This is a genomic window from Acinetobacter sp. YH12151 (genome assembly GCF_013418355.1).
Lineage (GTDB): Bacteria > Pseudomonadota > Gammaproteobacteria > Pseudomonadales > Moraxellaceae > Acinetobacter > Acinetobacter pseudolwoffii.
This window is the reverse complement of the sequence record NZ_VPCG01000001.1, coordinates 1-57,671: the sequence shown is the minus strand read 5'-3', so window position 1 is coordinate 57,671 and position 57,671 is coordinate 1. Positions and strand designations below refer to the sequence as shown.

The window sequence follows — 57,671 nt, the reverse complement described above, 5'->3', positions numbered from 1 at the left end:
GATGTCATCGGTACACAGTGCATCACCATGTTCCAGGCGAAAACGTGTTCTTGCAATGTTCAGTTGGTCTATCTCAGGAAGCAGCTTTCCGCCAAATTGAGCTAAAAACTTGCTGCCGAGAACAAAATCCCGGTTGCCTGCCTGAAAATATACCTGATTGCCAGCCTGAATAAACTGTTTTAAGGCAGTGATAATTTCGTCCAGCCATGGGGCTGTATAGTCATCACCGATCCAGGCATTGAACCAGTCACCCAAAATATACAATCGGGTATTTTGATCTTGATATTCGGTCAATAAATCTAAAAACCCCCGAACAAGTCGAGGGTGATCAGGTGACAAATGTAAATCTGAGATAAACAGATAGGTCACGAATCTTTTCCTTTTATTCCTCTCTAGATCCCTCATTTATATGAGGGATTTTCCATTACACCGTTTTAAAGCATCGCTTTAAAACTCATAAAGAACGGAGAGGACGTTTTTTATTCAGAAATGATTTTTGCAGACTCAATAACTACATTTTCTAGTGGAACATCAGCGTGGTAGCCACGGTTGCCAGTACGAACGCCTTTAATTTCGTTGACAATGTCCATGCCGTCAGTCACTTTACCAAATACTGCATAACCCCAACCTTGTGCTGTTTTACCAGAATGGTTAAGGAATGCGTTGTTGCCAACGTTAATGAAGAATTGAGCAGATGCAGAATGTGGAGCTTGCGTACGCGCCATGGCAATTGTGCCCAAATCGTTAGTTAAGCCATTGTCTGCTTCATTTTCGATTGCATCACGGGTCGCTTTTTCTTTGAAGTTTTCATCCATACCACCACCCTGGATCATGAAACCATCAATCACACGGTGGAAAATTACGCCGTCATAAAAACCGTCACGCACATATTCTAAAAAGTTAGCCACTGTTTTAGGTGCTTTTTCAGCATTGAGTTCAAGAACAATACGACCTTTATTGGTGTTTAATTCGACTTGAGGAAAACTCATTGTGTAATCTCCTAATCATGGACGAGTGCCATGGTTTTTTCTGAATGAGTGAAGCATAAGCAAACTACAATCGACTAGGCAAGTAAAAACATTATTTTCTTTGTTAAAAGCATAAAAATAGTACCTTATTTATACGTTGATTTATCAAGGCATTTCAGATATTGCCCTATCAGGCACCCTATTTTGAATTGGCGTAAATTAATGATTTTACTGCTTGTACAAGCACTGATATTTTAGTTTCAGGCAACTCGCCGTATTTTCATTTTTTAAAATGGGTGAATTGAAATCAAATACCATAGTTAGCGGTTGAGAGATTATTCACCTCTAGTTAAACTAAGGAACTTTGATAATGAATATGCGTACAACCTGTGCGATTAAATATTCGTTAATCCCTTTTTAACTTTAGAAGTGAATGATTGATCATGAAGCCAAATGATGTTGTGACATCTCTGCCCGAGAACCCGACCCAAAAGAACAATGCAGTCGATTCAGTGCAGCAGCAAGAACAACAACCGGGCTTGGACTTTGTACGTCAGGTCATTACGGATGATTTAGCCGCTGGTCGTACCCAACAGATCGTCACGCGTTTTCCGCCTGAGCCAAATGGCTACTTACATATTGGCCATGTGAAAGCAATTTGCTTGAACTTTGGGATTGCTGAAGAATTCCAGGGTGTGTGTAATCTTCGTTTTGATGATACCAATCCGGATGCTGAAGAACAGGAATATGTTGATGGTATTGCCAATGATGTGAAATGGTTGGGCTTCCAGTGGGAGGGCGAGCCGCGCTATGCATCGAGCTATTTTGATCAACTTTATACATGGGCGGTTCAGCTGATTGAACAGGGTGATGCCTATGTGGATTTACAAAGCCCCGAAGACATCCGTTTAAACCGCGGTAACTTTGTCGAGCCGGGTAAGAACTCGCCACAACGTGATGCAACTGTTGCAGAGAATCTGGAACGTTTTGAGAAGATGCGTAGCGGTGAATATGCTGAAGGTCAGGCTGTTTTACGCGCTAAAATCGATATGACCTCACCGAACGTACATATGCGTGATCCGATCTTGTATCGTATCTTGCATTCAGCGCACCATCAGACAGGCGATACATGGAAAATTTATCCAATGTACGACTATGCGCATCCATTGTCTGATGCGATTGAAGGCATTACTCACTCGCTTTGTACATTAGAGTTCCAGGATCACCGTCCGTTCTATGACTGGGTGGTGGCAAAGGTTAAATCACCATCTGTGCCACGTCAGTACGAATCTAGCCGTTTGAATGTGGATTACACTATCACCTCGAAACGTAAATTACGTAAACTGGTTGAAGGTGCTCATGTGAATGGTTGGGACGATCCACGTATGCCAACTGTAGTCGGTATGCGTCGCCGTGGTTTTACACCTGAAGGTCTGCGTGATTTCTGCCAGCGTGTCGGTGTATCGAAAGTGGATGGTAGTATTGTCGATGTCGCGATGCTGGAATATTGCATCCGCCAGTCTCTGGAAAATACCGCAGCGCGTGGTATGGCCGTGTTAAATCCACTGAAAGTGACCTTAAGCAACTTGCCAGCCGATATGGATCTGACCCATTCACGTCATCCGAACGTGGACATGGGCGAACGCGTGATTCCTTTAACCACTGAGCTGTTTATTGACCGTAAAGACTTTGAGGAAGAACCACCAAAAGGCTTTAAACGTCTGATTCCAGGTGGTGAAGTACGTTTACGTCATGCCTATGTGATCAAATGTGATGAAGTCATTAAAGATGAAAATGGTGAAGTGGTTGAGCTGAAATGTTCGATTGATCCTGAAACTTTGGGTAAGAACCCTGAAGGCCGCAAGGTGAAAGGCGTGGTTCACTGGGTATCTGCGACTAAAGGTGTGCCTGCCGAAGTCCGTATTTATGAACGTCTGTTCACTGAGTCGGATCCTGAAGTGGGTGATGACTTCCTGGCCAACCTGAACCCTGAATCATTAAAGGTGGTTCAAGCCGTGATTGAGCCGGCATTGGCGCAAGCTCAACCGGAAGATCGCTTCCAGTTTGAGCGTGAAGGTTACTTCGTTGCCGATCAATACGATCATAATAGCAAAAAACCAGTATTTAACCGTATTCTTGACTTGAAAGACAGTTTCAAGCCAGGCAAATAATCAGGTTTAAATCAGATATTAAAGGCCCAACTTCGGTTGGGCTTTTTCAATACAGCAGGGAAAATGCCATGATTGTGCGTGATAAAAACAATAGTATCGGTTTACTGTTTGCCTGGCAGGGCACAATTTTGCCTAAGGTATTGCCGGCTTTAGTCTTGGTGGTCTTTATTTCCGGCCTACTGGTCTATTTGAGTCAGGCACATTTTGTGAATCTTCCTGCCGTACCCGCAATCGGCTTTACCATTTTTGGTGTGATTCTTTCGATCTTTCTCAGCTTTAGAAATACGGCATGTTATGAGCGCTGGTGGGAAGGGCGCAAGCTCTGGGGAGCGCTAATCGCCACCACACGTCATTTATGCCGGGACAGCCATGTGCTGGATGATCAGACCCGCGAGGTCTTGTTATATCGCATGATGCTGTTTAGCCATCTGTTGCGTGACCGGCTCAGACAGCAAGTACAAAGTATTCAGCATTACCAAACAACCACGCATTTTGAAAATATGGCATTCGATCAGTTGCTCGTGCAAATCAATCCTTCACAATGGGTGCTGGAACAGATGCAAAAGGAGTTGGTTCAGCAATATAAGCAGGGCAACATCAGCGATATTATTTATAATAATTTGAATCAGCATACTGTGGCCTTGGGCAATATTCAGGCCGGTTGTGACCGGATACTGTCGACGCCATTGCCATTTTCTTATTCGGTACTGTTACATCGTGCAGTGTATTCGTTCTGTTTTATTTTACCTTTTAGTTTGCAGGCCAATCTGGGCCTGTGGACGCCGATTCTGGTCGGGTTGATTGCTTATATGCTCTTAGGCCTAGATGAGCTCAGTGCTGAGCTAGAAGAGCCTTTTGGGCTACAGGATAATGATCTGCCACTCGATTCAATGGTACGACTGGTAGAACGGGAAACCTTAAGCTCTTTGGGTAAAGGTTTACCTGAAGCGATTCAGGCCAAAAAAGGTTATTTAACCTGATCTGTTCCTTTCAATATCAAAGTTTAAACCCGAACTCAAAATTTCTTACTAACAAAAAATCATCGGCAGGCTGAGCTTTAAATTAACGATGTTTAAGATTAGTCAGGTCTGACACTTTCGTTTTAGCCTGATCTTGCAATTCACGGTATTGTTGCAAACGCAGATTGGCTTTATCTCTAAGCTTCTTCTTGATGTACAAGGCCAAGGCAAAACTCGTCGTGGTCAGGGTCAGGAACATGCTGTTCATGAAACTCATCATCGAGCTGATATAACCAATCGTGGTCAGGCGATTCATCATATAGATCACTTGCGGGCTGCTTTCTACGCCGGTAATCGCCCAAGTACACAGATGTTCGCAATTATTGATAATTAAATGATAATTATTTTCATGCATTCTGGAACGCATGCGACGCACAACTTTACGGCCTTTATATTTCGCTGAGTCATAATGTTGCACATGAATCGCTTTGCCATGACTGAATTTTTCAATAGAGGTTATTTCAATGGGGCGTTTCTTGAATAAATGTGCAAAGCCCGAATAATGAATAACACGACCACGTCCAGCGTATATCCCATGATGGGTATAACCGAAATGTTTAACCATAAGGTGCGCTCCTATGGGAAACCGTTTAGTCTGTTGCATATCAGAATTAAGCCATTTAAAAAAGCATTGTAGTTTAATAACAAGTGTACTGCCTTTTGCTAAATTAATCGACGCTTTGCTTGAGTTTAGGCAGACAAGCAATAGGCGTATGCAGCAAGTGACTTGATCACCTGTATGGCAGAATTCAGATGAACATCTGTTCAGTAACACCTATAAATAGCCTAAGCTAACTTTTACATTTCAATAAAATCAGAAAAAGTGAGAGGAAGAAGTGTTCAGATTTATTACCAATTACTCAACAGAAGGCAGAAGGTTGTGTAGTCGGATTTATACAATTGAACTCTCTAAGTTTGGTTCTTCTTCAATGTAATTAAAGCGACAGATATAAAAAAAGCACCTGGTTACACAAGTGCTTTTTTTGATCAGGCTAGAGCCTTTGCCGATTACTGCAAGGGCAAGTGTTGAAGTTCATTCAGTTCCTTACGGCTATAGCCGCGTGATACAAGAACCTTTTTGATTCCGATGATGATCTCTTCATCAGTTGCTTTAGACAAAGCTTCAAGAAGCTGTTCATTTGTCTTGAAAGAGCAATCATTTTCTACACAAGCAATCTGATTCTTGTGTTCATTGTGTTGTTCCACAGAAAACAACTTTTGCCAAAAACTCATAGAGCCTTCATACAACAACCTAACATAGAGTGAAATATAGCCAATTAAATAAATAAAGCAATAGGACCTATGTGATAAAAGCAGCAGTTGGTCTTTAAAATTTCCGATTGAAGCTCAAAGAGCTAACGATATTTTTAGCTGTACAAATGATAATTTGTTATTAAGTTAATGATTTAAGATATAAAAAAAGGAATTTCGAAAAACTCCTTTTTTGTAACAAGAAAATAAATTGAAACAAATTCTTTATCTTCTTTCTAACAATACGCCCGTTTCTACATGGTGTGTATATGGAAATTGATCAAACATAGCGAATTTGCTGATTTTATGGGTTTGAGACAACTGTTTCAGATTGTCATGCAATGTGTCTGGATTGCAAGAAATGTAAATAATGCGTTGGAAGCGCTGTAATAGTTTAAGCGTTTCATCATCAATACCGGCACGCGGTGGATCGACAAATACCGTATCAAAGTCATAAGTCGCAAGATCAATATTGGCTTCTTGCAGGCGGCGGAACACACGCTCGCCGTTGTAAGCTTGGGTGAACTCTTCTGCAGAAAGACGCGCGACCTGAATGTTCTCAATCTGGTTTTGCTCAATATTCCACTCAGCCGCATAGACTGAAGATTTGGCTAACTCGGTTGCCAGAACACGGCGGAACTTGGTCGAGAGTGGCAGGGTAAAGTTACCATTACCACAATATAATTCCAGCAAATCTTGATCAGATTGCTCTGCCGCATCACATGCCCATTCCAGCATGTTTTGGCAGACTTGGGCATTCGGCTGGGTAAAGCTGCTTTCGATCTGTTTGTATTGATAGGTACGATCAAAAACAGAAAGTTCTTCCACCACATATTCATCAGACAGGACAAACTTCTGTCCACGGCTGCGGCCAATTAACTTGATATTTAACTGTTCTGCCAGTGCTTTGGCTGCCGGTTCCCAGCTTTCATCCAATTTACGATGATAAATCAGAGAAACCAGAACCTGACCACTTAAGGTCGCCAGAAAATGTACTTCAAACAGACGTGTCGATAATACTGGATCTGCTTTGAGCGCTTGCAGTAATTTAGGCATCAACTGATTGATACTGAGGTCTGCAACCGGAAATTCATCAATGCGGATGACTTTTTTCTGTTGATCTTCATTGCGCTCGAACATGGCATAGAACATGTCATCCTCAGTATGCCAGATCCGAAATTCAGCACGCATGCGGAAATATTTTTCAGGAGACTGGAATACTTCGAGGGCAGGTGGTTGATATTCGGCAAACTGAGCGCTGATGCGTTCAATTTTGGCATCGAGTTGTTGCTGATAAGATGAAGTCATATGCAGTAAGAAGTCGCAAATATTTTAAAGCGCAAATGGTAGCAAATAATTGCTGATCTGCCTAAGCCTATTGTGGCTGAGCGGCTTTAAAAACTGCATAAAAAAGACCAAACCCTCTGAGGAGAAAAATTTGGCCGTAAAGAGGAAATCATGAACAGAAAAATGACAAGATGATTCGATTAATTTAGAGATGACTCATCGTCATCAAACTGGCATTGCCACCGGCTGCTGCCGTATTGATGCTAATGGCCCGTTCAAGCACCAATCGCTCCACCGGAATGTCATGATTGCCTGAGTTTAAATGCGTGATTCCTACAATGGGGCCTTTTCGAGCCGCAATACGCTTCTGTAAATCAATCAATTCCGCAGCATCACCATGATGTAATACAGCATCAAATTCCCCACTTTCAATGTCTTGAATCACTTTGAATCGGGCAGCAACTGCTTTTGGCATTGTTTGTAGATATTTCAGCACAAAAGTATTTTCAGCCAATACTGCAGGGCGACTGCCGACCGATAAAATGGCCAAAATTTGCTGAATCTGGTCTTGCTCGGTGTGCGCCAAAGATAGAACACTTTCACGTGGCAAGATCATGTACTGGTTTTCTTCGCCGGTTGGACCTTGCAAACTAAAGCTTTGTCTGGTCGCAATCTGGCTGGGTGCTTTTAAGGAGATTGTGGGGAAAGTTTTAGAGGCCCAAGCCTTAAATTCCTGGACTGGTTTGTGTTCAATAGGGGCTTGATCAGATCGCATGGCATAAGGCTGCGCCAGTTTCTTCTCGGAAAGCTGCTGCATTAAACGGTAGATGTAAAGCGGCCCACCAGCTTTAGGGCCAGTACCGGACAAGCCTTCACCACCGAAAGGCTGAACACCCACAACTGCACCGACGATATTACGGTTGATATACAAGTTACCGACTTCTGCTCGCGCAATCACGGTTTGTATGGTTTCATCAATACGTGTGTGTAAGCCCATGGTCAGACCATAGCCTTTGCTGTTGATCTGTTCCAATAACTGTTCCAGTTCACCATATTTATAGCTGATTAGATGCAGCACCGGACCAAAGACTTCACGCTCCAGATCGTTCAGGTTTGGAAGTTCAATCAATGTTGGCGGAATAAAGGTGCCTTGGGTTAATTCAGCCTCATCTTGGTCAAACATCAGTTGATGGACTTTGTGACCTTTGCTGCGCATCTGCTGAATATGCGTCTGAATATTTTGCTGGGCCTCAAGATCAATCACCGGACCAATATCGGTTTTTAATAAAATCGGATTGCCGACTCTTAACTGCTGCATGGCACCTTTGAGCATCGTGCGCACAGCATCCAGGTTATCTTCTTGCACACAGAGCACACGCAAAGCAGAACAACGCTGGCCGGCACTGTCATAGGCAGAATTAACCACATCAAGCACCACTTGCTCAGTTAATGCAGATGAATCGACAATTATGGCATTTTGACCGCCGGTTTCAGCAATCAGGGTCACACTTTCGCCAAACTGGTTCAGACGTTCTGCTACAGTTTTTTGCAGAATATGGGCGACCTCGGTTGAGCCGGTAAACATGATACCCTGAATGCGTGAATCTGCACTGAGCTGCGCACCAATGCTTTCACCTTGACCCGGCAAGAGCTGTAAGACGTCTTGCGGAATGCCAGCTTCCCATAAAATCTGCACCGCTTGTGCAGCAATCAGCGGGGTCTGTTCTGCCGGTTTGGCAATAACGGTATTGCCCGCGACCAGCGCTGCTGAAATCTGGCCGGTAAAAATTGCCAACGGGAAGTTCCATGGACTGATACACAGCACGGTACCCAAAGGTTGAATCTGTGTATTTTCAGCTAAATCCAACATCTGACCGGCATAGTAGCGCAAGAAATCTACCGCCTCCCGGACCTCGGCAATGGCATTGGAATAGGTTTTCCCAGCCTCACGGGACAGAATCACCATCAGTGTCAGCAAACGCTGTTCCATCAGATCCGCGGCTTTATTTAAGCAGGCTGCTCGCTCATTTTTTGGCAAATTGGCCCAGAAACCTTGTGCATTGACAGCTTGCGTTAAGGCAATTTCAGCCTGTTCCTGAGTCGCTTCATAGACTGTACCGACTACATCCTGATGTTGTGCCGGATTGATGATTTGCACTGCGTTACTTGTGTCGGTCACTGTAAACGCCGTTCCCATGGCTGCTGCCTGAAATTGTGTGTTTTTCAGGCTGGCAGCGACTTCATTTAAGGCGCTCAGCTCTGCATCATTGGCGAGATCCAGACCCGATGAGTTAATACGTGTGCCATACAGATCTTGCGGATAAGGAATATGCGGATGCTTGGCACCGATCATGACTTCCTGCTGTGCAGCTTTTAAAATCGTTTGTTGTGGATTCTCAATCAAATCTTCGATATTTAGGGTTTTGTCGGCAATCCGGTTGACAAAAGACGTATTTGCGCCATTTTCCAGCAAACGACGCACCAGATAAGCCAATAAGGTTTCATGATTGCCGACTGGCGCATAAATGCGACAAGGGACACCGAGTTTATTCGCCGATTTGTCGCCCACCACATTTTCATACAAGGGTTCGCCCATGCCATGCAGACACTGGAATTCATATTGACCCGCATAATACTGCTCAGGTTGCGCCAGTTGGTAAATCGTGGCCACCGTTTGTGCATTATGGGTGGCAAATTGCGGATAGATATAATCCGGTTCAGCCAATAATTTACGCGCACAGGCGATATAAGACAGATCGGTATGCACCTTACGAGTGAATACCGGATAGTCCGACATGCCTTCAATCTGTGCTTTCTTGATCTCGCTGTCCCAATAGGCACCTTTGACCAGACGAATCATCAGGCGTTTCTGACTACGTTTGGCCAGATCAACAATATAATCTACCACATAGAAACAGCGTTTTTGATAGGCTTGAATCACAAAGCCAATGCCTTTCCAGTCTTGTAATTGCGGCTCAAAACACAGGCGTTCAAGCAGTTGCAAGGAAATTTCCAGACGGTCAGTTTCTTCGGCATCAATGTTTAAACCGATATTGTACTGTTTCGCCAAGACCGCGAGTTTAAGCATTTTTCCATACAGTTCATCATGTACACGATCCATCTGTGCGCGCTGATAACGCGGATGCAGGGCAGAGAGTTTGATGGAAATGCCCGGGCCATCATAAACGTCTTTATCCTGCGAGGCTTGCCCGATGGCATGAATCGCTTGCTGATAATCCTGATAATAGCGTTCCGCATCCGGATCGGTCAGTGCTGCTTCACCAAGCATGTCATAGGAATAACGAAAGCCTTTTTCTTCCAGACGTTCTGCATTTTTCAGTGCCTCATCAATGGTTTCACCCGTCACAAACTGTTCGCCCATCATGCGCATGGCAACATCGACAGCCTTACGGATAATGCCGCGACCACTGCGCGCCAACAGGCCGGTTAATAAACTGGACAGGCTTTTTTGCTGTGGGGTTTCCATTAATTTACCCGTCAGCATCAAGCCCCAGGCTGCGGCATTGACAAACATCAGCTGGCTTTGACCGAGATGTTCTTTCCAGTTGCCCTGATTGATCTTGTCGCGGATCAGCAGGTCACGCGTGGCTTTGTCTGGAATCCGCAGCAAGGCTTCGGCCAGACACATCAGGGCAATGCCTTCCTGAGAAGATAGGGAAAATTCCTGTAACAATCCTTGTACGATGCCTGCTTTACCGCCTGAACTTTTACGTTCACGCAAGGAATGCGCCAGATCAAAGGCAAGCGCTTGAATCTTGTCGCTGAGTTCGGAGGAAATTTCACTATGCAGCAAGAGTTCTTCGACGCATTCAGTTTCCGCACGGCGCCATGCAGTGTTGATACGTTGTTCGTATTCATTTTTATCTTTGAATTCGGCGATATAATTTGGCTGCTTCATGGCATCTGAACCATAGGTGGGGCTTAGTGTGGTCGGCTTAGTGACTTCCTGTACTGCGTCAATCAGTTCTTTGAGGTGAATGAGTTTTAATCTATAATCACAGAATATTTGACGAATATCTCACTATAGTTTTCGCTTTTTTTAGAGAATAATTCTAATGACAAGTCCTTATTTGAACCTTGACCGTATAGATATTCGTATACTGGGTTTATTGCAATCCGATGCTAAGCTGTCCAATATCAAACTGGCTGAACTGGTCAATCTGTCGCCTACAGCAGCCTTGGCGCGTGTACAAAAGCTGACCCGTGAAGGTTTTATTGTGGGCTATGAAGCGCGCCTCAATCCAGTCATGTTGAATAATGGTTTTGTGGTCTTTGTTGAAATTTTACTGGATAAAACCACACCGAATGTTTTAGATGAATTTTCCCATGCAGTCCGGCAGATTCCTGAAATTATCGAATGTCACATGATCAGTGGCGGCTTCGATTTCGTGGTAAAAATCCGCTGTGCCAATATGGATGAATTCCGCAAAATCTCAGGTCAGATCTTGTGGCAATTGCCCGGAATTAAAGAAACGCGCAGTTATCCGGTGATGGAAGTGATTAAAGAAAGTCAGCGGATCCATCTGAAAATGCCGGGAAAAGCCCAGTAATTCGCAGTAAATTAAAATCAAAAAGGGACTCGAGAGTCCCTTTTTTTGTATTGAATATCAATATTATTTTTCCATTTCCGCCATTTCTTTTTGATATTCAGCTTTGGCCATTTCAAAACGATGTACCACATCATCACTCGGTGCCTTATCCACTAAGCTGACAATCACGATACTCAGGGTAGCCAGAATAAAACCGGGAATAATCTCGTACAGGCCGGTATCACCCATATAGTTTTTCCAGACGATTACCGTCACCGCACCGACCAGCATGCCGACAATCGCGCCGTTGAGGGTCATACGCTTCCAGAACAAAGACAAGATAATCAAGGGGCCAAATGCTGCACCAAAGCCTGCCCAGGCATAAGCCACCAGACCTAAAACCTTGCTGTTCGGATTAATCGCCAAGGCAATCGCAATTAACGCAATTACTAAAACCATAGCACGACCGACCCAGATCAGTTCTTTTTGCGAGGCATTTTTGCGCAGGAAGCTCTTGTATAAATCTTCAGTCAGGGTGGTTGAACAGACCAGAAGCTGACAGCTCAAGGTGCTCATAATCGCGGCCAGAATAGCTGCAAGTACGATGCCAGCGATCCATGGATTAAACAGGATTTTAGTCAATTCCATAAACACGGTTTCAGGGTTCTGGTTCACCACCGAGGCGAATGCTGGATTAACGGTGAAATAGGCAATCCCGATATAACCAGCTGCCACTGCGCCGCCCAGACACAGAATCATCCAGGTCATGCCAATACGGCGTGCAGCAGGAATGGTCTTCACTGAATCTGCTGCCATGAAGCGCACTAAAATATGTGGTTGACCAAAATAACCCAAACCCCAGGCCAGACTGGAAATAATCGCCACCACGCTTAAGCCTTCAAGCATACTGGACGCATGTGGACGGGCAGATTCAAGGATGACACTCACTTGCTGGCTATTGTCACCCAAGGCCAGGAAGGTAATGATCGGGGTCAGCAACAGTGCGAAGATCATCAAACCGGCCTGAAAAGTATCCGTCCAGCTGATTGCCAGAAAACCACCAATACACACATATAAAATTGTCGCCATCGCACCGATGATAAGCGCCGTGGTGTAATTCCAGCCGAACAGGCTTTCAAACAGGCGTGCACCTGCGACCATGCCCGAGGCACAATAAATTGCAAAGAACACCAGAATCACCAAGGCAGACAAGACCCGTAAAATGCGTTTGCGGTCGGAAAAACGGCTGGTGAAATAATCTGGCAGGGTCAGGGCATTATTCTGGTATTCGGTATGCGCCCGTAGACGACCTGCCACCAGTAACCAGTTTAGCCACGCTCCGATAATCAGGCCGATGGCAATCCAGGCTTCTGACAGGCCAGACAGGTAAATTGCGCCCGGAAGACCCATCAGCAGCCAGCCACTCATATCTGATGCACCTGCGGAAAGAGCTGTAACGACACTGCCCAGACTACGTCCACCTAAAATATATTCATCAAAATTGGAGGTTGCACGGTAAGCATATAAACCGATTGCAATCATGGCGATAATATAAAACATGAAGGTAATCAGGGTCGGATTTAAATAAGTCATAGGCAGGGCATCCTGTAAATATGGAAACCATCGTTCCAGATGATTTTTTGTACGGAGATCACAAGGCAGTGATTCAAGCACGGTTTAAAAATTACACTCTGTAACATTTACACAGCTTTTATGTATGTTTATTGTAAATACCAATTTAACTGGATGGAACTTAAGGAAAGTTAAGCCACTTAACAGCGAGAGATAAAGTATTGGATTGAGGTAAAACAAGCTAATTCAGGATAAGCGATTAAAAGATTTAAATTTTAGCTTTTTATTTACATGATCTTACAAAACTCACAGCTTTACTGTATTGGTAATAAATCGTAGCAAATTTAGGTTAAAGTCCTCCTATTCGCTCTGTATTTGTTTGCTCATATTGAGACCACACCAAATACGGTGCATCGCCAAGGTATTTTTTAGTGGACAATATGCTGCAAATCGAACCGACCCGCATTGAACGTGACTTATTGGGGGAAAAACAGATCCCATTACACAGCTATTATGGGATTCACACTTTACGTGCCATCGAAAATTTCCAGATTTCAGGATTGGCGATAGGGCAACAATCACATTTTATTCGTGCATTGGCTCAGGTCAAAAAAGCTTCGGCACAGACCAACCTGCATTTTCAAAAAATATCCGAGCAGACGAGTACTGCTATTCAAAAAGCCTGTAATGAATTGATTCAGCATCCTGAAAACTGGCAAGCGGCCTTTCCACTTGATCCTTATCAGGGCGGTGCTGGTACGTCAATTAATATGAATGCCAATGAAGTCATTGCCAATATCGCCTTAGAGATCTTGGGGCATCATAAAGGTGAGTATCACATCCTGCATCCGAATGATCATGTGAATACTTCGCAATCGACCAATGATGTCTATCCAACCGCTTTACGTTTGGCAACTTATAGCAGCCTGAATGAATTATTGGCAGTGCTGAAAGCACTGATTGACTGTTTATATACGAAGGCAGCCGAATTTCAGTATGTGATCAAGATGGGGCGTACCCAGTTGCAAGATGCAGTCCCGATGACCATGGAGCAGGAATTCCGGGCTTTTGCGACTTTATTAAAGGAAGATTTAAAACTGATTGAGCAGATGCGCCAGTTATTGCTGGAAGTGAATTTAGGTGCAACGGCGATCGGGACTGGGGTAAACACACCGCCAGGTTATGCGACGCGAGTCGTCGAAACTTTGGCGCACCTGACGGGGCTGCCTTTAAAAGGTGCAGAAGATTATGTGGAGGCCACCAGTGATTGTGGTGTCTTTATTATCTTGTCGAGCAGTTTAAAACGCCTGGCAGTGAAACTGTCCAAAATCTGTAATGACTTGCGCTTGCTTAGCTCGGGACCACGTACAGGTCTGGCTGAAATTCGCTTACCGGAATTGCAAGCAGGCTCATCAATTATGCCGGCAAAAATCAATCCTGTGATTCCGGAAGTGGTCAATCAGATTGCCTTCCGGGTCATCGGTAATGATTTGACCATTACTATGGCAGCGGAAGCTGGGCAGTTACAACTGAATGTGATGGAACCTGTGATTGCCCTGACCATGAATGAGTCGATTCAATTGTTGACTCAAGGCATGCAAACCCTGAATCAGAAATGTATTGCTGGCATTCAGGCCAATGAAGAAATCTGTTTAAGTTCGGTCATGCGCAGTGTCGGGATTGTGACCTTACTTGAGCCGATTCTGGGGCATGCCAAATGTGATGAAATTGGTAAACAATGTATGCGTGAAAATAAAACCGTGCCGCAAGTGGTATTGGAACTCGGTTTATTAAGCGAAACACAATTAGAAGAAATCTTTGCATTTGAAAATCTGGTGTCTGAAATACCTGTAGCAGAGAGTCAGCTCGAACAGGTTTCTTGATAGCATAAATTGTCTTGAAACAGCTCAACTCAACTGATTGTTGTGATTTTGACAATTTGCCTCAAGTTCGATATGTGGATTTGAGGCATTTTCATCTAGACTAGGGTCTGAACTTTATTTGGCTGGGTAAATGGCGATGTTTGATAAAATCAGTGCATTATTTAAAACTAATAAACTGACTGCTGTACAGTTATATTTAGACGAGCAGAATATCCAGCATGTCGAAGGCACAGGTTATATCGTGGATGGCATTGACTTAAATCAGGAACTGGCCGCACGCTTAGAATATTTGTCCAATCGCCGTCTAAAACAGTTTGATGATTTAAAAGCTTTATACGACACCGCGATGCTGATCAATGAAAAGATTGATCTGGAAATTGCCCATCAGCGTTTTAATGTGACTTTGGGAAATACCGAAGAGAACCTGCTGCAATTTAAAATGATCCTCAAGAAGTTAAATGATTATTATCGTAACTTTCTGCGAGAGAAAAAATAAGTGTTAAAAGTGGCTTGAAATCGAAGCGTATGGATGTGGCAAGACTGCATAAAAATAACAAAATATCCTGAGATCATCGTGCTAGTATAAGCCTCAGGTTATTTAGACTTTAAAGCTATATCCATGTTCCAACAAGAAATTTCCCAACTCAATTTACCACAACTCAAAGCAGGCGAGAAACGCTGGTTAGGCAATCTGCAAGGTTCCTCGACGGCATTGTTGCTCAAAGAAATCGTGCAGCAGCAATCGCGTTTATTTATTGTGATTGCACGCAATAACCAGCATTTGGGTCAACTGGAAAGTGAACTGGAATTTTATGGGATTAAACCCACGATTTTTCCAGATTGGGAAATTTTGCCTTATGACCGCCTGTCTCCGCACCAGGATATTGTCTCGGAACGTCTGGCGATTTTATCCAATATGCCAAAAACTGGCGTGCTGTTACTTTCTGCCTCAACCTTGGCCCAGCGTGTCGCACCGACTTCATGGATTTTGGGTGAACATTTTGATATTCACGTCGGACAGAAATTCGATTTGGAACAACAAAAGAAAAAGCTGATTCAGGCCGGTTATTATCTGGTCGATACGGTTTATGATCCGGGTGAATTTGCGGTACGCGGCAGTATCATGGATATTTATGCCTCGGGGCAGGAAGCACCGATTCGGATTGACCTGTTTGATGATGAAATTGAAAGCCTGAAATTTTTCGATTCCGAAACTCAGCGCACCACGCAAAGTTTGCAGCAGTTTACCGTATTGCCGGCACAGGAATTTCCGCTCAAGGAAGGCCGTGCGACGTTCCGTGACCGCTATGCCGAATTTTTCCCGACTGCCAATCCAAAGAAAAATCCGATCTATCAGGATGTGATGGAGGGCATTGTTTCACCGGGAATCGAGTTTTATTTACCGCTGTTTTTCAGTGCTGAGGCCATGCAAGGTCAAAGTTCGCTGATTTCGTACTTACCTAAGAATGGCATTGTCATTACAGATCGGGCTTTAGACGAGAGTTTGACCCAATTCTGGCAGGATGTGGTGCGCCGTTATGAAGATCGCCGTCACAATGTCGATCAGCCGATCCTCCCCCCAGACAGCCTGTTCTTTCAGACCAATCAGGTTCTGGAGCAGCTGAATCAATTTGCGCGTATTATTGCCGCCCAAACGCCTTTTGACCAAAAAGCCGGCGTATTGAACCTCGATACCCAGTTGCCACCACGTCTGCCTGTCGATCCAAAACGTGAAAAACCATTTATTGAAGTCAAAAAATATATCGATCAGGCCAATCATCCGGTTCTGCTGGTGGCAGAGAGTGCCGGACGCCGTGAAAGCTTAAAAGATGCGTTACGACCAAGTCTGGGTGATATTCCGACGGTTGATAACTTTGAGAGTTTTATCACCTCCCTGTATGCGATTGCGATTACCAATGCGCCATTAGAGCGTGGTCTGGTGCTGACCGATCGTGTCAGCATCATTTCTGAAAACCAGCTCTATGAACATCGCGTGGTACAACGCCGCCGTAAACGTCAGCAGGAAGTTTCAGAAGAATTTCTGATTCGCAGTCTGACTGAACTGACCATGGGCGCGCCTGTGGTGCATATCGATTATGGAGTGGGGCGTTATGCCGGTCTGGTCACCTTAAGTATTGATGATCAGGATCATGAATTCTTGCAGCTGGATTATGCCGATGCGGCCAAAGTCTATGTGCCGGTGACCAATCTGCATTTAATCAGCCGATATAGCGGTGGTGATCCGGATCTGGCACCTTTGCATAAGCTCGGGACAGATGCATGGAATAAAGCCAAACATAAAGCGCTGGAACAGATTCATGATGTTGCGGCCGAGTTGCTGCATATTCAGGCACGCCGTGTCTCTAAACCCGGCATCAGTTTTGAAATTGATCAAAGTCTGTATATGCAGTTTGCCAGTGGCTTTGCCTATGAAGAAACACTGGATCAGGCCAATGCGATTGAAGCCACGCTGCATGACATGCAACAAGCCAAACCGATGGATCGACTGGTCTGTGGTGATGTCGGCTTTGGTAAAACGGAAGTGGCGATGCGTGCTGCATTTGTTGCGGTACAGAATAACCGGCAGGTGGCGATTCTGGTGCCAACCACCTTGCTGGCACAACAGCATTATGATTCATTCAAAGACCGCTTTGCCGATTGGCCAGTTCGGATTGAAGTGCTGTCACGTTTCGGTTCTTCCAAAGCACATACCAAGACCATTGACGACCTGATTGAAGGGAAAGTGGATATCGTGATTGGTACGCATAAAATTTTGCAGGAAAATGTCCAGTTTAAAAATCTTGGCCTGATGATTGTCGATGAAGAACATCGCTTCGGAGTACGTGACAAGGAGCGGATCAAGGCGATGCGTGCCGATGTCGATATGTTGACCCTGACAGCCACTCCAATTCCGCGTACACTAAATATGGCCTTTAGTGGCATGCGTGATCTATCGATTATTGCCACACCGCCGGCACGCCGTCTTGCGGTGAAAACCTTTGTGCAAGAACATACCGATGACACCATTAAAGAAGCGATTCTGCGTGAACTGTTGCGTGGTGGTCAGGTCTATTTCCTGCACAATGAAGTCGATACGATTGACCGTGCCGCAGCGCATATTCGTACATTGGTGCCGGAAGCCCGGGTGATTGTGGCACATGGCCAGATGCGTGAACGTGAACTGGAGCAGGTGATGCAGCAGTTCTATCATAAAGAATACAATGTTCTGGTGTGTTCGACCATTATTGAAACCGGGATTGATGTCCCGAATGCCAATACCATTTTGATTGAACGTGCAGACAAACTGGGCCTGGCACAATTACATCAGCTCCGTGGCCGAGTCGGGCGCTCGCATCATCAGGCCTATGCCTATTTAATGGTGCCGTCTTTAAAAGCCTTAAAAGGCGATGCCGAAAAACGTCTGGATGCGATCCAGCGTGCTTCGACCTTGGGGGCCGGATTTATGCTGGCCACCGAAGATCTGGAAATTCGCGGGGCAGGTGAATTACTCGGTGAACAGCAGAGCGGTTCAATGCAGGCGATTGGTTATAGCCTGTATATGGAAATGCTGGAAAAAGCCACCAAAGCCATTCAAAAAGGTAAAACCCCAAACTTCGATGCACCCTTGTCACTGACTGCAGAAATTACCCTGCATATGCCAGCGCTCATTCCGGATGATTATCTCGGAGATGTGCATCAGCGTCTGTTGTTCTATAAGCGTATCAGTAATACTGATACTCAGGAGAAGCTGGACAATATCCGGATGGAATTGATCGACCGTTTTGGCATACCGCCACAACCGGTCAAACAGCTCTTTGCCGTACATCAGATTCGTCTCAAAGCCGAGCAGCTTGGCATCACCAAAATTGATATTAGTGCTCAAGGTGGGCATGTGGAATTCGCGCCAGATACCCCGGTTCAGGCCATGACCATTATCCAGATGATGCAGAAACATCCAACCTATTTCCGGATGAATGGTGGGCAACGTCTTAAGGTCATGGTCATGCTGGAAGATTACCAAAAGCGGATTCAGTTTATTCAGGATTTGCTGGACAGTCTATTGAAAGAAGTGGGCTAATTTGATTTAGACTAAATCAGTTTGAAAGTTCATGATACATTTCATTTTCATTGAAATTTTCAGGAACGATAAACCAGCTTTTTTAATGAAATGTTCGAACAAATTCTCGTGATGCGCCTTGCAACAAATCATGAGAATTTGTCTTTAAACCCATTGCTTTCAATATTCAGCTTCGGTTGGATATGTTAGTATTAGCCATCATTCTAATTTTGCATCATTTATAAAGATATGTTTAGTTTGCATCCACAACTTGCTCAAGATACTTTTTTTGTAGGCGACTTTCCTTTGTCAACATGTCGTTTGATGAATGATATGCAATTTCCCTGGCTGATCCTGATTCCACGTGTGCCGGGTGTCTCTGAATTATATGAATTGAGCCAAGCTGACCAAGAGCAGTTTTTACGTGAATCAAGCTGGTTATCAAGCCAGCTGGCACGTGTTTTCCGTGCGGATAAAATGAATGTCGCGGCATTGGGCAATATGGTTCCGCAATTGCATTTTCATCATGTGGTTCGTTATCAGAACGATGTAGCATGGCCGAAGCCTGTTTGGGGTACACCAGCTGTTCCTTATAGCAGTGAAGTATTAGCACATATGCGTCAAACACTCATGCTGGCGCTACGTGGTCAAGGCGATATGCCATTTGACTGGCGTATGGACTGATTAGCCCCAAGTATTCCGAGATCTATGAACGATTGCGGATTTCAGGGAGTGACTGAATGCAATTAGACGACTGGATTCAAAAAGAACCACAACAGTTTGAATATTTTCATCGCTTGATGGGCTATATCATGCTGTCTCTGGTTTTGGTCGTCTTTCATTACACTGAACCGGATACTCAGTATCAGCTCTTTGTTCCTGTGTTTTTATTCCTGATTTTATTGATTAGCTCGAAACTGTCGCGCTGGTTGATCTATCGCCATGATTATCGTATTCGGCGCAATGTTCTTTTTCTGATTGATGTTATTGTCATTGTAGTGGTTTTAGCCGCAGTACAGCTGGATTTGGTATTGTCCTTGCTGGGTTTGGTGGCAATACTCTATACCGCGATCAGTAATAAAATTTCATTGATGATGGCTTCTCTGGCCAGTCTGGTCGGGATCACCGTTTTTTATCTGGCCAATATTCTGGTCTTTGGTTTTGGGACTTATTTTGAACCGACAAGCAGTGAACTAACGGTTTTAGGCTTCATCTGCCTGATTACCTATTTTGGTGTCGGAAGTTTTTATCAGAGTGGTCGTGTGCAGTATATGACCCAGAAGAAAAATCATTATTTTGAACAGATGAACCGTTATATGGAATTTGCCAATCAGCTGAGTCGTTATGCGCCTGTGCAGTTGTGGCAATCCATCATGAAAGGTGAATCTGAAGCGAAAATTGAATATAAACGTAAAAAGTTAACAATTTTCTTCTCGGATATTCAAGGCTTTACAGAACTGTCTGAAACGCTTATTCCAGATGATTTAGCATTCTTGCTCAATGATTATTTGCGGCATATGACCGAAATCGCCAAAAATTATGAAGCGACTGTCGATAAATTTATGGGTGATGCCATCCTGATTTTCTTTGGTGATCCAAACTCTGAAGGCGTAGAGCAGGATGCCAAGAACTGTATGGAAATGGCGATTGCCATGCGTCAGCAAATGAAACTGCTGCGTGAGCGTTGGATTAAAATGGGTTATCCGCCACTGCATATCCGTATGGGTATTTCGACCGGTTATTGCCACGTCGGGAATTATGGTGCGACGCATCGGATGGCCTATACCATTGTAGGACGGGATGCCAATCTGGCAGCGCGCTTACAGAGCGCAGCTGAAGTGGATGAAATCCTGATTTCAGAAGATACTCATAATCTGATCAAAAATGATTATTTATGTGCGCCGAAGAAACCAATTTTCTTGAAAGGCATTAAAGCACCGGTAAGAACTTGGCAGCTAATGGAAAAATATGCATCGCAGAAAGTTGAGTATCAACGTTGGTTCGACTATGAATATAAAGGCTTTCATTTACTGCTCAATCTGGACGAAGTACAAAACTTTGAATATCCAGAATTGATTCATGTGCTGGAAAAAATGATTAAACGTATTGAAACTCAGCAGAAGTTGACCAACTCCCAGGGCATCGTCAAGCTTAAACTTGAGGATGAAGTGATTGAGCATCTCCAGCCACAAGACGAATTTGAATCACTCAAAGACTCCAAAGTAATTTAATCATTCTCATAAATATAAAAAACCACGTCTAAGCGTGGTTTTTTATATGGTCTTTCCAGAAAAATCTTAATGATTTTCCGAAGCGTGATTGATGGTGTATTTTGGAATTTCAATTTCCAGATCTTCATCGACCAGTGTGACCTGACAAGAAAGACGCGAATCAGGTTCCAGACCCCAAGCGCGATCCAGTAAATCTGCTTCTACATCATCCATTTCTTCAAGGCTATCGAAGCCTTGACGTACCACAACGTGGCACGTTGTACATGCAGCTGACATATCGCAGGCATGTTCGATTTTAATGCCATTTTTGAGCAGGCTTTCGCACAGGTTGGCATTGTGTTCGACTTCAAACTCAGCACCTTCGGGGCAAATCTGCGCATGTGGAAGAACTTTAATACGTGGCATAGTCGTTACCTTAAATTAGTTTGAGTTTGACCAGTCGTCGAGTTTAGTGCCCTTAAGAGCAGCATCAATATGTTGATTCATACGTGCTGCTGCAAAAGCATCACTATGTATTTTAAGCAGTTCAACTGCAGATTCAATCGCTTTGATATCTGAACCTTGAAGCTCGGTTTCAAGTTGTGCCTGTGCAGTTTGCAGTGCTGCCAGTTGCTCTTCAGTCAACAGAGCGGCATCTACTTTTAGTGCCTGAACCAGTGCTTCTAGCTCACGCTGGGCTTCAACTTTGGTTTCATTCAAATGACGCAGATTTTTATCTTCCTCGGCAAATTTATAACCGTCAAGTAATAGGCGCTCAGTATCTTCACCGGATAAGCCATAAGATGGCTTAATATCAATTTGCGCATGCACGCCAGATGTTGTTTCTTTGGCAGATACCGTCAACAAACCATCAGCATCGACCTGGAAAGTTACTTCGATACGTGCCTGACCGGCTGTCATTGGTGGAATGCCATGCAAGACAAAATGACCCAGACTACGACAATGTTCAACCAGATCACGTTCACCTTGAACCACATGGATCAACATGGCAGTCTGGCCATCTTGATAGGTAGTAAATTCCTGACGACGTGCTACAGGAATGGCAGTATTACGTGAAATCAGACGTTCCACCAGTCCGCCCATGGTTTCTAAACCTAAAGACAGTGGGGTAACATCCAGTAATAAGGAACCATCAGTCGAGTTGCCTATCAGTTGGTTTGCTGTAATCGATGCGCCAATGGCAACCACTTCATCCGGGTTAATCGTGCACAGCGGTTCTTGGCTAAATACGTCACCAACTGCTTTTTGTACGGCATAAGAACGGGTTGAGCCACCCACCAGAACCACATTTTGAATGTCATCCAGTTCAAGCTTGGCATCACGCATCACACGTTTACATACGCTGATGGTTTTGTCCAAAGCAACTTTAATGATTTCTTCAAAGGTTGGACGGTCAAGGTTTAAAACTTGATCGAGTAATTTGAGTTGAACTGAATCTGCATCAGACAAAGCTTCTTTGGCCTTACGTGCTGCCACAATAAAATGTGCATATTCAGCATCATCTAAAGTTTCGATGTTTAGCTGTTTCTTGGCCCATTTCAAAATTAAACGGTCCAGGTCATCACCACCGAGGGCAGTGTGGCCACCAGTCGCAAGCACTTCAAACACGCCTTGCGAAAAACGCAAAATCGAAACGTCGAAAGTACCGCCACCCAAGTCATAAATCACATAGTTGCGATCTGTACTCAAGTTGCTTTCCTGATCGAGGCCATAAGCCACAGCAGCAGCGGTTGGCTCATTCAATAAACGTAAAACATTCAAACCGGCAAGCTGGGCAGCATCTCGGGTTGCCTGACGCTGTGCTTCATCAAAATACGCTGGAACGGTAATCACTGCACCATTCACCGGATTTTTCAGACTTGCTTCAGCACGATCTTTGAGCTGCTTTAAAATTTCTGCAGAAATTTCAACCGGAGTTTTACGACCTTGTGCGGTTTCAAAAGCCGGCATTTCATTCGCTTCGCCGACCAAGGCATAAGGATGCTGGAATTTGATATCCGCTTGAGAGCGCCCCATGAAACGCTTGACTGAAACGATGGTATTTTTAGGATCGCTGGTAATAAAAGGCGCGGCTTCATTACCATATTGAGTCTGCTGTTCTGCATAATGCACGATAGAAGGAAGTAGCACACGACCTTGTTCGTCATTCAGCACTTTGGCTTTACCTGAAAGAACCGTGGCAACCAAAGAGTGGGTGGTGCCTAAATCGATACCAATCGCAATGCGGTGTTCATGTGGTGCACTTGATTGACCTGGTTCTGCAATTTGCAAGAGAGCCATAGTGTTACATCCTTTGCACGTTAAATATTAAAAATTAGAAATCATCATCAAGGTCAAAGCTGTCATCGTCCAGGAAGCGGTCTTCCGCCTTGTCGATATCTGCCATGACTTTAACAAAGAAGCGTAGTTTACGCACTGTATCGCGTGCTTCAGCCCAGTCTTCATCGGTATAGTCAATTTTAAACTCACGAACCAGACCGTCAATCCATTGCTGTACTTCAACTTTCAGTGAAGTTAAATCTTCAGCAGAGGTGGCATCGTCGAGTTGTTCACGAATTTCCAGAGCGTCCTGCAAGAATTCAAAATCACTGATCGATTGATCTAAGTGATAATCCTGTTTCTTGAGGGACAATAAATACGCTGCACGGCTATCGACCGCTGACAAAACTTTAAAAGCCTGATTGATATCGCTTGATTTAATCAGGGCCTGATCTTTGTCTTCAGCTTTATCGGGATGATATTGTTGCTGTAACTTTAAAAATTCAGTTTTTAAAGTTGCCAAATCAATATCGAGTGCTACTGGAAGATTGAACAGCTCAAAATGATTCATGGGAGATGGGGTCCGCGATTAATGTGCAAAAATAACTGTATAAATGCAATTAAAACAGTGTGAAACACACTGTTTTAATGTCAAAAGAGAATAACTGCCGGGTTTATACAGTGAAGGATTCACCACAACCGCATTCGCCTTTTTTGTTGGGGTTGTTAAATTCAAAGCCTTCGTTCAAGCCGTTTTTAACATAGTCCATCTCCATACCTTCAAGATAAACCAGACTTTTCGGATCAATGAATACTTTAACCCCAAACTGCTCAAATGCTTGGTCATGTGTATCGACTTCGTCAACGAACTCGAGTACATAAGCCAGACCAGAACAGCCTGAAGTTTTCACACCAACGCGAATGCCTTCACCCTTACCGCGATTTTTTAAATAATTGCTGATATGAGTTGCAGCATTTTTAGTTAAATGGATCATGAAAACTCCGTTAAAATTTAAAAACGTGGAACAATTAAGCTTTAACTTTCTTGTTACGGTAGTCTTCTACAGCTGCTTTGATTGCATCTTCTGCAAGAACAGAGCAGTGTACTTTTACTGGTGGAAGTGCCAGTTCAGTTGCAATATCGATATTCTTGATTGCTTGAGCTTGATCCAAAGTTTTACCTTTGAGCCATTCAGTCACCAAAGAACTTGATGCGATTGCTGAACCACAACCATAAGTTTTAAAACGTGCTTCTTCAATTACGCCTGCATCGTTGACTTGAATCTGTAAACGCATCACGTCACCACATGCGGGTGCACCAACCATACCCGTACCAACGTTTTCAGCATTTTTATCTAAAACGCCAACATTACGAGGGTTTTCGTAATGATCAATTACTTTTTCGCTATAAGCCATGTTGCTTCTCCAAACCTCGGGGTCAGCCTTAGTATTATTAAATATGGGGGTTAAAAAACTTTTCTCAATGAGATAGCAACCGATTGGTCACTATCTCAGAATGAAGATTAGTGCTCAGCCCATTCAACTTTAGAAAGGTCGATACCTTCTTTAAACATATCCCAAAGCGGAGAAAGTTCACGTAACTTCTCAACAGCAGCTTTAGTGATACTCAATACATGGTCGATATCTTCTTCAGTGGTGTATTTACCAAAGCTGAAGCGGATCGAACTGTGTGCAAGCTCGTCTGAAAGACCCAATGCACGAAGTACATAAGAAGGTTCCAGTGTTGCAGAGGTACATGCTGAACCTGAAGATACCGCAGCATCTTTCAAGGCCATCATCAGTGATTCACCTTCAACAAAGTTGAAGCTGATATTCAAGTAGTTCGCTACGTTTTGTGTAGGATGACCATTCAAGAACACCTGTTCAAGGTCTTGTACGCCATTCCAAAGCTTGTCGCGAAGTACACGTAAGCGGGTTTGTTCAGCTTCCAGATTCTTGCCTGCAAGTTCGAATGCTTCACCCATCCCCACGATTTGATGCGTTGCCAGCGTACCTGAACGCATACCACGTTCATGACCGCCACCATGCATTTCAGCTTTAAGGCGTACACGTGGGCTACGACGTACAAACAGGGCACCAATACCTTTGGGGCCGTAGATCTTGTGCGCAGAGAAGCTCATCAGGTCTACTTTTAAAGTTGAAAGATCAATTTCAACTTTACCTGCCGCTTGTGCTGCATCGACATGGAAGAAAATTTTGTTGGCACGAGTGATTTCACCAATCGCTGCAACATCAGTAACCGTACCGATTTCGTTGTTCACCATCATCAGTGAAACCAGAATCGTATCTGGACGAATTTCTGCTTGAACCATTTCCGGAGTAATTAAACCGGTTTGAGGTTGTGGTTCAATATAGGTAATCTCAAAACCTTCAGACTCTAACTCACGGCACGTATCTAAAATTGCCTTGTGTTCGATTTTAGAGGTAATGATATGTTTACCTTTCGATGCATAGAAATGAGCCACACCTTTAAGCGCAAGGTTGTCTGATTCGGTTGCACCTGAAGTCCATACGATTTCACGTGGATCAGCTTTAATTAAATTAGCGACCTGTTCACGTGCATATTCAACTTTTTCTTCTGCTTGCCAGCCATAAGCATGTGAACGAGATGCAGCATTACCGAAGGTACCTTCGAATGTTAAACACTCCATCATACGTTCAGCAACCTGAGGATCTACCGGAGTCGTAGCTGCATAATCAAGATAAATCGGACGTTTCATGTCAAATACCTGTAACCGATAAAAGGGCTGAATCAAAGGGTGCTGAATTTTGGCGTAATGACACTGTTTGTACATTGTCACGTGCAACCAGATCAGCAAGCGAGATTTTTGCTAAATAATCGGCAATGTGGTGGGAGAGTTCCTGCCATAAATCATGAGTCAAGCACATCGCACCATTCTGGCAATTGCCTTTATGGTCACAGCGAGTCGCATCAACTGTTTCGTTTACAGCTTCGATAATTGCTAACACAGTAATTTCATCTGCATTACGTGCTAAATGGTATCCACCATTTGCTCCACGAACACTTGAAACTAAGCCATGGCGCTTGAGTTTCGCAAATAACTGCTCAAGATAGGCAACAGAAATAGTTTGACGTGCCGCAATTTCGGCGAGCGTAATCGTTTTTTCAGAAGGCTGCAAAGCTAGATCAAGTAGAGCAGTCACAGCGTAGCGACCGCGAGTGGTTAGGCGCATGATTCGATACACATGGTTAGACTAGATGTGTCGATTTTAAGAATCCCGACTAAATTAGTCAAGTTATTTTTAGTAGACCTTAGTGGGATTTAATTTTTTCATAATGAAAGATTTAGATACTGAGCCAATTATACACTAATAACGTAATCAAAAGTATGCTACTCAGGCCAAAAACAATATTAATGCGCTTTTGACGGCGTTCGATCCGTTTCAGGCGGTTTTTATACTGTTTGACTTCTACCTGCAAGGTATTGATCTTGGAACGCTGCTCTTCAATTTTCTTTAAGAGTGGTGCTATACGCTTTTTGGACGCAATAATTTCCGTTTCATCCGTAGGTGTTTCAGACAGCCAGTGTTTCCAGTCGGCTAATACTTTTGGCAAGCTGAATACTGTTAATAAATCACGAAATTCGTCTTTCAAAACCTGATGACCATCAATGCGCATACTACGAATGCTACGACGATTGCCAAAAATAAAAATTTTGATCAGATCGGGAAGTGTGGTACGCACATCCAGATCTACAATGCGACCCGGTGCTTTATGGTCAAATAAAAGACCATTTGTGGTGAATTGCACATAAAAGTCGAAATATGGAATATAGCTATTGATTTTAATCGAGATATTTTCATCTACAAACTTCTTGGCTTGTAATGCAACGACACGATCATGCTTGAGAATGAAGGTAAATATTGTTTCTAAAACAATTAACGTCATCGTAAGCAACAAATGCGGTTGATTTTGACTTTGTTGCGATTCGCTCATATACAACCAATCCTTACCTGAAATATAAAGTGAAAAAGCTTCCTGCCTGTGAAGAGATTTCAGGGTTAAATCAAATTAGACTTGAAATAAATTGCTTTGTAGAACAGTTTAGCAAATCTATCAAGTACTAAATTTGCTATTATGCAGTGATTTTGTAGAATAATTTATAATAATTGCGCAGAAAACAAACAGGAGCCGTGCACATGGACAAGTCAAAAACAGCACAAGACTCAGCTGAAGCTTTAAACCAGAAAACAGTGAAAGCCAAGTCCAAATCTGCCTCGGAGCGCAAATCGGCTCTTGATTTTCGTAAATACACCAAACAGATCTGGCTGGCTGGACTGGGAGCATTTTCACGTGCCGAAGAAGAAGGCAATAAATTGTTTGACTCACTGGTCAAGGTTGGAGAAGAACTGGAGTCTAAAACTGCAGATATTGCAGATCAAACTGTAGAAAAGGTCTCAGAAAAGGCCAAAGAGTCGGTCACAGAGACCAAAGATAAAGTGGAAAAGCTGATCGACAACTCTGTTCATCACTCATTGAATCGTATAGGATTAGTCACACTCAAGGATGTACAACATTTGGAACGTTTAATCCTTCAGTTACATGCCAAGGTTGATCAGTTGACTGCGGAACAAGAAAAAATGCAGGAAGAATTGTCGAAAAAAACACAAATAAAATGACTTTATTTATTATTCAATGTTTTTTTCGCATATTTTTTGAAAAAAAAGAGGTTCTTAAGTATTGCGTTTATACCTAAAGCATTGCTATAAAGGCGTTATGGCATGTTAAACAAATTCTTGAACCTTAAATAAACGATATTAAGAGGACGTAATCTTCATGAATAAATCAGAATTAATTGATGCAATTGCAGAGAAAGGGGGATTATCTAAGGCTGACGCAGGTAAAGCTTTAGATGCTACAATTGCTTCTGTTACTGAAGCTTTAAAAGCGGGTGATACAGTTACTTTGGTCGGTTTTGGTACTTTCGGTGTAAAAGAACGTGCTGCACGTACTGGCCGTAACCCACAGACTGGCGCTACTCTTGAGATCAAAGCAAGCAAAGTGCCTAGCTTTAAAGCGGGTAAAGGCTTAAAAGACGCTGTAGCTTAAGCTTACCCAGCGATGAAACGCGCCTTCTTTGGCGCGTTTTTTATTGATAAAATAAATTGTGATGATTAACACATTCATTCAATGGGTATTTTCGGTTAAAATCCTTTGCAAATAAAATATTGGAATACTTATGGAAGCTTTTCGTAAAGTTATTAAGGGTTGGTTGGGTAAAGTTTTACTCGTTCTGTTTTTGACCCCGTTAGCGCTTGTAGGTATTGAAGGATATTTTAGCGGCGGGAGCTCTGATGCGGCAAAATCCGTGAACGGAACTGAAATATCTCAAAAAGAATTAGAGTCACTGACGAAATCATTTAAAGAACAATATCTCAGTTATGCCAATGGCGATGAAACCTTGCTGAATCAAAGCTTCATTGACCAGAAAGCCATGGATACTTTGGTTTCACGTACCTTATTGCTACAACAGGCAGAAGAATTAGGCATCAGCCTGAGTGACCAGCAAATTGTACAGATGATTGCCCAGCAGCCGACTTTCCAGCAAGATGGTAAGTTCTCTGATGCTTTATATGAGAACTATCTTAAATCAATTGGCATGACCAATCGTGCTTTAGTCGAAAGTTTGCGTAAAGATCATGCGCTGAAAATGCTGTCTTCGACATTCCTGGACTATCCACTGGTGAGTCCGGTCGAAATGCAGCAAATTGCCGATTTACAGACTGAACAACGTCATATTCATATTTCCAGTATTAATCTGGACAGTTATAAACAAGATGTCAAAGTCAGCGATGCTGAAGTCGCTGCCTATTATGAACAGCACAAGGCATCGTTTACACAGCCGACCAGTGTCGATGTAGACTATGTGGTGTTGAAGCCAAGTGATATTCAAGCACAGGGTTTGGCAGTGACAGATGCTGAACTTCAGGAAGCGTATACAGCCTTTGTTGCGACACAAAAACAGGCAGTTAAACCAGAGGTGAAGCATATTTTGATTACGGCGGACAGTCGTAGTGATGCTGAAGCACAAAAACTGGCTGCAGAAGTGGCAGCGAAAATTAAAGCCGGTAACACTTTTGCACAGGCTGCAGCACAATATTCTGAAGATCCTGAATCCAAGTCTAAAGGCGGAGCAATTGCAGTTTATGAAACTGGCGTATTTGGTAGCACATTTGACCAGACTGTTAGCTCTTTAAAATCAGGTCAGGTCTCTGCTCCTGTGAAAACAGATTATGGCTATCATATTATTTCTGTGCAATCACCTGATGTGGCTGTGCCATCTTTTGAGTCACAAAAAGCACGTTTATCTGAAGAGGTTTTGGCTGCTAAAAAATCCAATGCATTCTCCGATACGGTGAATAGCTTGAATGATATGGTGGTGGGAAGTGATTCTCTGGAGGTTGTTACACAAGAAGTGAAAGGCGTGCAGGTTCAGAAAGCCCAAGGAGTAAAACTTTCAACCCGTGACCCAGTGTTGAGCGATGCCAACCTTAAAGTCAAACTGTTTAATGATGATGTCAAAAATGGTGATCGTAATGCTTCATCAAGCATTCAGTTGGCCAATGGTGATGTGGCCTGGATCAAGGTGCGTGACTATCATGCAGCTGGTGAACAAACACTGGCAGAAGCGAAACCGCGTGTTCAGGCTCAATTGATTGAAGACAAAGCCGCTGCTTTGGCAAAAGCAAAAATTCAGAAAGCTCTGGATGAGTTCAAAACCAAACCTGCTGCATCAGTCGCCAAAGGTGCTTTGATTTTTGAAGATGCTGGCGTGTATACCCGTGCTGAAGGTTTGCTAAAACGTGATGTACAACGTGCCGCTTTTAGTCTTCCGACACCAAAAGCAGGCCATTGGTCAGTGACCACAGCGAAAATGCCAAATGAGCTGGTCGTGGTTGCGGTATCAGAAGTAAAGAAAAACCCGGTGGATGTATTGAGTGCAGAGCAACGTAGTGAGTTGGTGAAGTTGTATCAGCAACTTCGTGGTCAGCAAGAATTTGATGACTATACGCGCTACCTGAAATCTCAGGCAAAAATCAAATAAGACGATCTTGAATAAAAAAACCAGCCTGCGGGCTGGTTTTTTATGCTCTAGCCAAATGAGGGTTTAAGCACGAATAATCAGTTCATAACCGGTATATTTACGCATATTGATTACACCGGTATCCAGAATTAAATACTGACCTTTAATACCCTGTAATTTGCCACGAATCACCGGAGTTTTATCCAGATTATGTGATTTAATCTTTTCTGGATATTGCTCGACCGGATAAATAAACTCGCGTGCCAATTCCTGCTCAAGCACTTCAATATTTTCATTAAACTCAAGATTCTGATTAAATTCTTCACGAATGCTTTGAATTTTAGGTGCAAATTCTTCTAACAACTGTTCACGGACTTCAATCAGATTCAGTGGTTCTGCTTCACCTTTGAGCAGCTTGCGCCAGTCTGTTTTGTCTGCGACCTGCGTACCAAACATGACTTCCAATTTGCCAGAGAGGCGACGTGAGCCAACTTTCATAATCGGCAGGGCTTGGGTTGCGCCCTGATCCAGCCAGCGGGTCGGCATTTGGCTGGTACGGGTAATCCCGACCTTCAATGCACTGGAATTGGCCAGATAGACAATATGCGGTTGAAAGCAGACATTCTGGGCAAATTCATCTTCGCGGCAAGTGCCTAAATGATAATGACAGGTTTCTGGCTTCATGATGCACATATCACATGAAGCATTGGTCTTAAAACATTTAAAACAGTGACCTTGCGAGAAAGATTTTGAGGTTTTATTGCCACAAGATACGCAATAAATTTTCCCTGTCCATTCAATCTCGATGTCTTGGCCCAAATTAAATGGAAGATCGATTTCTGCACGATCCAGAATTAATTTATACTCAACATTTGCCCGCTGTATCTGTTGATCAGTTACACTAAGGTCTTTGAGGCCGACATGCATTTTATGGCAAATGCCCTGAAGTTCCATAAAGATTACTCACTTAAATCATAAGGATGCAGTTATGGCTGAGCAGAATGTCATTACTTCAATGCTAGACGATTTCGCACAGGAACAGCCAATTCATACTGCTATTTGTATTGGGCAGGACTTAAGGCAAGTCCAGTTTCAGCCATCTATTCAATGGCACTATTTTAGCGTATCTGGCTTTTTAAATCTGCCTTTTCAGCAACGTTATGACCTGGCTGTGGTAATGCTGGATACGATAGAAACCGAACATTTGTCTGAACAGATCATGAGTCGAATCTTGGTGAAATTGCGTGATTTATTTGCTAAACGTCTGGTGGTGATCAGTCGGCTGCAAGATGAAAAACTATTGAGAGCTTTGGGATTTACCCAGCTGATTGACAAGACCACGCACGGGGCGGATTTTGCGCTGTGGCAGTTTAATATTTTAACCTATAAGCATGTGCCCGACTGGTTTAATTCCAAGTTCTGGGCCAATCCGGAAAACTGGGATAAATTTCGCTGGTAAGCCTATGCCTGCTTAATTGCAAATATTAACACAATCCTGCCTAGACAATATGAGGACAGACCGTATTCTGTAACTATGATGCATACAGGATATAGAGCATGACGAATCTGAGTAATATCGTGGAAATATTGGCCAAGCAGGCATTGGGTGGCGGGCAGTCTCAAAAGCGATCTTCACAGCAGGGTGGTCTGGCAGATATCCTGGGATCGGTATTGGGTCATTTGAATAAATCTCAGACTCAACAAGATCAGAGTCAACACAGTCAGAATCAGCAGAATCAAGCCGGCCAGCAGACCCGACAAAATGGTTTAGGTGCAATTTTAGGTTCAGTTCTCAGTCAGTTAGGTGGGGCAAATCGTCAAAGTACTGCTCAATCCCGTTCAGGATTGGGAGGAGGTTCGACTGGCAAAACCTTATTGATTGCGGTGCTACCTCTGGTACTGGCCTGGATTCAAAAACAGGGTGGTTTACAGGGTGCATTGGATAAGCTTAAAGGACAGGGGTTGAATAGTCAGGTTGATGACTGGGTGTCGACTGGCCCGGGTGAAAATGCCAATGTCGATCCGCAGCAGGTACAAAATCTGTTTGATGATCAGGAAATTGAAGAAGTTGCACAGCAAACTCATGCGCCTAAACAGGATGTGTATAGTGCAATTTCACAAGTTTTGCCGCAGATTATTGACTCACTTACGCCACAGGGTGAACAGACCAGTAAGCAGGAAGCCAATAATGATATTCAAAATGTCTTGAATATGGTCTCAGGGCTTCTCAAAAAATAAATTCCATCATGTAAAAATCCCGATTTGAGTCGGGATTTTTTAATGCTATGCAGACTTTAAAATCGCTAATCTAGGTTCAGGCTAAACAGCTGGTTAGAGTCACAGATTTTTTTGGCAATATAATGAGATTTTCGGGTACGAATTAAAATAATTTGCGATTGAAAACCCAGTTCACCAAACTCTGGCTCTACCTGTACATAATGCAGTTGCCCATATTCATCTCGAACCCGCGCTTGAGCAGAAAATCCAGGGCGGGCATTGCCACTTGAAATCGTTGCCAGACGGCCGAGCAAATTGACATTATTCTTTTTATATTTGGGTGGAATGACCTGATCCAGACAATGAATCATGAAAATCGTAAAAAAAGTGGCAATAATTAAAGCCGGAATAATCAGATAATAAGCCGGCAGAAACTCAAACTCCTGAGAATAGATCAGGAATTGTAAAACATAGCCAGCAAAGCTGAAATTCATCAGAAAGAAAAATACAATTAGGGTTTTGGAGAATTTGACATTCAACAGGTCTAATTGTTGAAAATTATAAGGTGAAATTTTTTGCAAAAATTTGCTGGATCTGAGTCCAAAATAGAAACCAATGGTTTTCACCACGCCAAACAAAATAATCGCCAATAAACTGAGATGAAAAGGCATCAGATTATAGTCTAGAAAAAATGCAGGCATGGTGAAGTCCGTTTTAAGTCTTATTCTGTGAGGTAAATTCCACCATCAGAATGCACGGTAATTTCTACTTTTTCAAGTGATTGACCTTGGCAAGGCCCGGAAATACATTCACCACTTTCTACCAAAAACAGTGCACCATGCGTTGAACATTCAATAAATTCCTGATCACGATCCAAAAACTGGTTTTCCAGAAATTCCAGCTCGACTTGCAAATGCGGACACAGGTTTTGATAGGCATAAAAGGCTCCATCGCGCTGAGTAATAAAAATAATATCCCCATTCTCCAGTTCAAAAGCTCGGGCTTCACGCTCTGGAATATCTTCGGTCATACAAATTTTAAACATTAAGCACATTCCTTCTGAAAGTCTTGTAATAATGCCGCATAGTCTTCAATCGCTAAACGTGGGCCAAATTGCGAAACTACCTGACTGGAAATTAAAATCGCCAGTTCAGCCGCAGTTTTAAGGCCTAGGTTGGCATTCAAGGCATACAAGAAAGCCCCGGCAAATGCATCACCGGCACCATTCGTATCTACTGCAGTAACTTTGCGGCCAGGAACTTTAAATGTATTGTCGTGATCCGAAATAAGTGCACCCTCGGCTGACAATGTAATGACAACGTGTTGGCTGAGTGTTTTTAACTTAACTAGAGCCGCGTCAATATTATCGGTCTCTGTATACATCAGGGCTTCTTGCTGGTTACACAGCAACAGGTCGACACCTTCTGCAATCATTTCATCCAGACCGGCACGCGCATATTGCACCATGGCAGGATCCGATAAAGTTAAAGCAATTTTAACTCCGTTAGCGCGGGCAATTTCACGTGCCTGTTTGACGGCATGGCGTGCTGTTTCAGAAGTCGATAAATAACCTTCGATATATAGCCATTTCGCAGTATTTAGCGCACTAAAATCAATTTGTTGATCCGTGAGTTCAGCAGTAATACCTAGATAAGTATGCATGGTACGTTCAGAATCAGGACTCACCAGAACCATACAAGTTCCCGTTACACCTTCGCTGATCGACTGGATTGTGGTCTGAATGCCTGCATCATTTAAACCTTTCAGATAGATTTGCCCCAGTTCATCATTACCAACACGGCAACCATAAAATGCAGAACCGCCAAGTGCAGAAAATGCCACGGTAGTGTTGGCTGCTGAACCGCCTGAAGCCTGACCTTTATAAACTTGAGTCGCTTGAAGATTTTGATAAAGCGTGGCCTGAGTATCACCATCTGTCAGCTGCATGGTGCCTTTTTGCAAGTGATGTGCAGTTAAAAAGTCGTCAGACACTTTAAATTCTTGGTCAATCAGCGCATTACCAATTGCAAAAAGATCAACATTTGCCATGTTTAAATATCACATTAAAAATGAAAGTGCCAAGTTTACACGATTGCTTGGGATTGCTGTAGTTTGCTGAATCATTTTCAAATATTTTCCAAGAATGCTGTATTTTATTCAGTGACTATCTTTGGTCTAAGATTTGACTTATTTTTATGCACTACGTTGCTGTAGCATTGATTTAAGCATCAAATTTTATTTATAAGGATATATCGCGTTCGACATGATACTTTAAAGTCGTTCTGCGAAGATCATTCTTCACAATCATTTCAAATAGTGTGCGTATATGGATATTAAAATTGTAAAAGTTGAACAACTTCCTGACCAAGTCGAAGCGCTCGCAACGCTGGCGCGCAAAGAAGGCTTAGATGTGTTGGATAAGTTAATTGAAGAATATCGCACCGGTAAAAACTGCTTTGCTCAAGCCAATGAACATTTACTGGTCGCGCATGATGGCAAAAAACTGATTGCCTGTGGTGGCCTAAACCAGCAATGGGGCGATAATGGCATTGAAGAGCGGATTGGTCGTGTGCGCCGTTTTTATGTCCATCCAAAATATCGGCTGCATGGGGTCGGTAAACAGCTTCTGGCTTATCTGGAACAGTTGGCAGCTCCGCATTATTCGGCCTTATGTCTGCAAACAGATACCCGACTGGCTGCAAGTTTTTATCAAAAACAGAATTATGTATTTGTGGAAAATAATCCAAGTTATAACTACTTCAAATATTTGATTTCGTGATCTTGCGGCTGTTGAGCCAGACTTAGCCAGTAAATTTGATGATTTAATTTTCAAATGATCAAGTTTACTTAATTCGATCAAAATCCTCGGTTTTCAACGTGAATAATTCAGATAACTAAAGCTATAATGTCCTTAGTTATTTTAATTAAAGCATTAGGAGATCGCATGACTGTAGATGTCACTGAAACCATTTCTCAAACTGTACATCCTGCGTTTCAGTTGTTACGTCAACAACATGTTGAAGCTTTAGACATTTTTGTGTCTGAATATAAACATAAAGTGACTGGTGCCACACATTATCACCTGGCGACCAATCACGATGAAAATGTCTTTCTGGTGGCGTTTCGTACCCAGCCGATGGATTCTAAAGGCGAAGCACATATTCTGGAACATACGGCACTTTGTGGTTCAGAAAAGTTCCCGGTGCGCGATCCATTCTTCCTGATGATCCGCCGTTCATTGAACACCTTCATGAATGCTTTTACTGCGGCAGACTGGACGGCTTATCCATTTGCAACGCAAAACAGCAAAGATTTTCAAAACCTGCTTGAAGTGTATATGGACGCGGCATTTGCTGCGAACCTGAATCCACTGGATTTTGCTCAGGAAGGCATTCGCATTGAACTGGAAAATGGCGAGCCAGTCTATAAAGGCGTGGTCTTTAATGAAATGAAAGGGGCGATGAGTTCGCCTTCAGACCAGCTGTATCATACGCTGGCGCATCATTTATATCCGCATACCACGTATCATTATAATTCTGGTGGTGATCCTAAAGACATTCCTGACCTGACTTACCAAGAGTTAGTTGATTTCTATAAGTCACATTACCATCCAAGTAATGCAGTGTTCATGACCTTTGGCAATAAAACCGCTTTTGAATTACAAGAGCAGTTTGAAAATCTGGCATTGTCCAAATTTGAAAAAGGTCAGACTTTATATCCAACGCCTGAAACCCGTTTGACTGCACCATTGACCGTTACAGACAGCTATGCAGTCGATGCTGAAGATCTTCAGGACAAGACCTATCATGTGTTGTCATGGTTATTGCCTGAAGCCAGTGATATTAAACTGCGTTTGGGTATGCGTTTAGTCGAAGGGATTCTGCTTGAAGATTCTGCATCACCATTGCGTCATTATCTGGAAACCTGTGGTTATGCCCAGTCGACCGGTCCATTTATGGGCGTGGATGACTCTAATTTCGAGATGACTTTCTACTGTGCGGTGCAGGGTTCAAATCCTGAACATGCAGAAGAATTTAAAAATGGTGTGTTCAAGGTGCTGGAAGATGTTGCCTCGAAACCGGTCGATCAGAACATGGTCGATGCAATCCTGCATCAGATTGAATTGCATCAGCGTGAAATCAATGGCGATGGCACGCCTTATGGTCTGAGCCTGATTCTGAGCGGTCTGGGTAGTGCGATTCATCACCGTGATCCGGTCGAAGTCTGGGATGTGGATTCTGCCATTGCTGCGGTTAAAGAAGAACTGCAAGATCCAATGTGGCTCTCCAATCTGATTAAAGAATATTTGCTGGATAATCCGCATCGTGTCCAACTGACGCTGATTCCGGATGCAACGAAATCAGCCAAAGAAGCGGCCGATGAAAAAGCCCGTCTGGTTGAAATTGGCAAGAATCTGACCGAAGAGCAGAAAGCAGACATTATTGCCCAGACTGAAGCATTGAATGTGCGTCAGGATACACCGGATGACTTGAACTTATTGCCAAAAGTCGGTCTGGAAGATGTACCTGCGGAATTACAGGTGGTTCAGGGCCAGTTACGCGAGATTATCTGTAATCAGGTCGATACGCCGTTGAATCTGTATCATGCCGGTACCAATGGTATTTATTATCAACAGGTTTTAGTGAATATTCCAGATGAAGTGGTGCAGTCGCCATACTTCAATCTGCTTTCGATCCTGATGGGCGAAGTCGGTGCGGGTGAATATGATTATCTGGAATTCCAGCAACTGCAAACTGCGGTAAGTGGCGGTCTGGGTATGGGCGCATCGTTGCGCTCTAAAGTCGATGACAAAAACAAGATCACGGCTTGGCTGACACTGACCACCAAATCGCTGGTGAATCATTTAGATGCCATTCGTCTGTTAAAGATCGGTTTTGAACAGCTGCGTTTTGATGAAAAAGACCGTATTATTGAACTGTTACAACAGCGTAAAACACGTTGGCAGTCACGTGTTTCCGGTTCGGGGCATAGCTATGCGATGCAATCTGCATCTCGTCAGCACAGTGCCTTGGCATTGCGTGATTATCACAATACTGGTTTGGGTGCATTAAACTGGCTGATCGAGCTGGTCTCTAAAATTGAAAAAGATCCGGCTGAATATGATCTGCTGATTGACGAGTTAAAACGAATTCATCGTGTCTTGTTGCAAGCACCGAAGCAGTTCCTGCTGGTGTGTGAAGAGCCGCAATCTGATAGCTTGATTGAAGAAATCCAGAATGTCTGGGACAAACTGGCGGTTGATCCTGCACCGGTTGCACTGACTCAAATCGAAAAAGTGACGCATGATCAGCATGAAGCCTGGTTAATTCAGGCCAATGTCCAGTTCTGCGCGGCTGCTTATCCGGCGGTCGAAGTGGCGCATCCTGATGCTGCTGCCTTGATGGTGCTGGCGGGTTATTTACGTAATGGCTTCCTGCACAGTGCAATCCGTGAAAAAGGTGGTGCTTATGGCGGTGGTGCCAGCTATGACGGCAATGCCTGTTCATTCCGTTTCTACAGCTACCGTGACCCGCGTCTGGCAGAAACCTTTCAGGACTTTGATGCCAGTATTCAGTGGTTACTCAATGCGCCGCAACAGCCGCATCAACTGGAAGAAGCGATTCTGGGTCTGATTGCCAGTATGGATAAACCGGGTTCACCAGCGGGCGAGGCAATCACTGCATGTTATGCCTATCTGCATCAGCGTACACCAGCATTCCGTAAGAAATTACGTGAACGTCTGTTAAATGTCACACTGGATGATTTAAAGCGTGTTGCACAAACTTATCTGCTTGAGCAGCAGGCTACTAAGGCAGTCGTGGCGCCAGTGGCAAAACGTGAAACGCTGGAGCAGCTTGGTTTTGTAATTCAACAAGTTCTATAAATAAAAAAATGAGGATAAGGGATGGCGCTTAATTCGTTTAGGCGCTCAACTCTGCAGCTGAGCGTTGTGCTGGGCTGTACAGTTGGGACGCAAGTGAATGCGGAAGAAAAAATAGTGGTGAATAGTCCCATGCCGGCAACGGCTGAAGCCTGTGCAGCACTGGAAATCAGTGCAGAACGTCTGGCCTGTTATGATAGCTTGTTTAAAATAGCGATTATCGATAAGCCGGTGATCGATTCTGAACGTCGTGCAGCAGTAGAAATTGCGCCTGAACCTGATAATTTAAAAGCCAGAATGGGACAAACCGTTTCTAATATTTATGCTTCTGAAGGATCAAAGCTGACACCAAATCTGTCTTTGCTGGATAGTCGCTGGGAATTGTCTCCGGAAAGTAAACTGGGTACCTGGAACATCCGTTCTTATCAGCCAATTTACCTGATGCCCGGTTTTTGGACTTCAAAGAAAAATGAATTTCCACAGAGTGAAAATCCACAAAATACGGTAGAAGAGGATCAAAATCTCACCTCAATCGAAGCAAAGTTTCAACTGTCTCTAAAAACCAAGGCCGTTGAAAATATTCTGGGGAATAATGGGGATCTCTGGCTCGGTTATACTCAGTCTTCACGTTGGCAGGTCTATAACTCGGAAGAGTCACGTCCGTTTCGTGAAACCAATTATGAACCCGAAGCAAGTTTTGTTTTGCGTACCAATTATGACCTTTTTGGTCTTAACTGGCGTATGTTGGGACTAACCATTAATCATCAGTCCAATGGCCGTTCTGACCCGTTGTCGCGTAGCTGGAACCGCGTCATGCTGAATCTGGGCTTTGAAAAAGACAATTTTGCCCTGATGGTTCGCCCTTGGTATCGCTTTGAAGAGAATCGTGACGACGATAACAATCCCGAGATCAAGAACTATATTGGACGCGGCGACATGACGGCTTTTTATCGTCATAACGAGCATGATTTTTCCTTGATGCTGCGTCATACCTTAAAAGGCGGTGATGACAATCGTGGTGCAATCCAGTTTGACTGGTCATTCCCGATCAGTGGCCGTTTACGTGGTCAATTCCAGCTTTTTGATGGCTATGGCGAAAGTCTGATTGATTATAACCATCGTGCCACTTATGTGGGCTTGGGTGTTTCCTTAATGAACTGGTTCTAAGTTTCCAGGCTTCATCATTTTAGAATTAATATAAAAAAACCATGCTGTAGCATGGTTTTTTTATTGGGTGGTTTAACCAATCTGGATTTCTGAAGGCGGATGTTTGATTCGGCTCTTTTTCGGGGTAGCAATGAAATAAGCTAAAGTCAGTGGCCCTAAACGTCCTGCAAACATTAACAGCATCAAAATAATCAAACTGGCAGGTTGCAGTTCTTCGGTTATTCCTCGGGTCAAGCCGACCGTACAGGCTGCTGACACGGCTTCAAATAACAGATCGAGAAATTCATGTTCAGGTTCCAGAATTAATAAACTCATAAAACCCATCACAATTAAGGCTGCCGTAATACAGACCACAGCCAGTGCCTTAAACGTAGTTTTTTCGGGAATAGAATGATTAAACAGACGGATTTCATCTTCACGTCTTAAAAAACTGATTACGCTAACCAATACAATAATAAACGTGCCGACTTTAATTCCGCCCGCCGTACTTAAGGAGCCGCCGCCAATAAACATCAGAAACATGGTGACGAGGGTCGATGCATCACTCATTTGCTCCATCGGTAAGCTATTAAAGCCTGAAGAGCGGGGAACAGTGGCATGGAACCAGGCATTCACGGCTTGATCGCCTAGACTCATCAGGCCCAAAGTTTGCGGATTAGAGGCTTCGAGCAGCCATAGCACAATAAACGCACTCAGATTGAGCCCCAGAATCGTCGAAAGAATGAGCTTGCTATTGGTACTTAACTTGCGCCAGCGTCTATGTTGCTTGACATCCATCAGCACCAGAAAACCGATACCACCAATGATATACAGCATACTGATGGTAAAGGTGATCAGATACTGCCCTGAAAAACTCATCAAGCTATTTGGAAAAAGTGAAAATCCACCATTATTGAACGCTGACACACTATAAAAGGCAGCATAAAAGAGTGCTTCACTGAGCGGATATTCTCTGAGCCAGGACAAGGTCAGAATCAGCGTACCGATGGCTTCAAAAAACAGGGAATATAAAAATACCGCTTTAATGGTAAAACTGACTTTTTTCAGGCTGGTCTGGCCAATCGATTCCTGTGCCATGACTTGCTGTTTGAGCCCCATCTTGGGTGCCAGACTCATCACTGCCAGAATGGCAAAAGTCATAAAACCCAATCCACCGCATTGCAGCAGAAACATAATGACAACCTGGCCAAATACCGTATAGGCTTCACCGACATTCACTACGGACAGTCCGGTAATGGTCACTGCAGACGTAGCCGTGAAAATGGCTTGCAACCAGCTGATATCACCCTGATGGGCAATAGGTAACATCAGTAGCAGTGAACCGATCAGGATTAATCCGAGAAAACCCAAGGCCAATAAACTCGGCGGGCTGAGATTAATGGTTCTATGTTGCTTTAAGTCAGAACTTCTCATAGCGCTTTAAAATATCTGGCGAGATGGCGTAAAGGCTCCAGTAATCCTTCAACCACAAGAATATCGCCTTCCTGCAGAATCAGGTCGGATGCGACCTGGTATTGCACCACTGATCCGCGCTTATGTAATAAGGTGGTGATTTCAGGCGCGTGCTTCATCAGTTGGTTGAGCGGCGTAGCATGATGATCGGAATGAATCTCAATTTTGACAATATAATGATCATCTTCCAGTGCCATATAACGACTGACCATCGGGTAGCTTAAAGACTGAGCCACACGCACGCCCATATCTTCTTCAGGATGAATGATTTTCTCGACATTGAGATGGGTCAGAATCATGTGATGGGATTTGGATTTGGCTTTTACCCAGATTTTTTTGACGCCCATATTTTTCAGGTGCAATACACACAAAATACTGGCTTCAATATCTTCTCCGATCGCCACGACTACGGCATCACAACGCTGCACATTCAGTTCATCCAGCACATGCTCATCGGTTGCATCGGCAATTACAGCATGGGTCAGTTGATTAGAAATATTTTCTACATATTTTTTATTCAGATCGATTCCGATCACTTCATGATTCAGACTGATCAGTTGCGTGGCCACAGTCGCACCAAAACTACCCAGCCCAATCACTGCAAATAATGCCATGAATATTGTCCTAACTATTTTTATTACATCTCAATTTTAGTGTAAGAGAATTTCGTAAAAATTGCGCTGCTATTCAGCAAGCTATGCCGAGATAAATAGTATGATCATGATTTTGAGTTGCACATAAAAAACCGCCTCGAAAGGCGGTCTATATTTTAACAATTACTTCAGGAAGCGCTGATAGCCCAGATTATTGGTAATTTCCTGATATGGATATGTAATGGTTTCAAGGGTTTCAATCAAGCCATCCGGATTCTGCTGCGCATCGGTCGCCTCCAGACCCACCAGAACACGCCCTTCCGCAGCGCCGTGGTTACGGTAATGGAACAGGGTAATGTTATGCGTTGGGCCAAGACGTTCCAGGAACATTAATAAAGCACCAGGACGTTCTGGAAATTCCACCCGGAACAGGCGTTCATTTTCAATATCGGCATGACCACCAATCAGGTAACGAATATGCAGTTTTGCCACTTCATCATCAGACAGGTCATCGACATCATACTGGAATTTTAGCGTTTCATAAATTTCCTGACGTTCTTTTTCACCATTTTTTAAGCTGATCCCAACAAATACTTGAGCAGCAGAGACATCACTGGCACGGTAATTAAATTCGGTAATATTGCGACCTTGCAAAGCGCGACAGAAGTTGAGGAATGAACCTTTCTGTTCCGGAATCGTCACGGCAAAAATCGCTTCTTTACGTTCACCGAGTTCGGTACGTTCGGCGATATAACGCAAACGGTCGAAGTTCATATTGGCACCGCATACAATCGACACCATATTTTTGCCTTCGATTTTATGTTCTTCGACATATTTTTTAATGCCGGCCAATGCCATAGCACCTGAGGGTTCGACAATGCTGCGGCATTCGTCATAAGTATCTTTAATGGCTGCACAAATTTCGTCGGTATTGACCAGTACCACATGTGGTTCTACGATCGGGCCAGAATTATCTGACTTTTGCAGGCGAATCACTTCAAATGGTTTTTCACCAATTTGTGCGACGGCTGTACCGTCAGCGAATAAACCCACAGAAGGTAAAATGACACGTTCATTGGCCTCTAAAGCTGCTTTTAAGCATGCCGATTCGTCATATTCCACCGGAATGACTTTGACATGCGGGGCAACATCACCCAGGTAGGCTGCCACACCTGCGATCAGGCCACCGCCACCTACCGCTACAAATACATAATCGACATCACGCCATTGACGCAGAATTTCATTGGCAATGGTACCTTGACCCGCCATCACCAGCTCATCATCATAAGGCGGAATAAAAGTCATGCCATCTTCTTGAGCACGTTGAATTGCATATTTGTTGGCAACGTCGAATGAGTCACCATGTAAAACAACTTCACCCCCAAGGCGTTTTACCGCTTGGACTTTAATATCTGGTGTTGTTTTTGGCATTACGATAATGGCGCGAATACCCAATTTTTTACCCGATAATGCCACGCCTTGCGCATGGTTGCCTGCTGAAGCTGTGATGACACCACGTTCCAGTTGAGATTTAGGCAATTGACTAATGCGGTTATAAGCACCGCGTAGCTTGAATGAAAAAACCGGTTGTAAATCTTCACGTTTAAAGCGGATGTTATTATTGAGTCGTTCGCTAATTCGTGGTGCTGCTTCGAGTGGAGTTTCGATTGCAACATCGTAGACCGTTGCTTGTAATATTTGCCGAACCAAACGAGACAGCATGTTAATTTTCCATCTAACAGTTTAAAATAGGCGCTTATTGTAACAAACCATACGGCTTTGCGGTTCGAAAATACTGCAAAAGTCCAAAATAGTTGAGTGAAGCCATGAGTCTATATGCAACCCAAGATGAGAAAAAACAAGCAGCGGCCCGTGCTGCTCTGAAACACTTACCAAAAGGCGGCATTTTAGGCGTAGGTACCGGAAGTACGGTTAACTTTTTAATCGATTTATTGCCAGAACTTCAGTTAGAAGCGGCTGTGGCAAGTTCTGAAGCAACGGCGCAACGTCTTAAGAAGTTAGGCATTGAAGTGGTCGATATGAACTCTGTCGGCGGACTAGATGCTTATGTCGACGGCGCAGATGAAATTGATCGTCATTTGCATATGATCAAAGGTGGTGGTGCAGCACTGACACGTGAAAAAATTGTGGCATCGATTGCGAAAAAATTTGTGTGTATCGTGGATGATTCAAAATGGGTCGGACAATTAGGACGCGATTTCCCACTGCCAGTTGAAGTAATTCCTATGGCACGTTCTGCGGTTGCACGTAAAATTGTCTCTCTGGGCGGTGATCCTGCATATCGTGAAGGTGTCGTGACTGACAATGGTAATGTGATTTTAGATGTGCATAATCTGAATATCTTAAATGCACTCGAGCTTGAAAAAACGCTTAACAATATTCCTGGCGTGGTCTGTAACGGAATTTTTGCGATTAATAAAGCGGACATCGCAATTGTGGCAACCAATGATGGTATTGAAGAACGTACTGCGGTTTAATCCTTTAATTTTATAAATTAAATCCCCCTAAATCTCCCTGAGCGAAGTTTTAAAGCACTGCTTTAAAACAAGTGCAAGAAGGGAGACTTTTAAAAGCCCCTCTTTGAAAAAAGGAGGGTTAGGGAGGATTAAAAATAAAATCAATAAAATATGATTCCAAACCTCCCTGAAATCCAAATCACTCGAAAATTACGCGCAACACGCTTGAGACTGCGTGTAGAGCCGACGCAAATTAAATTAACTGTGCCGCAGTTTTGTACACAGCGCCAAGTTCAAGAATTTTTAAAACAATCAGAACAATGGCTGATTAAAACCTGGCAATCGCAGCAGGAAAAAGTCCAAAAAATAGACCGAACGCTACCAACTGAGCTACAGTTGTTTAATTTAAACGTGCCAGTTCAGATTTATTATCAAAGCCAGAAACATAACTTTGTTTTTGATTCTGAGAAGTTACAGCTCTGTGTCAGTGATCGACATCCTGAGGAATATTTAAAAGCCTTTGTCATCAGCTATGCCAAAGACCAGCTTCCCCTATATTTAAATCTTGTCTCACAGCAATGCAATCTGCCTTTTAAAAAGTGCAATATTCGCCAACCCAAAACCCGCTGGGGCAGTTGTTCTGCTCAGCATGACATTATGCTGAATAGTGCTTTGGTGCTATTTCCCGAAGAAATTACCCGTTATGTCGCGGTACATGAACTGGCACATACCCAATATTTTGATCATAGTTCACTTTTTTGGGCGGAAGTTCAGAAACATGATGCAAATTTTCAACAGCATCGGAAAATGCTAAAAAATACGCCGTTGCCATATTGGTGGGAAGCTTAAAATTGAACTGAATAGAGAATGAGAGGGAGATAAGGGCTTAAAATAGCCTAAGCAATATAGATATTACTTTTCCATCTCTCTTTAATTTTGAAATTGTGTTCAGTACTTATAAAAAACCAGTAATCCCCGCTGAAACAGTTTAGAAAACCTCAACTTCCTGTCATACTACGCAGTTACGAAATGGAAACTTTGATTTGAGGTAGTGATCGTGATTACTGTTGGTATTGTCGGTGGTACAGGTTATACAGGCGTTGAATTGTTGCGTCTTTTACTACGACACCCAAATGTACAGGTGAATGTACTAACATCACGTACCGAAAATGGTCGCCGTGTAGATGACATGTTCCCAAGTTTACGCGGACATACCGATCTTCAATATTCAGATTTAAATATCGATGAACTTAAAAAATGTGATGTCGTGTTTTTTGCAACGCCGCATGGTGTTGCCATGAAACATGCCGAAGCGCTTGTGGCTGCAAAGACCAAAGTCATTGACCTGGCTGCAGATTTCCGTTTACAAGATCTGCAACAGTTTGAAAAATGGTATGGCATGCAACATGCTTGTCCAGAACTGTTAAAAGACTCTGTTTACGGTTTATCTGAATTGAATCGTGAACAAATTAAACAGGCCAATGTAGTTGGAAACCCGGGTTGTTATCCAACCACGGTTCAGTTGGGTCTGGCGCCAGTATTAACATCAAGTGACGCATTAGTGAAACCTGAAAGCATTATTATTGATGCGAAATCAGGTGTGTCGGGTGCAGGTCGTAAAGCAAGCTTGGGCGGCATCTATACTGAAAATGCCGATAACTTTAAAGCCTATGGCGTAGCAGGTCACCGCCATCATCCTGAAATTGTCGAAGCTCTGGAAAATATCTCAGGTCAAAAAGATGTGTTTGATCACATTTTATTTGTTCCGCATTTGGTGCCAATGATCCGTGGTATGTTGTCGACCATCTACATCGATCTCACTGAAGCAGGACAAGCAGCAGATTTACAGGCATTGTATGAACAGTTCTATGCCAATGAAACTTTTGTCGATGTCATGCCAGCAGGCAGCTCACCAGAAACCCGTTCAGTGCGTGGTGCCAATCAGTTGCGTATAGCCTTGTACAAGCCGCAACCGACCAAGCTGGTAGTCCTGGTTGTACAGGATAACTTGGTGAAAGGTGCAGCAGGTCAGGCCGTACAAAACATGAACCTGATGTTCGGATTTGCCGAAGATGCTGGCTTAAATAATATTGGTTTATTACCATAAGAAACGTATTAGAACTTCACACACATTTAGATTTGGATTTAAATGTGTGTCTTGAATAAAGCAAACAAGAGATCAAAATGCCGAATAACGAGTCAAATACGACCATTCCTCAGGAACCAGCTGCAAAAAAATCTTTGATGAAAGGCAATACGTCCTTGGTCATTGGTGCGGCTGTATTGATCTTGAGTAGTGGTGTGCTCGGATATACCGTAGGACACCGTCAGGGTTTGACTGCGGCGGGTTATGATGCAGATGCAGAGCAACTGGTCGATGTGGTACAGACACAAAAAGCCAGTCTGGAAACACTGAACAAGACACTGAATACTGCGGTTCAGGAGCGTGATCTGGCGGTTAGCAATGCCAATGATCTGTATCTGGCCATGACCAAGGCACGTGATGAACAGGTGCAGGCCGAAAGTGTGGGAACCATTTATCGCGAAATTTTGCGTCAGCGTGGTGGTTTGGCATTGGCGGTTCAAAACCTGTCGATTAAACCTTTGCCGGAAAATGCCTTTGAATATCAGATTGATCTGGTTCAGGTCAGTCCAGGCAAAAGTCGTGCCTCCGGGAGTATTGAATTACGCTTGATTAAAGGGACTGAAATTCTGGTGGTGCCACTGGAAGACAAAAACTTTAATTTTGAAAATTATGAGCGTTTAACAGGTCGCTGGAGCATGCCAAAAGGCTTTAAGCCAGAATTTATTGAGATACGTCTCAGCGGTGCCAAACCGGTGATCCGTCGTTTTAGCTGGGAACAGGGCAAAGCAGTTGAAAATCAGTCTGCCGCCTTGTCAGAAATTCCGAAAACCGAAGCAAATGCAAATTAAGTGTGAAATATAAATCTTATGCCAAGCAATAAACGTCAAATGTGTTTAAGTGATATCAAAAATTCTTTTTATGAATCTGGAATTGTTGATTGGCATATCAGCCCGCGTTTAGCAAATGAACCTTTGGAAGGTGATGATTCTGACCTTGCTGTGCAGACTGCACCGCCAGAACTGAAACGTCCGCCCTTATATGCTGTCGTTTTAATGAACGACGACTATACCCCGATGGAATTTGTAATTGAAATTTTACAACAATACTTTGCAATGAATCTTGACCAAGCTACACAAGTAATGCTAACTGTACATTATGAAGGAAAGGGTGTAGCTGGGGTCTATCCTCGAGACATTGCGGAAACCAAAGCGAACCAAGTCAATAATTATGCTCGATCACAAGGTCATCCATTACTTTGCCAAATAGAGCCTAAAGATTAAGGGGGTTACATGCTCAGTCGTCAATTAGAAGTATCACTACGTTTGGCTGTCAGCATGGCTCGTCAAAAGAGACATGAGTTCCTGACCGTAGAACATTTATTATTAGCCTTGCTTGACAATGACTCTGCCGTAAATGCGCTTAAAGCATGTGGCGCAGACATTATCGTGTTGCGCAAGGAGTTAGAAGAATACGTAGAACAGCATACCCCTAAGCTTGGTGAAAATAGTGATCAGGCACCACACCCAACAGAAAGTTTTGACCGGATCTTGCAGCGCGCGATTTTTCACGTGCAATCTAGCGGTGGTGATCGGACTGTAGAAGGTGCTGATATTCTGGTTGCAATGTATTCTGAGCGTGACTCATTTGCCGTCTATCTATTGAAACGTCATCAAATTAATCGCCTTACGCTAACTCAGTACCTGTCTCATGGTACGCGTAAAGAAGAAGTACAAGGTGAAGAAGAAATTGAAGACCTCGATGGTGAGTCTGCATCTTCAGCCAGTTCAGGTCCGCTTGAACTGTATACGACGAATCTCAATATCGAAGCGCAAAAAGGCAAGACCGATCCACTGATTGGTCGTGAAAAAGAAATTGAACGTGCCGCTCAAATTCTGTGCCGCCGCCGTAAAAACAACCCACTTCTTGTCGGTGATCCGGGGGTCGGTAAAACCTCGATTGCAGAAGGTTTGGCATGGTTGATCGTTAATGGTAAAGCGCCAAAACCACTCGAAAATGCTGAAATTTTCAGTCTGGATATTGGAGCATTGGTTGCCGGAACAAAATACCGTGGTGACTTTGAAAAACGCCTGAAACAGCTTTTAAATGCGCTGAAAAAGAAACCTGAAGCTGTGCTGTTTATTGATGAAATTCACATGATTATTGGTGCAGGCTCCAGTATGGGCAGCACCATGGATGCATCGAATCTGATCAAGCCTGCATTGGCCAATGGCACTTTACGTTGCATTGGTTCAACCACTTTTCAGGAATACCGTCAGGTTTTTGAGAAAGATCATGCTTTGTCACGCCGTTTCCAGAAAATCGATGTGAATGAGCCATCTATTTCTGAAACCATTGATATCCTACGTGGCCTGAAATCGAAGTTTGAAGATTTCCATCATGTGCAATATGACGATCAGGCATTGGTATCTGCGGTTGAACTTTCTGCGAAGTTCATCAATGACCGTTTCTTGCCAGATAAAGCCATTGACGTGATTGATGAAGCAGGTGCGCAGCGCCGTTTAAAAGCTGAACAAGATGACAGTTTGATCACGGTAGAAAACATCGAAGATATCGTGTCGAAAATTGCGCGTATACCACCAAAAACGGTCTCTAAAGATGACAAGAGCGTACTGGAAAATCTTGAGCGCGATCTGAAACGGGTGGTCTTTGGTCAGGATGAAGCGATCGAAGCTTTAGCGTCTGCCATTAAACTGTCTCGTGCCGGTTTGAAATCTCCAGATAAACCTGTGGGCAGCTTTGTTTTTGCTGGCCCAACCGGTGTCGGTAAAACCGAAGTGACCAAGCAGCTGGCTAAGCAGATGGGCGTAGAGCTGGTTCGCTTTGATATGTCCGAGTACATGGAACGCCACGCAGTGTCGCGTTTAATCGGTGCACCTCCGGGCTATGTCGGTTTTGATCAGGGTGGTTTGTTGACTGATGCGATTCATAAAAATCCACATTGTGTGCTATTGCTTGATGAGATCGAAAAAGCGCATCCAGATGTCTTTAACCTGTTATTGCAGATTATGGATCATGGTTCATTGACCGATAACAACGGGCGTAAATCTGATTTCCGTAACGTGGTCTTGGTACTCACCACCAATATTGGGGCTGAAAGTATTTCGCGTGTCAGCATTGGTTTTATGGAACAGGACAATAGTAACGATAATCAGGAAGCGATGAAGAAAGCTTTCTCGCCAGAATTCCGTAACCGTCTCGACGGCGTGATTCAGTTCAAGGCATTGCCAAGCAGCATCATTGAAAATGTCGTGGATAAATTCCTGACCGAACTTCAAGCGCAACTTGATGATAAGAAAGTCATGCTGGAAGTGGATCAGAGTGCGCGTGAATGGATGTCAGAGCAAGGCTATGACCGTTTAATGGGCGCACGCCCAATGCAGCGTCTGATTCAGGAACACCTGAAAAAACCATTGGCAGAAATGATCCTGTTTGGTGAACTGGCTGAAAATGGCGGTAATGTTGCAGTGTCGGTGAAGAAAGAAAATGGTAAAGCTGTTGGCTTAAAACTTGAAGTCTTTGAAGACCAGACTGCTGAACCTGCTTAATCAATATGAAAAAATAAAACCCGTGCAAGCACGGGTTTTTTCATGCACTCATATTTTAAATCATCAAATTCATTCATACAGTTCAAAAGACAAATCATGGATATTCAAATTACCAAGCTGCTCACCACTTTTTGCCTGTTTCTGGTCACGGCATTGATGGAAATTTTAGGCTGTTATTTTCCCTACCTGATTTTAAATCAGGGGAGAAGTCACTGGTTGTGGATTCCGACAGCTCTGGCTTTGGCGGCTTTTGTCTGGCTACTCACCTTGCATCCGGCTGCTTCTGGACGGATTTATGCCGCTTATGGTGGCATCTATATTTTTTCGGCGCTAATGTGGTTGCGCTTCGTTGATCAAGTCACACTGTCACGTTGGGATTTGCTTGGCGGGATGGTGGTAATACTGGGGGCACTGATTATAATTCTACAGCCGCAAGGTTTGGTGCGTTAGCAGGATATAACAGCAAACCTCATCAAAAAGAGGTAGCTATAGCGACCTCTTTGTTTTCTTGATGTTTTAATCCTGAATAAACGCCAATATCTTATTTCTTTAGACTATTTCAATTTGCAATCTTTCTGGGAAATATCAGTTTTATAGGTTTGTGTTTGCGAGCTTAGGCTGAGCTCGACCTTGTATGGGTTTTCAATCTGATAGCGATGCTCAAAGAAAATCTCGCAATTATTGAGCAGATTATTACGGATCATTTTCATCACTTCTTTGCGGCCCAGATCTTTTTCAAATTGGCTAAAATCCGGTGTGGTGATTAAACCTTTCAATGTGGTCTTATTGGCACTTAACTGTAATTGTTCAATAATTGTATTCTGATCGATCTGTAAAGGTAAAGTTCTGGAATCTTCTGCACTGAGTACCGCGAGTAATTCATTCAGTTCAGCTTTTTTCTGAATTTTAAATTTGCTGTCAATAATATTTTTTTCCTGAAGATATTGGTCAAATTCAGAAGCATGAACAGAGAAGGTGGCACTGCTAAAACCTGCCAATAGTGCCAAGGCCCAATATTTATTTTGCATTGTATGACATCACTTTTTATTCCATTTCAATCATGATTATAAGAGCTGAGACAAAAAAAGCACCAGAGATTGGTGCTTAATTTGTGAAGATTCAGCTTTTAATTTAGTCTTTTTTCAGATTTTCATTAATCAGGAATTCAACCAGGGCTTTTTGCGCGTGCAAGCGATTTTCAGCTTCATCCCAAACCACGGCATTTTTATGGTCAAGCAAGTTTTCTGAAATTTCTTCGCCGCGGTGCGCAGGTAAGCAGTGCATAAACAAACAATCCGGATGCGCAAGATCCATCAGGCGTTCATTCACTTGATAGTCTGCAAATGCTTTCTCACGGATTTTTTGTTCTTCTTCCTGGCCCATGCTTGCCCAAACGTCAGTCACAATCAGGTCAGCATTCACGGCTGCATCTTCAGCGGTATCGACCAGTTCAACACAATGCGCAAATTCAGACAGGAATTTTTCTTGTGGTTCATAACCTTTTGGCGCTGCAATTTTCAGATTAAAGCCCCACATGTGTGCTGCTTCAATATATGAATTACACATGTTGTTGCCATCACCGATCCAGGCAACAGTTTTACCTTCGATTGAGCCGCGTTGCTCTACATAGGTCTGCATGTCAGCAAGTAACTGGCAAGGATGGTGATCATCTGTTAAAGCATTAATCACAGGAACTTTTGAATAAGATGCAAAACGTTCCACGATATCATGACCGAAAGTACGGATCATCACGATATCTAGCATGCTTGAAATCACGCGTGCAGAATCTTCAATCGGTTCACCGCGGCCTAACTGGGTATCGCGAGAAGACAGGAAAATTGCGCTACCACCAAATTGGCTCATGCCAGCTTCAAACGAAACACGCGTACGGGTACTCGATTTCTCAAAAATCATGCCCATCACTTTACCAACAAATGGTTGGAACACTTCATTGTTATGCTGTTTGCGCTTAAGCTCAATTGCGCGTTGCAAAATCTGGTTAAGTTCTAAAGTTGATAAATCGCGTAAGGTGAGAAAGTGACGGAGAGCCATTCGTTACTCCACAATAATTGCCGAAAAACTCGATCAACAATCAGTTGTTGGTTAGTTTAAGAAAAAATACGGAATCGGCTAATATACTATAAGCAATGAAAAATGCAAAAAAACTAGACTTTTTGATGACCGTCTAAAAAGCGATCCACACAATAACTGATGTATTTGTCGATTTCCTGATCATCTTCTTGTATGGAAATTCCCATCAGGATGCGCCATTCCAGATTACGCAAAATACCAAAATATAGCTGAGCCGAATATTGCGGATTTTCACAATGCAATAAGCCTTGTGCATCTGCCTGTTCTAATGCAGTGGCAATCGCACTCTGGACATGTACAGGACCGTGTTCATGAATATGCTGAGCCAGTTCTGGATTACGCTGACTCTGTTCCAGAACCAGACGCATGAAGGCCGAGTTTTCAGGTTGCATGATCTGATGATAAAAATTCAGCAAGGTGTGAACCAGATAACTACGAAAATCCAGTGCCATCAGTTCGATCGGAATGCTGATATCTTCAAAAAACTTGATACGACGATAATCACAGATGGCCTTAAACAAGCCTTCTTTATTGCCAAAGTACTTATAAATGGAGGCTTTGGAGCCACCTGCATGCTGAACAATATCATCGAGAGACACAGCATCATAACCCCGTTCCAGAAACAGCTCGGTTGCACTGTTCAGCAGCGCAATACAGCGCTCATGACCACGTTTGGTCTGCGGCAGGTCTTTGGCGAGCGGTTCTAGGACGAGGTCTTGCATAGGAGATAATACATCAACATGTCAATAAAGATTGAAATGCCATCATAGCAAATATATGTACATATTTCATAATTGGACCGCATAAGCGCAGTATTTGCCGGATTAGGTAAAGTAAAACTTAAAAATTTGACTAAAGTTTTAGAGTATTTGTTCTATCAGATTGTGGAATGAGCAAGCCAAATGAGTATACTCGAGTTTCAATAATTATAGCCAAGACTGTGGAAAAGGAAGATGACAGAACAAATGTCTGCAGGTCTAAGATTTAGACAAGCACTTGAAGTCGAGAAACCATTGCAAATTATGGGTACGGTAAATGCCTATGCTGCCATGATGGCCAAACAAGTCGGTTATAAAGCCATTTATTTATCAGGTGCGGGTGTCGCGAATTATTCTTATGGTTTGCCTGACCTGGGCATGACCAGTCTGGATAATGTTCTGGAAGATGTACGCAGGATTACAGAACGTGTTGATACACCTTTATTGGTCGATATCGATACCGGTTGGGGCGGTGCATTAAATATTGCTCGCACGATCAAACAGATGATTGCAGCTGGTGCAGCCGCGGTGCATATTGAAGATCAGGTGGCACAAAAGCGTTGTGGTCATCGTCCAAATAAAGAAATCGTGTCACAGCAGGAAATGGTCGATCGTATTAAAGCGGCGGTCGATGCGAAAACCGATGCAAACTTTGTGGTCATGGCGCGTACCGATGCGCTACAAAAAGAAGGCCTGCAAGCGGTGATTGATCGTGCTTGTGCCTGTGTTGAAGCGGGTGCAGATGCAATTTTTGCCGAAGCGATGACCGATATCACCATGTATCGCACCGTATGCGATGCAGTTGGTGTGCCAGTCTTGGCAAATATTACCGAATTTGGTGATACACCGTATTATACGGTAAATGAGTTGGCAGAGCAGGGTATTGGCATGGTGCTGTATCCATTATCAGCGACACGTGCCATGCAAAAGGCAGCCCTTGAAGTGATGCGTTCGGTGCGTGAACACGGCACTCAGGTGAATGTGCTGGATATTATGCAGCAACGCAAAGAACTCTACGAATTTTTAGATTATCACAGCTTCGAAGACACATTAGATAAACTGTTTAAACAGGAGAATTAAAAAAATGGCTGAAGGAAAAGTACTCACCGGCGCAGGATTGCGTGGACAAGTGGCAGGGAAAACTTCACTCTCAACTGTAGGCAAAAGTGGTGCAGGTCTGACCTATCGCGGTTATGACGTACAGGATCTGGCTGAACATTGCCAGTTTGAAGAAGTGGCTTATCTGATTTTCTTTGGCGAACTGCCAACTTCAGAGCAGTTAGTTGCCTATAAAGCCAAATTAAAATCTTTGCGCACGCTACCTCAAGCCTTAAAAGAAGTGCTAGAGCGTATTCCTGCCGATTCTCATCCGATGGATGTGATGCGTACTGGCGTATCGATGCTGGGCAATCTTGAAACTGAACTGTCTTTTGAACAGCAACAGGATATTGCAGACCGTATTCTTGCCACTTTACCGGCAATTATCTGTTACTGGTATCGTTATAGTCATGACGGTGTACGTATTGAAGAAAATACCGATGATGATTCAATCGGTGCACAGTTCCTGCATTTATTACGTGGCGAAAAGCCAAATGAACTGCATGAACAGGTGATGAATGTTTCTCTGATTCTATATGCAGAGCATGAATTTAATGCTTCGACCTTTACGGCGCGTGTATGTGCATCGACTTTATCTGACATGCATTCTTGTATTACCGGTGCAATCGGTTCCTTGCGTGGCCCTCTACATGGCGGTGCTAACGAAGCTGCAATGGATATGATCGAAAACTGGACTTCGCCTGAAGAAGCTGAACGTGAAATGCTGGGCATGCTGGAACGTAAAGAAAAAATTATGGGCTTCGGTCATGCGATTTATAAAGACAATGATCCGCGTAATGGCATCATCAAAATCTGGTCTGAGCGTTTAGCCAAAGATGTCGGTGATACGGTACTGTATCCGGTCTCAGTGCGCTGCGAAGAAGTGATGTGGCGTGAGAAGAAATTATTCTGTAATGCCGATTTCTTCCATGCTTCGGCTTATCACTTTATGGGCATTCCAACCAAGCTGTTTACCCCGATTTTTGTCATGTCACGTGTCACAGGTTGGGCAGCACATGTGATGGAACAGCGTGCAGACAACCGTATTATCCGTCCAAGCGCGGATTATACTGGGCCTGAACTGCGTAAAGTAGTACCGATCGCCGAGCGTTCTACAGCGGCTTAATATTTATTAATATCTTGAATAAAAAATAAGGTCTCAATCGAGACCTTATTTTTTATCGACTTAACAGGACTGGATCTTCAATGCTATAGCCTGTTTCAAAAGGAATCCCCAAATACTTGACTGTCACCAGCGTTTTATTCTGTTTAGGAACTTTATAGGCCTGGCTAATTTTTAGACCTTGCTGATAACTGACCGCTTGATGGGTCGGACTTTTTTGTGAGCCAGATTTGACTTGATATTGATAAGTCCATTTTGGCACTTTTTCTTGTGGATCGTACCAGGCAGCTGCCGTCCCTGTTGTGGTTTTTAAAATTTTAAGTTGTGGCTTTGAACTTTGAATCGGACTCAGTGGAACTAAACGTTTTTTGATTTTGGCAATGTCCTGATCAAACTTGCGACTGTCTTGGTCATAATCAATACGTTTGGTTTTTGGATTGATATATAAGGAGTTGACCTGAATCAACTGATTCGGTTTTGCGGATTTAAAATTATAATAATACAGCTGTGGCAAGCGCCCACGACCATCAAGGTAATGACGCATGACATAGAGCTTTTGCTCTTTGACTTCATAGCCTAGAATTTCAATATTTTGTGGGCCACCGACCGTAGCAAAAGCCAGACTGGGCAAGCCAAGAGGGAGCAGAAACAGCGCAGTTTTAATATTCATGGTTATTCTACCCGCAAAAAATAGATTAGCATTTGATCATGCTAATCTATCTTAAAATACAGTAGAAATAATGAAGCTTGTTGCGGCGTAATTATAAAACTAGATTAATGATTGAGTAGATTAATCATATCGTGTGCAACCACGGCAGACAGTTTATTCAGACGTTCGAGTGGAGTACCTTTCAAATAATACTGGAATTGATGCACTTGAGTACCATCATTAATTGCTACAAAAAAAGTCCCTTCCGGTTTCTCTGGTGTCGCACTACCACCGGGTTTAAGCAAACCTGTACAGGCAATAATCCAGTCTGCATCCCGGAACATCTTTTTACCCGCTTCTGCCAAGGCAACAGTAACTGGCATGGATTCGGCAGTGTAACTATTGATCAAAGTCTGGGGAATGTTTAATACCGAAGTTTTTACAGCAACATCGTAGCAGACCAATCCACCGGCCAGAATTTCGGCGCCGTCACTTTTACAGATGGAAAACTGGCTACATAGATATCCAGAGCTTGCGCTTTCAATAAAGGCAATTTTTATATTTTTCTCTTCGAGTAAGTTGCAACAGGTCTTTATCATAGTCTCTATATTTTCTTTATGATGGGAGTGGTTTTAGCTTAATTTAGACAGATTTTTTCTGTCGTTCAACTCCGAGTATATTTATATTTTTATGAAAGTTAAAATTTTTCATGGATTAGTACAATTTGATACTGATTTGATCATAAAACCTGAGTGGTTAAAGCTTAGACTATTTTTTCAAATAGAGGTTTCTTCTCAAGCTGAACAGTGGTAAAAATAAAAATAAAGTGCTTAGTGAAAGTAGGGCGTTAGAATGAAAACCACAGTAAAATATGTAGTCTTAAAAAGTCTTGACTACCAATTGGGTACACCATTATTTCAGGAAGAAATTGATGCTGATGGTCAATATTTTGATCAGATTCCAAGCACGATTTCTTATCAGAATTTACAGTTCAAAGTAAAAAGCAAAGAGCTTAAACGTTTACATCTGGCTGAAGAGCAGGAAGATACCCAAACGATTATTGTTAAAGTTGTGAATATCTAAGATAAACCTTAAAGTGAATAAGCCTCTTTTTTTTAAGAGGCTTATTATTTGGCTAACATTAAGTTAATAAAAGCTTTTTAAAAATAAAAAATTACCAAAATTAATATCAGTCTGATTGATAAATATCTTTTATTAAAGTCAATATAAATTGGAAACAACTTAGTCGTTATACGTGATTCAATGTTACGTATCGTATATTCGTTTATTAAAAAACTGTTTAGAACAATTACCTTTTGCATGTTTTATTCCATTTTGAAGAATATTAATACTTAGACTGAGTTGTTGAATTTAAGCATAAATATCATGAGCATATGTTTTTAATATATTTTACTTGATAATATATTGTTATTTTTTAAAATATTTTAAATGTCTTTTTTATATATTTTACTCAGGTTAAGTTATTCCTTTTATTGAATAATAAGAATTTTGAAACATATTATCTTTCATCATGTGTCTATTTTATTGGAAAAAGTAATTTATGTTGCTTATTAATCTTGATTTCAACTACTTGGCTTAGGCTTTGTTGCATAAAGGTTTGAAAGGCTGAGTTCCCTTAAGCTACTCAAATTTAAGAGACAACTTGGGTATGAGGGCGACCTAATTCTGTGAATTTATTCAAGACTGCCATGCGTGCATGGATCTCATTCACCTGACTTGGAAAACTCCGCGCTGTTAATTTATCGCCTAATAATTTGATGCAATGCATCTTGGTTTCAACCAAACTTCGACGGTGATAACCAGACCACTTTTTCCAAAGCGATCTGCCTAGCCGTTTGACTGTCTTTAATAATTCGTTCCGCTCTATAGACCTCGCTTGCTGATCCTTCCAAGGCTTGAACCGTACCGGGTTTGTCGGAGACTTTTTTATTTAAGTTAGGCCACCTGACCTAACGGGTTAATCTTATCATAGTACATTGCTTCAAACTCAAAAGGCGACTTGTAACCCAGTGCACTGTGTACACGCTTTTTATTGAACCAATCTACCCAGTTTAGTGTCGCAAGTTGTACATCTGCTAAACCTTGCCAATCTGCTTTTAGATATTCAATCACCTCTGTTTTGTATAAGCCATTCACCGTTTCAGCCAAAGCATTATCGTATGAATCACCAGTCGTAC

54 protein-coding genes and 1 pseudogene (1 of these 55 running past the window's edge) are annotated in these 57,671 nt (G+C 43.1%); 26 read left to right on the top strand and 29 right to left on the bottom strand.

The features are described from left to right. Both FTU82_RS00275 and FTU82_RS00270 read right to left on the bottom strand, forming a co-directional pair. Window positions 1–369, bottom strand: the 5' portion of a protein-coding gene (locus FTU82_RS00275; protein ID WP_005096742.1) for a UDP-2,3-diacylglucosamine diphosphatase. The gene continues 351 nt to the left of window position 1, outside the view; the window shows 369 of its 720 coding nt (coding positions 1–369); it begins with the start codon at window positions 367–369; its stop codon lies off the left edge, out of view. Window positions 370–479: 110 nt separating this feature from the next. After that, window positions 480–989, bottom strand: a complete 510-nt coding sequence (locus FTU82_RS00270) for a peptidylprolyl isomerase (protein WP_005171140.1) — start codon at window positions 987–989, stop codon at window positions 480–482. A gap of 422 nt (window positions 990–1,411) precedes the next feature. Between FTU82_RS00270 and FTU82_RS00265 the strand changes: the two genes are divergently transcribed. Next, window positions 1,412–3,139: a glutamine--tRNA ligase/YqeY domain fusion protein gene (locus FTU82_RS00265; protein ID WP_005171137.1), complete on the top strand. Its 1,728-nt coding sequence runs from the start codon at window positions 1,412–1,414 to the stop codon at window positions 3,137–3,139. Between the two features lie 68 nt (window positions 3,140–3,207). Further along, window positions 3,208–4,119, top strand: a complete 912-nt coding sequence (locus tag FTU82_RS00260; RefSeq protein ID WP_005096746.1) for a bestrophin family protein — start codon at window positions 3,208–3,210, stop codon at window positions 4,117–4,119. A gap of 82 nt (window positions 4,120–4,201) precedes the next feature. On the opposite strand, the gene FTU82_RS00255 is transcribed toward FTU82_RS00260, so the two are convergent. From FTU82_RS00255 to putA, 4 genes are all read right to left on the bottom strand, one after another. Further along, window positions 4,202–4,762 carry a lecithin retinol acyltransferase family protein gene (locus FTU82_RS00255; protein WP_034608524.1) on the bottom strand — a complete coding sequence of 187 codons (561 nt, stop codon included), beginning with the start codon at window positions 4,760–4,762 and terminating at the stop codon, window positions 4,202–4,204. Window positions 4,763–5,166: 404 nt separating this feature from the next. Further along, entirely contained in the window at window positions 5,167–5,391 is a 225-nt protein-coding gene (locus tag FTU82_RS00250) for a hypothetical protein (RefSeq protein ID WP_005096749.1), read from the bottom strand. 243 nt (window positions 5,392–5,634) lie between these two features. Then, complete coding sequence (gene trmA, locus FTU82_RS00245) at window positions 5,635–6,717, bottom strand: tRNA (uridine(54)-C5)-methyltransferase TrmA (protein WP_005096751.1); 1,083 nt, start codon at window positions 6,715–6,717, stop codon at window positions 5,635–5,637. A 184-nt stretch (window positions 6,718–6,901) separates the two neighbouring features. Beyond that, a complete protein-coding gene (putA, locus tag FTU82_RS00240) occupies window positions 6,902–10,615 on the bottom strand; it encodes a trifunctional transcriptional regulator/proline dehydrogenase/L-glutamate gamma-semialdehyde dehydrogenase (protein ID WP_180100877.1) in 3,714 nt (1,237 codons plus the stop codon). A 157-nt stretch (window positions 10,616–10,772) separates the two neighbouring features. Between putA and FTU82_RS00235 the strand changes: the two genes are divergently transcribed. Continuing rightward, window positions 10,773–11,267, top strand: coding sequence for an Lrp/AsnC ligand binding domain-containing protein (locus FTU82_RS00235; RefSeq protein ID WP_180100876.1), 495 nt, complete (start codon window positions 10,773–10,775; stop codon window positions 11,265–11,267). A gap of 63 nt (window positions 11,268–11,330) precedes the next feature. Here the strand turns inward: FTU82_RS00235 and putP are convergent, their stop codons facing one another. After that, entirely contained in the window at window positions 11,331–12,839 is a 1,509-nt protein-coding gene (gene putP / locus FTU82_RS00230; protein ID WP_180100875.1) for a sodium/proline symporter PutP, read from the bottom strand. Window positions 12,840–13,258: 419 nt separating this feature from the next. Between putP and aspA the strand changes: the two genes are divergently transcribed. The 5 genes from aspA (at window position 13,259) to FTU82_RS00205 (ending at window position 20,989) form a co-directional block, all read left to right on the top strand. After that, a complete protein-coding gene (gene aspA / locus FTU82_RS00225) occupies window positions 13,259–14,701 on the top strand; it encodes an aspartate ammonia-lyase (protein WP_005096757.1) in 1,443 nt (480 codons plus the stop codon). Window positions 14,702–14,831: 130 nt separating this feature from the next. Next, window positions 14,832–15,197: a hypothetical protein gene (locus FTU82_RS00220; protein WP_180100874.1), complete on the top strand. Its 366-nt coding sequence runs from the start codon at window positions 14,832–14,834 to the stop codon at window positions 15,195–15,197. A gap of 123 nt (window positions 15,198–15,320) precedes the next feature. Continuing rightward, on the top strand, window positions 15,321–18,779 hold the full coding sequence (gene mfd / locus FTU82_RS00215) for a transcription-repair coupling factor (RefSeq protein WP_180100873.1): 3,459 nt from the start codon (window positions 15,321–15,323) through the stop codon (window positions 18,777–18,779). A 228-nt stretch (window positions 18,780–19,007) separates the two neighbouring features. Further along, window positions 19,008–19,442, top strand: coding sequence for an HIT domain-containing protein (locus FTU82_RS00210; protein ID WP_004646760.1), 435 nt, complete (start codon window positions 19,008–19,010; stop codon window positions 19,440–19,442). 56 nt (window positions 19,443–19,498) lie between these two features. After that, window positions 19,499–20,989, top strand: coding sequence for an adenylate/guanylate cyclase domain-containing protein (locus FTU82_RS00205; RefSeq protein WP_005171127.1), 1,491 nt, complete (start codon window positions 19,499–19,501; stop codon window positions 20,987–20,989). Between the two features lie 66 nt (window positions 20,990–21,055). Here FTU82_RS00205 and fdx read toward each other — a convergent pair whose 3' ends face one another. From fdx to FTU82_RS00165, 8 genes are all read right to left on the bottom strand, one after another. Next, entirely contained in the window at window positions 21,056–21,394 is a 339-nt protein-coding gene (gene fdx, locus FTU82_RS00200; RefSeq protein ID WP_005171126.1) for an ISC system 2Fe-2S type ferredoxin, read from the bottom strand. Between the two features lie 15 nt (window positions 21,395–21,409). Continuing rightward, window positions 21,410–23,269 (bottom strand): Fe-S protein assembly chaperone HscA, encoded by a 1,860-nt coding sequence (hscA, locus tag FTU82_RS00195; protein ID WP_180100872.1) that lies wholly within the window; start codon window positions 23,267–23,269, stop codon window positions 21,410–21,412. 34 nt (window positions 23,270–23,303) lie between these two features. Beyond that, window positions 23,304–23,819, bottom strand: a complete 516-nt coding sequence (gene hscB, locus FTU82_RS00190) for a Fe-S protein assembly co-chaperone HscB (protein ID WP_005096765.1) — start codon at window positions 23,817–23,819, stop codon at window positions 23,304–23,306. A 103-nt stretch (window positions 23,820–23,922) separates the two neighbouring features. Continuing rightward, window positions 23,923–24,243 carry an iron-sulfur cluster assembly protein IscA gene (gene iscA / locus FTU82_RS00185; RefSeq protein WP_180039775.1) on the bottom strand — a complete coding sequence of 107 codons (321 nt, stop codon included), beginning with the start codon at window positions 24,241–24,243 and terminating at the stop codon, window positions 23,923–23,925. Window positions 24,244–24,277: 34 nt separating this feature from the next. Continuing rightward, complete coding sequence (gene iscU / locus FTU82_RS00180; protein WP_005171124.1) at window positions 24,278–24,664, bottom strand: Fe-S cluster assembly scaffold IscU; 387 nt, start codon at window positions 24,662–24,664, stop codon at window positions 24,278–24,280. Between the two features lie 107 nt (window positions 24,665–24,771). Then, entirely contained in the window at window positions 24,772–25,989 is a 1,218-nt protein-coding gene (locus tag FTU82_RS00175) for an IscS subfamily cysteine desulfurase (protein ID WP_005171123.1), read from the bottom strand. A 1-nt stretch (window position 25,990) separates the two neighbouring features. After that, window positions 25,991–26,464 carry an Rrf2 family transcriptional regulator gene (locus FTU82_RS00170; RefSeq protein ID WP_005096769.1) on the bottom strand — a complete coding sequence of 158 codons (474 nt, stop codon included), beginning with the start codon at window positions 26,462–26,464 and terminating at the stop codon, window positions 25,991–25,993. A gap of 112 nt (window positions 26,465–26,576) precedes the next feature. Beyond that, entirely contained in the window at window positions 26,577–27,227 is a 651-nt protein-coding gene (locus tag FTU82_RS00165) for a hypothetical protein (protein WP_005171121.1), read from the bottom strand. A gap of 203 nt (window positions 27,228–27,430) precedes the next feature. Between FTU82_RS00165 and FTU82_RS00160 the strand changes: the two genes are divergently transcribed. The 3 genes from FTU82_RS00160 to FTU82_RS00150 all read left to right on the top strand — a co-directional run bounded on the left by FTU82_RS00160 (window position 27,431) and on the right by FTU82_RS00150 (window position 30,336). Beyond that, the gene (locus tag FTU82_RS00160; RefSeq protein ID WP_100355016.1) at window positions 27,431–27,910 is read left to right on the top strand and encodes a phasin family protein; all 480 of its coding nucleotides are present in this window, start codon (window positions 27,431–27,433) and stop codon (window positions 27,908–27,910) included. Between the two features lie 157 nt (window positions 27,911–28,067). After that, on the top strand, window positions 28,068–28,340 hold the full coding sequence (locus tag FTU82_RS00155; RefSeq protein ID WP_004786051.1) for an HU family DNA-binding protein: 273 nt from the start codon (window positions 28,068–28,070) through the stop codon (window positions 28,338–28,340). Between the two features lie 130 nt (window positions 28,341–28,470). Beyond that, on the top strand, window positions 28,471–30,336 hold the full coding sequence (locus FTU82_RS00150) for a SurA N-terminal domain-containing protein (RefSeq protein WP_074382837.1): 1,866 nt from the start codon (window positions 28,471–28,473) through the stop codon (window positions 30,334–30,336). Window positions 30,337–30,399: 63 nt separating this feature from the next. On the opposite strand, the gene FTU82_RS00145 is transcribed toward FTU82_RS00150, so the two are convergent. Further along, on the bottom strand, window positions 30,400–31,269 hold the full coding sequence (locus FTU82_RS00145) for a DUF2797 domain-containing protein (RefSeq protein WP_005096774.1): 870 nt from the start codon (window positions 31,267–31,269) through the stop codon (window positions 30,400–30,402). 34 nt (window positions 31,270–31,303) lie between these two features. Here FTU82_RS00145 and FTU82_RS00140 point away from each other — a divergent pair, with 34 nt between their 5' ends. Beyond that, window positions 31,304–31,774, top strand: coding sequence for a DUF6231 family protein (locus tag FTU82_RS00140; protein WP_005096775.1), 471 nt, complete (start codon window positions 31,304–31,306; stop codon window positions 31,772–31,774). 98 nt (window positions 31,775–31,872) lie between these two features. Next, the gene (locus FTU82_RS00135; protein WP_180100871.1) at window positions 31,873–32,553 is read left to right on the top strand and encodes a YidB family protein; all 681 of its coding nucleotides are present in this window, start codon (window positions 31,873–31,875) and stop codon (window positions 32,551–32,553) included. A gap of 65 nt (window positions 32,554–32,618) precedes the next feature. On the opposite strand, the gene FTU82_RS00130 is transcribed toward FTU82_RS00135, so the two are convergent. The 3 genes from FTU82_RS00130 to FTU82_RS00120 are packed head-to-tail and all read right to left on the bottom strand — an operon-like array spanning window position 32,619 to window position 34,581. Continuing rightward, the gene (locus FTU82_RS00130; protein ID WP_005096777.1) at window positions 32,619–33,233 is read right to left on the bottom strand and encodes an OB-fold-containig protein; all 615 of its coding nucleotides are present in this window, start codon (window positions 33,231–33,233) and stop codon (window positions 32,619–32,621) included. A gap of 20 nt (window positions 33,234–33,253) precedes the next feature. Further along, window positions 33,254–33,562, bottom strand: a complete 309-nt coding sequence (locus FTU82_RS00125; RefSeq protein WP_171304337.1) for a Rieske (2Fe-2S) protein — start codon at window positions 33,560–33,562, stop codon at window positions 33,254–33,256. A gap of 14 nt (window positions 33,563–33,576) precedes the next feature. Continuing rightward, window positions 33,577–34,581: an adenosine kinase gene (locus FTU82_RS00120; RefSeq protein WP_180100870.1), complete on the bottom strand. Its 1,005-nt coding sequence runs from the start codon at window positions 34,579–34,581 to the stop codon at window positions 33,577–33,579. Between the two features lie 277 nt (window positions 34,582–34,858). Between FTU82_RS00120 and FTU82_RS00115 the strand changes: the two genes are divergently transcribed. From FTU82_RS00115 to FTU82_RS00105, 3 genes are all read left to right on the top strand, one after another. Then, entirely contained in the window at window positions 34,859–35,311 is a 453-nt protein-coding gene (locus FTU82_RS00115; protein WP_180096589.1) for a GNAT family N-acetyltransferase, read from the top strand. 165 nt (window positions 35,312–35,476) lie between these two features. Next, a complete protein-coding gene (locus FTU82_RS00110; RefSeq protein ID WP_180100869.1) occupies window positions 35,477–38,416 on the top strand; it encodes an insulinase family protein in 2,940 nt (979 codons plus the stop codon). A 21-nt stretch (window positions 38,417–38,437) separates the two neighbouring features. Further along, window positions 38,438–39,580 (top strand): phospholipase A, encoded by a 1,143-nt coding sequence (locus tag FTU82_RS00105; protein ID WP_180100868.1) that lies wholly within the window; start codon window positions 38,438–38,440, stop codon window positions 39,578–39,580. Between the two features lie 72 nt (window positions 39,581–39,652). On the opposite strand, the gene FTU82_RS00100 is transcribed toward FTU82_RS00105, so the two are convergent. The 3 genes from FTU82_RS00100 to ilvA form a co-directional block, all read right to left on the bottom strand. Further along, the gene (locus FTU82_RS00100) at window positions 39,653–40,993 is read right to left on the bottom strand and encodes a TrkH family potassium uptake protein (RefSeq protein ID WP_180100867.1); all 1,341 of its coding nucleotides are present in this window, start codon (window positions 40,991–40,993) and stop codon (window positions 39,653–39,655) included. Beyond that, entirely contained in the window at window positions 40,990–41,646 is a 657-nt protein-coding gene (locus tag FTU82_RS00095; RefSeq protein ID WP_180100866.1) for a TrkA family potassium uptake protein, read from the bottom strand. The genes FTU82_RS00100 and FTU82_RS00095 overlap by 4 nt, the downstream gene beginning before the upstream one ends. A 162-nt stretch (window positions 41,647–41,808) precedes the next feature. Further along, window positions 41,809–43,347 carry a threonine ammonia-lyase, biosynthetic gene (gene ilvA, locus FTU82_RS00090; protein ID WP_005171103.1) on the bottom strand — a complete coding sequence of 513 codons (1,539 nt, stop codon included), beginning with the start codon at window positions 43,345–43,347 and terminating at the stop codon, window positions 41,809–41,811. A gap of 104 nt (window positions 43,348–43,451) precedes the next feature. Between ilvA and rpiA the strand changes: the two genes are divergently transcribed. The 7 genes from rpiA (at window position 43,452) to FTU82_RS00055 (ending at window position 50,204) form a co-directional block, all read left to right on the top strand. Continuing rightward, window positions 43,452–44,123, top strand: coding sequence for a ribose-5-phosphate isomerase RpiA (gene rpiA / locus FTU82_RS00085; protein ID WP_100355010.1), 672 nt, complete (start codon window positions 43,452–43,454; stop codon window positions 44,121–44,123). 150 nt (window positions 44,124–44,273) lie between these two features. Then, the gene (locus FTU82_RS00080) at window positions 44,274–44,951 is read left to right on the top strand and encodes a M48 family metallopeptidase (protein ID WP_180100865.1); all 678 of its coding nucleotides are present in this window, start codon (window positions 44,274–44,276) and stop codon (window positions 44,949–44,951) included. A 202-nt stretch (window positions 44,952–45,153) separates the two neighbouring features. After that, window positions 45,154–46,209 carry an N-acetyl-gamma-glutamyl-phosphate reductase gene (argC, locus tag FTU82_RS00075; protein ID WP_171063327.1) on the top strand — a complete coding sequence of 352 codons (1,056 nt, stop codon included), beginning with the start codon at window positions 45,154–45,156 and terminating at the stop codon, window positions 46,207–46,209. Window positions 46,210–46,286: 77 nt separating this feature from the next. Next, window positions 46,287–47,036 carry a DUF6776 family protein gene (locus tag FTU82_RS00070; protein ID WP_180100864.1) on the top strand — a complete coding sequence of 250 codons (750 nt, stop codon included), beginning with the start codon at window positions 46,287–46,289 and terminating at the stop codon, window positions 47,034–47,036. Window positions 47,037–47,054: 18 nt separating this feature from the next. Further along, window positions 47,055–47,468 (top strand): ATP-dependent Clp protease adapter ClpS, encoded by a 414-nt coding sequence (clpS, locus tag FTU82_RS00065; RefSeq protein WP_005171093.1) that lies wholly within the window; start codon window positions 47,055–47,057, stop codon window positions 47,466–47,468. 9 nt (window positions 47,469–47,477) lie between these two features. After that, complete coding sequence (gene clpA / locus FTU82_RS00060; RefSeq protein WP_180100863.1) at window positions 47,478–49,754, top strand: ATP-dependent Clp protease ATP-binding subunit ClpA; 2,277 nt, start codon at window positions 47,478–47,480, stop codon at window positions 49,752–49,754. Between the two features lie 96 nt (window positions 49,755–49,850). Further along, window positions 49,851–50,204 (top strand): YnfA family protein, encoded by a 354-nt coding sequence (locus tag FTU82_RS00055; RefSeq protein ID WP_005096798.1) that lies wholly within the window; start codon window positions 49,851–49,853, stop codon window positions 50,202–50,204. Window positions 50,205–50,308: 104 nt separating this feature from the next. Here FTU82_RS00055 and FTU82_RS00050 read toward each other — a convergent pair whose 3' ends face one another. The 3 genes from FTU82_RS00050 to FTU82_RS00040 all read right to left on the bottom strand — a co-directional run bounded on the left by FTU82_RS00050 (window position 50,309) and on the right by FTU82_RS00040 (window position 52,567). Then, window positions 50,309–50,782 carry a hypothetical protein gene (locus FTU82_RS00050; RefSeq protein WP_005171087.1) on the bottom strand — a complete coding sequence of 158 codons (474 nt, stop codon included), beginning with the start codon at window positions 50,780–50,782 and terminating at the stop codon, window positions 50,309–50,311. 103 nt (window positions 50,783–50,885) lie between these two features. Then, window positions 50,886–51,806, bottom strand: a complete 921-nt coding sequence (gene argF / locus FTU82_RS00045) for an ornithine carbamoyltransferase (RefSeq protein ID WP_005171086.1) — start codon at window positions 51,804–51,806, stop codon at window positions 50,886–50,888. Window positions 51,807–51,919: 113 nt separating this feature from the next. Further along, a complete protein-coding gene (locus tag FTU82_RS00040; protein ID WP_005171084.1) occupies window positions 51,920–52,567 on the bottom strand; it encodes a TetR/AcrR family transcriptional regulator in 648 nt (215 codons plus the stop codon). A gap of 231 nt (window positions 52,568–52,798) precedes the next feature. On the opposite strand from FTU82_RS00040, the gene prpB reads away from it, so the two are divergent. Together prpB and prpC are read left to right on the top strand one after the other, a co-directional pair. Further along, entirely contained in the window at window positions 52,799–53,683 is an 885-nt protein-coding gene (prpB, locus tag FTU82_RS00035; protein WP_005096803.1) for a methylisocitrate lyase, read from the top strand. 4 nt (window positions 53,684–53,687) lie between these two features. Continuing rightward, window positions 53,688–54,827: a 2-methylcitrate synthase gene (gene prpC, locus FTU82_RS00030; protein WP_005096804.1), complete on the top strand. Its 1,140-nt coding sequence runs from the start codon at window positions 53,688–53,690 to the stop codon at window positions 54,825–54,827. A gap of 52 nt (window positions 54,828–54,879) precedes the next feature. Here the strand turns inward: prpC and FTU82_RS00025 are convergent, their stop codons facing one another. Both FTU82_RS00025 and FTU82_RS00020 read right to left on the bottom strand, forming a co-directional pair. Then, window positions 54,880–55,500, bottom strand: coding sequence for an aminotransferase (locus FTU82_RS00025; RefSeq protein WP_220387178.1), 621 nt, complete (start codon window positions 55,498–55,500; stop codon window positions 54,880–54,882). Between the two features lie 98 nt (window positions 55,501–55,598). Then, on the bottom strand, window positions 55,599–56,072 hold the full coding sequence (locus FTU82_RS00020; protein WP_180096592.1) for a CinA family protein: 474 nt from the start codon (window positions 56,070–56,072) through the stop codon (window positions 55,599–55,601). A 253-nt stretch (window positions 56,073–56,325) separates the two neighbouring features. On the opposite strand from FTU82_RS00020, the gene FTU82_RS00015 reads away from it, so the two are divergent. Continuing rightward, window positions 56,326–56,556, top strand: coding sequence for a hypothetical protein (locus FTU82_RS00015; protein ID WP_004280185.1), 231 nt, complete (start codon window positions 56,326–56,328; stop codon window positions 56,554–56,556). Between the two features lie 568 nt (window positions 56,557–57,124). Here FTU82_RS00015 and FTU82_RS00010 read toward each other — a convergent pair. Further along, window positions 57,125–57,391 (bottom strand): annotated as a pseudogene (locus FTU82_RS00010) (IS5/IS1182 family transposase); the annotation flags it as partial. A gap of 38 nt (window positions 57,392–57,429) precedes the next feature. Continuing rightward, window positions 57,430–57,671: integrase core domain-containing protein (locus FTU82_RS00005; protein WP_180100862.1), on the bottom strand; the 242-nt coding region annotated here is incomplete at its 5' end.

What these genes read in the sequence shown, in the direction of transcription:
- FTU82_RS00260 (WP_005096746.1), top strand. Translation starts at nt 3,208, where the DNA reads ATGATTGTGCGTGATAAAAACAATAGTATCGGTTTACTGTTTGCCTGG.
- aspA (WP_005096757.1), top strand. Translation starts at nt 13,259, where the DNA reads ATGCTGCAAATCGAACCGACCCGCATTGAACGTGACTTATTGGGGGAA.
- FTU82_RS00150 (WP_074382837.1), top strand. Translation starts at nt 28,471, where the DNA reads ATGGAAGCTTTTCGTAAAGTTATTAAGGGTTGGTTGGGTAAAGTTTTA.
- FTU82_RS00040 (WP_005171084.1), bottom strand. Translation starts at nt 52,567, where the DNA reads ATGCAAGACCTCGTCCTAGAACCGCTCGCCAAAGACCTGCCGCAGACC.
- FTU82_RS00020 (WP_180096592.1), bottom strand. Translation starts at nt 56,072, where the DNA reads ATGATAAAGACCTGTTGCAACTTACTCGAAGAGAAAAATATAAAAATT.
- FTU82_RS00155 (WP_004786051.1), top strand. Translation starts at nt 28,068, where the DNA reads ATGAATAAATCAGAATTAATTGATGCAATTGCAGAGAAAGGGGGATTA.
- FTU82_RS00050 (WP_005171087.1), bottom strand. Translation starts at nt 50,782, where the DNA reads ATGCAAAATAAATATTGGGCCTTGGCACTATTGGCAGGTTTTAGCAGT.
- FTU82_RS00120 (WP_180100870.1), bottom strand. Translation starts at nt 34,581, where the DNA reads ATGGCAAATGTTGATCTTTTTGCAATTGGTAATGCGCTGATTGACCAA.
- FTU82_RS00250 (WP_005096749.1), bottom strand. Translation starts at nt 5,391, where the DNA reads ATGAGTTTTTGGCAAAAGTTGTTTTCTGTGGAACAACACAATGAACAC.
- clpA (WP_180100863.1), top strand. Translation starts at nt 47,478, where the DNA reads ATGCTCAGTCGTCAATTAGAAGTATCACTACGTTTGGCTGTCAGCATG.
- FTU82_RS00015 (WP_004280185.1), top strand. Translation starts at nt 56,326, where the DNA reads ATGAAAACCACAGTAAAATATGTAGTCTTAAAAAGTCTTGACTACCAA.
- FTU82_RS00110 (WP_180100869.1), top strand. Translation starts at nt 35,477, where the DNA reads ATGACTGTAGATGTCACTGAAACCATTTCTCAAACTGTACATCCTGCG.
- putA (WP_180100877.1), bottom strand. Translation starts at nt 10,615, where the DNA reads ATGAAGCAGCCAAATTATATCGCCGAATTCAAAGATAAAAATGAATAC.
- FTU82_RS00235 (WP_180100876.1), top strand. Translation starts at nt 10,773, where the DNA reads ATGACAAGTCCTTATTTGAACCTTGACCGTATAGATATTCGTATACTG.
- putP (WP_180100875.1), bottom strand. Translation starts at nt 12,839, where the DNA reads ATGACTTATTTAAATCCGACCCTGATTACCTTCATGTTTTATATTATC.
- FTU82_RS00125 (WP_171304337.1), bottom strand. Translation starts at nt 33,562, where the DNA reads ATGACCGAAGATATTCCAGAGCGTGAAGCCCGAGCTTTTGAACTGGAG.
- FTU82_RS00135 (WP_180100871.1), top strand. Translation starts at nt 31,873, where the DNA reads ATGACGAATCTGAGTAATATCGTGGAAATATTGGCCAAGCAGGCATTG.
- hscB (WP_005096765.1), bottom strand. Translation starts at nt 23,819, where the DNA reads ATGAATCATTTTGAGCTGTTCAATCTTCCAGTAGCACTCGATATTGAT.
- FTU82_RS00270 (WP_005171140.1), bottom strand. Translation starts at nt 989, where the DNA reads ATGAGTTTTCCTCAAGTCGAATTAAACACCAATAAAGGTCGTATTGTT.
- prpC (WP_005096804.1), top strand. Translation starts at nt 53,688, where the DNA reads ATGGCTGAAGGAAAAGTACTCACCGGCGCAGGATTGCGTGGACAAGTG.
- argF (WP_005171086.1), bottom strand. Translation starts at nt 51,806, where the DNA reads ATGGCTCTCCGTCACTTTCTCACCTTACGCGATTTATCAACTTTAGAA.
- ilvA (WP_005171103.1), bottom strand. Translation starts at nt 43,347, where the DNA reads ATGCTGTCTCGTTTGGTTCGGCAAATATTACAAGCAACGGTCTACGAT.
- FTU82_RS00165 (WP_005171121.1), bottom strand. Translation starts at nt 27,227, where the DNA reads ATGAGCGAATCGCAACAAAGTCAAAATCAACCGCATTTGTTGCTTACG.
- FTU82_RS00210 (WP_004646760.1), top strand. Translation starts at nt 19,008, where the DNA reads ATGTTTAGTTTGCATCCACAACTTGCTCAAGATACTTTTTTTGTAGGC.
- mfd (WP_180100873.1), top strand. Translation starts at nt 15,321, where the DNA reads ATGTTCCAACAAGAAATTTCCCAACTCAATTTACCACAACTCAAAGCA.
- FTU82_RS00100 (WP_180100867.1), bottom strand. Translation starts at nt 40,993, where the DNA reads ATGAGAAGTTCTGACTTAAAGCAACATAGAACCATTAATCTCAGCCCG.
- FTU82_RS00255 (WP_034608524.1), bottom strand. Translation starts at nt 4,762, where the DNA reads ATGCAACAGACTAAACGGTTTCCCATAGGAGCGCACCTTATGGTTAAA.
- FTU82_RS00055 (WP_005096798.1), top strand. Translation starts at nt 49,851, where the DNA reads ATGGATATTCAAATTACCAAGCTGCTCACCACTTTTTGCCTGTTTCTG.
- FTU82_RS00140 (WP_005096775.1), top strand. Translation starts at nt 31,304, where the DNA reads ATGGCTGAGCAGAATGTCATTACTTCAATGCTAGACGATTTCGCACAG.
- fdx (WP_005171126.1), bottom strand. Translation starts at nt 21,394, where the DNA reads ATGCCACGTATTAAAGTTCTTCCACATGCGCAGATTTGCCCCGAAGGT.
- FTU82_RS00080 (WP_180100865.1), top strand. Translation starts at nt 44,274, where the DNA reads ATGATTCCAAACCTCCCTGAAATCCAAATCACTCGAAAATTACGCGCA.
- hscA (WP_180100872.1), bottom strand. Translation starts at nt 23,269, where the DNA reads ATGGCTCTCTTGCAAATTGCAGAACCAGGTCAATCAAGTGCACCACAT.
- FTU82_RS00105 (WP_180100868.1), top strand. Translation starts at nt 38,438, where the DNA reads ATGGCGCTTAATTCGTTTAGGCGCTCAACTCTGCAGCTGAGCGTTGTG.
- FTU82_RS00220 (WP_180100874.1), top strand. Translation starts at nt 14,832, where the DNA reads ATGGCGATGTTTGATAAAATCAGTGCATTATTTAAAACTAATAAACTG.
- iscA (WP_180039775.1), bottom strand. Translation starts at nt 24,243, where the DNA reads ATGATCCATTTAACTAAAAATGCTGCAACTCATATCAGCAATTATTTA.
- iscU (WP_005171124.1), bottom strand. Translation starts at nt 24,664, where the DNA reads ATGGCTTATAGCGAAAAAGTAATTGATCATTACGAAAACCCTCGTAAT.
- trmA (WP_005096751.1), bottom strand. Translation starts at nt 6,717, where the DNA reads ATGACTTCATCTTATCAGCAACAACTCGATGCCAAAATTGAACGCATC.
- rpiA (WP_100355010.1), top strand. Translation starts at nt 43,452, where the DNA reads ATGAGTCTATATGCAACCCAAGATGAGAAAAAACAAGCAGCGGCCCGT.
- FTU82_RS00265 (WP_005171137.1), top strand. Translation starts at nt 1,412, where the DNA reads ATGAAGCCAAATGATGTTGTGACATCTCTGCCCGAGAACCCGACCCAA.
- FTU82_RS00115 (WP_180096589.1), top strand. Translation starts at nt 34,859, where the DNA reads ATGGATATTAAAATTGTAAAAGTTGAACAACTTCCTGACCAAGTCGAA.
- FTU82_RS00170 (WP_005096769.1), bottom strand. Translation starts at nt 26,464, where the DNA reads ATGCGCCTAACCACTCGCGGTCGCTACGCTGTGACTGCTCTACTTGAT.
- FTU82_RS00070 (WP_180100864.1), top strand. Translation starts at nt 46,287, where the DNA reads ATGCCGAATAACGAGTCAAATACGACCATTCCTCAGGAACCAGCTGCA.
- clpS (WP_005171093.1), top strand. Translation starts at nt 47,055, where the DNA reads ATGCCAAGCAATAAACGTCAAATGTGTTTAAGTGATATCAAAAATTCT.
- FTU82_RS00130 (WP_005096777.1), bottom strand. Translation starts at nt 33,233, where the DNA reads ATGCCTGCATTTTTTCTAGACTATAATCTGATGCCTTTTCATCTCAGT.
- FTU82_RS00160 (WP_100355016.1), top strand. Translation starts at nt 27,431, where the DNA reads ATGGACAAGTCAAAAACAGCACAAGACTCAGCTGAAGCTTTAAACCAG.
- FTU82_RS00205 (WP_005171127.1), top strand. Translation starts at nt 19,499, where the DNA reads ATGCAATTAGACGACTGGATTCAAAAAGAACCACAACAGTTTGAATAT.
- FTU82_RS00095 (WP_180100866.1), bottom strand. Translation starts at nt 41,646, where the DNA reads ATGGCATTATTTGCAGTGATTGGGCTGGGTAGTTTTGGTGCGACTGTG.
- prpB (WP_005096803.1), top strand. Translation starts at nt 52,799, where the DNA reads ATGACAGAACAAATGTCTGCAGGTCTAAGATTTAGACAAGCACTTGAA.
- FTU82_RS00175 (WP_005171123.1), bottom strand. Translation starts at nt 25,989, where the DNA reads ATGAAACGTCCGATTTATCTTGATTATGCAGCTACGACTCCGGTAGAT.
- FTU82_RS00145 (WP_005096774.1), bottom strand. Translation starts at nt 31,269, where the DNA reads ATGGAACTTCAGGGCATTTGCCATAAAATGCATGTCGGCCTCAAAGAC.